Annotated in this window: 48 protein-coding genes, 1 tRNA gene and 1 pseudogene (2 of these 50 cut by a window edge); 25 read left to right on the top strand and 25 right to left on the bottom strand. The window is 65.4% G+C overall.

Going from position 1 to position 56,318, the window contains the following annotated elements:
* From CIK75_RS15535 to CIK75_RS15520, 4 genes and pseudogenes are all read left to right on the top strand, one after another.
* Positions 1 to 451, top strand: partial view of a TetR/AcrR family transcriptional regulator gene (locus CIK75_RS15535; protein WP_086993869.1) — the 3' portion only. It extends 176 nt beyond the left edge of the window; the window shows 451 of its 627 coding nt (coding positions 177-627); its start codon lies beyond the left edge, outside the window; the stop codon is at positions 449 to 451.
* A gap of 291 nt (positions 452 to 742) precedes the next feature.
* Positions 743 to 1,912, top strand: coding sequence for a hypothetical protein (locus CIK75_RS15530; protein ID WP_086993867.1), 1,170 nt, complete (start codon positions 743 to 745; stop codon positions 1,910 to 1,912).
* A gap of 62 nt (positions 1,913 to 1,974) precedes the next feature.
* Entirely contained in the window at positions 1,975 to 3,165 is a 1,191-nt protein-coding gene (locus tag CIK75_RS15525; protein WP_086993864.1) for a thermonuclease family protein, read from the top strand.
* A gap of 33 nt (positions 3,166 to 3,198) precedes the next feature.
* Positions 3,199 to 4,245 (top strand): annotated as a pseudogene (locus CIK75_RS15520) (type I restriction endonuclease).
* A gap of 160 nt (positions 4,246 to 4,405) precedes the next feature.
* On the opposite strand, the gene CIK75_RS15515 reads toward CIK75_RS15520, so the two are convergent.
* Positions 4,406 to 5,047 (bottom strand): LysE family translocator, encoded by a 642-nt coding sequence (locus tag CIK75_RS15515; RefSeq protein WP_086993861.1) that lies wholly within the window; start codon positions 5,045 to 5,047, stop codon positions 4,406 to 4,408.
* 110 nt (positions 5,048 to 5,157) lie between these two features.
* On the opposite strand from CIK75_RS15515, the gene CIK75_RS15510 reads away from it, so the two are divergent.
* From CIK75_RS15510 to CIK75_RS15500, 3 genes are all read left to right on the top strand, one after another.
* Positions 5,158 to 5,607, top strand: a complete 450-nt coding sequence (locus CIK75_RS15510) for an Lrp/AsnC family transcriptional regulator (RefSeq protein ID WP_198962463.1) — start codon at positions 5,158 to 5,160, stop codon at positions 5,605 to 5,607.
* 290 nt (positions 5,608 to 5,897) lie between these two features.
* The gene (locus CIK75_RS15505; protein ID WP_158225982.1) at positions 5,898 to 6,398 is read left to right on the top strand and encodes a PepSY domain-containing protein; all 501 of its coding nucleotides are present in this window, start codon (positions 5,898 to 5,900) and stop codon (positions 6,396 to 6,398) included.
* 213 nt (positions 6,399 to 6,611) lie between these two features.
* Positions 6,612 to 8,000 (top strand): MFS transporter, encoded by a 1,389-nt coding sequence (locus CIK75_RS15500; RefSeq protein WP_086993853.1) that lies wholly within the window; start codon positions 6,612 to 6,614, stop codon positions 7,998 to 8,000.
* Between the two features lie 67 nt (positions 8,001 to 8,067).
* Here CIK75_RS15500 and CIK75_RS15495 read toward each other — a convergent pair whose 3' ends face one another.
* Positions 8,068 to 8,976, bottom strand: a complete 909-nt coding sequence (locus CIK75_RS15495) for a LysR family transcriptional regulator (RefSeq protein ID WP_342744330.1) — start codon at positions 8,974 to 8,976, stop codon at positions 8,068 to 8,070.
* Positions 8,977 to 9,107: 131 nt separating this feature from the next.
* Here CIK75_RS15495 and mmsB point away from each other — a divergent pair, with 131 nt between their 5' ends.
* The 3 genes from mmsB to CIK75_RS15480 are packed head-to-tail and all read left to right on the top strand — an operon-like array spanning position 9,108 to position 12,456.
* Positions 9,108 to 10,046 carry a 3-hydroxyisobutyrate dehydrogenase gene (gene mmsB, locus CIK75_RS15490; protein WP_086993850.1) on the top strand — a complete coding sequence of 313 codons (939 nt, stop codon included), beginning with the start codon at positions 9,108 to 9,110 and terminating at the stop codon, positions 10,044 to 10,046.
* Complete coding sequence (locus tag CIK75_RS15485; protein ID WP_086993847.1) at positions 10,043 to 11,641, top strand: aldehyde dehydrogenase family protein; 1,599 nt, start codon at positions 10,043 to 10,045, stop codon at positions 11,639 to 11,641. Before mmsB ends, CIK75_RS15485 begins: the two co-directional genes overlap by 4 nt.
* A complete protein-coding gene (locus CIK75_RS15480; RefSeq protein ID WP_086993844.1) occupies positions 11,638 to 12,456 on the top strand; it encodes an enoyl-CoA hydratase/isomerase family protein in 819 nt (272 codons plus the stop codon). The genes CIK75_RS15485 and CIK75_RS15480 overlap by 4 nt, the downstream gene beginning before the upstream one ends.
* 112 nt (positions 12,457 to 12,568) lie before the next feature.
* Here CIK75_RS15480 and CIK75_RS15475 read toward each other — a convergent pair whose 3' ends face one another.
* The 3 genes from CIK75_RS15475 to CIK75_RS15465 form a co-directional block, all read right to left on the bottom strand.
* Positions 12,569 to 15,928: a S8 family serine peptidase gene (locus CIK75_RS15475; RefSeq protein WP_086993841.1), complete on the bottom strand. Its 3,360-nt coding sequence runs from the start codon at positions 15,926 to 15,928 to the stop codon at positions 12,569 to 12,571.
* A 441-nt stretch (positions 15,929 to 16,369) separates the two neighbouring features.
* On the bottom strand, positions 16,370 to 17,197 hold the full coding sequence (locus CIK75_RS15470) for a hydroxymethylpyrimidine/phosphomethylpyrimidine kinase (RefSeq protein WP_086993838.1): 828 nt from the start codon (positions 17,195 to 17,197) through the stop codon (positions 16,370 to 16,372).
* Between the two features lie 9 nt (positions 17,198 to 17,206).
* Positions 17,207 to 17,920, bottom strand: coding sequence for a TetR/AcrR family transcriptional regulator (locus tag CIK75_RS15465; RefSeq protein ID WP_086993835.1), 714 nt, complete (start codon positions 17,918 to 17,920; stop codon positions 17,207 to 17,209).
* A gap of 159 nt (positions 17,921 to 18,079) precedes the next feature.
* On the opposite strand from CIK75_RS15465, the gene CIK75_RS15460 reads away from it, so the two are divergent.
* From CIK75_RS15460 to CIK75_RS15450, 3 genes are read left to right on the top strand one after another with little or no spacing between them, the layout of a single operon-like run.
* The gene (locus CIK75_RS15460) at positions 18,080 to 18,808 is read left to right on the top strand and encodes a queuosine precursor transporter (protein WP_086993833.1); all 729 of its coding nucleotides are present in this window, start codon (positions 18,080 to 18,082) and stop codon (positions 18,806 to 18,808) included.
* Positions 18,809 to 18,832: 24 nt separating this feature from the next.
* Positions 18,833 to 19,522, top strand: a complete 690-nt coding sequence (locus CIK75_RS15455; RefSeq protein WP_086993830.1) for an ABC transporter ATP-binding protein — start codon at positions 18,833 to 18,835, stop codon at positions 19,520 to 19,522.
* The gene (locus CIK75_RS15450) at positions 19,519 to 21,189 is read left to right on the top strand and encodes a DUF6297 family protein (RefSeq protein WP_086993827.1); all 1,671 of its coding nucleotides are present in this window, start codon (positions 19,519 to 19,521) and stop codon (positions 21,187 to 21,189) included. The genes CIK75_RS15455 and CIK75_RS15450 overlap by 4 nt, the downstream gene beginning before the upstream one ends.
* Here CIK75_RS15450 and tgt read toward each other — a convergent pair.
* The 3 genes from tgt to CIK75_RS15435 are packed head-to-tail and all read right to left on the bottom strand — an operon-like array spanning position 21,186 to position 24,043.
* Positions 21,186 to 22,529 (bottom strand): tRNA guanosine(34) transglycosylase Tgt, encoded by a 1,344-nt coding sequence (tgt, locus tag CIK75_RS15445; RefSeq protein ID WP_241895505.1) that lies wholly within the window; start codon positions 22,527 to 22,529, stop codon positions 21,186 to 21,188. The two genes, CIK75_RS15450 and tgt, sit on opposite strands and share 4 nt — an antisense overlap.
* 53 nt (positions 22,530 to 22,582) lie before the next feature.
* Positions 22,583 to 23,500 carry a DUF6707 family protein gene (locus tag CIK75_RS15440; RefSeq protein ID WP_086993823.1) on the bottom strand — a complete coding sequence of 306 codons (918 nt, stop codon included), beginning with the start codon at positions 23,498 to 23,500 and terminating at the stop codon, positions 22,583 to 22,585.
* 3 nt (positions 23,501 to 23,503) lie between these two features.
* Positions 23,504 to 24,043, bottom strand: coding sequence for an NUDIX hydrolase family protein (locus tag CIK75_RS15435; protein ID WP_086993820.1), 540 nt, complete (start codon positions 24,041 to 24,043; stop codon positions 23,504 to 23,506).
* Between the two features lie 225 nt (positions 24,044 to 24,268).
* On the opposite strand from CIK75_RS15435, the gene CIK75_RS15430 reads away from it, so the two are divergent.
* Positions 24,269 to 25,762, top strand: coding sequence for an MDR family MFS transporter (locus tag CIK75_RS15430; RefSeq protein ID WP_086993816.1), 1,494 nt, complete (start codon positions 24,269 to 24,271; stop codon positions 25,760 to 25,762).
* A gap of 7 nt (positions 25,763 to 25,769) precedes the next feature.
* Here the strand turns inward: CIK75_RS15430 and CIK75_RS15425 are convergent, their stop codons facing one another.
* Genes CIK75_RS15425 through CIK75_RS15415 form a run of 3 tightly spaced genes read right to left on the bottom strand, consistent with a single transcriptional unit; the run spans position 25,770 to position 27,798 of the window.
* Positions 25,770 to 26,855: an NADH:flavin oxidoreductase/NADH oxidase gene (locus CIK75_RS15425; protein ID WP_241895504.1), complete on the bottom strand. Its 1,086-nt coding sequence runs from the start codon at positions 26,853 to 26,855 to the stop codon at positions 25,770 to 25,772.
* A 50-nt stretch (positions 26,856 to 26,905) separates the two neighbouring features.
* Positions 26,906 to 27,634, bottom strand: a complete 729-nt coding sequence (locus CIK75_RS15420) for a VOC family protein (RefSeq protein ID WP_143269138.1) — start codon at positions 27,632 to 27,634, stop codon at positions 26,906 to 26,908.
* A 5-nt stretch (positions 27,635 to 27,639) separates the two neighbouring features.
* Positions 27,640 to 27,798 (bottom strand): CopG family transcriptional regulator, encoded by a 159-nt coding sequence (locus tag CIK75_RS15415; RefSeq protein ID WP_096224582.1) that lies wholly within the window; start codon positions 27,796 to 27,798, stop codon positions 27,640 to 27,642.
* Between the two features lie 69 nt (positions 27,799 to 27,867).
* On the opposite strand from CIK75_RS15415, the gene CIK75_RS15410 reads away from it, so the two are divergent.
* From CIK75_RS15410 to CIK75_RS15390, 5 genes are all read left to right on the top strand, one after another.
* On the top strand, positions 27,868 to 28,488 hold the full coding sequence (locus tag CIK75_RS15410) for a YdeI/OmpD-associated family protein (protein ID WP_086993805.1): 621 nt from the start codon (positions 27,868 to 27,870) through the stop codon (positions 28,486 to 28,488).
* A gap of 156 nt (positions 28,489 to 28,644) precedes the next feature.
* Positions 28,645 to 31,161, top strand: a complete 2,517-nt coding sequence (locus CIK75_RS15405) for an FAD-dependent oxidoreductase (RefSeq protein ID WP_086993802.1) — start codon at positions 28,645 to 28,647, stop codon at positions 31,159 to 31,161.
* A gap of 2 nt (positions 31,162 to 31,163) precedes the next feature.
* Complete coding sequence (locus CIK75_RS15400) at positions 31,164 to 31,928, top strand: electron transfer flavoprotein subunit alpha (protein ID WP_086993799.1); 765 nt, start codon at positions 31,164 to 31,166, stop codon at positions 31,926 to 31,928.
* An 11-nt stretch (positions 31,929 to 31,939) separates the two neighbouring features.
* The gene (locus CIK75_RS15395) at positions 31,940 to 32,947 is read left to right on the top strand and encodes an electron transfer flavoprotein subunit alpha/FixB family protein (protein ID WP_241895503.1); all 1,008 of its coding nucleotides are present in this window, start codon (positions 31,940 to 31,942) and stop codon (positions 32,945 to 32,947) included.
* A gap of 114 nt (positions 32,948 to 33,061) precedes the next feature.
* Complete coding sequence (locus CIK75_RS15390) at positions 33,062 to 33,946, top strand: cytochrome b/b6 domain-containing protein (protein WP_241895502.1); 885 nt, start codon at positions 33,062 to 33,064, stop codon at positions 33,944 to 33,946.
* 36 nt (positions 33,947 to 33,982) lie between these two features.
* On the opposite strand, the gene CIK75_RS15385 is transcribed toward CIK75_RS15390, so the two are convergent.
* Positions 33,983 to 34,735, bottom strand: coding sequence for a glutamine amidotransferase (locus CIK75_RS15385; protein WP_086993791.1), 753 nt, complete (start codon positions 34,733 to 34,735; stop codon positions 33,983 to 33,985).
* Positions 34,736 to 34,849: 114 nt separating this feature from the next.
* Between CIK75_RS15385 and CIK75_RS15380 the strand changes: the two genes are divergently transcribed.
* Genes CIK75_RS15380 through CIK75_RS15370 form a run of 3 tightly spaced genes read left to right on the top strand, consistent with a single transcriptional unit; the run spans position 34,850 to position 37,186 of the window.
* A complete protein-coding gene (locus CIK75_RS15380; RefSeq protein ID WP_086993788.1) occupies positions 34,850 to 35,629 on the top strand; it encodes a 3-hydroxyacyl-CoA dehydrogenase in 780 nt (259 codons plus the stop codon).
* Positions 35,630 to 35,637: 8 nt separating this feature from the next.
* Positions 35,638 to 36,837, top strand: coding sequence for an acyl-CoA dehydrogenase family protein (locus CIK75_RS15375; RefSeq protein WP_086993785.1), 1,200 nt, complete (start codon positions 35,638 to 35,640; stop codon positions 36,835 to 36,837).
* Between the two features lie 43 nt (positions 36,838 to 36,880).
* The gene (locus tag CIK75_RS15370; RefSeq protein WP_086993782.1) at positions 36,881 to 37,186 is read left to right on the top strand and encodes a hypothetical protein; all 306 of its coding nucleotides are present in this window, start codon (positions 36,881 to 36,883) and stop codon (positions 37,184 to 37,186) included.
* Here the strand turns inward: CIK75_RS15370 and CIK75_RS15365 are convergent.
* The 5 genes from CIK75_RS15365 to rlmH all read right to left on the bottom strand — a co-directional run bounded on the left by CIK75_RS15365 (position 37,183) and on the right by rlmH (position 46,460).
* A complete protein-coding gene (locus CIK75_RS15365; protein ID WP_086993779.1) occupies positions 37,183 to 38,748 on the bottom strand; it encodes a hypothetical protein in 1,566 nt (521 codons plus the stop codon). The genes CIK75_RS15370 and CIK75_RS15365 overlap by 4 nt on opposite strands.
* 195 nt (positions 38,749 to 38,943) lie before the next feature.
* Positions 38,944 to 39,981 (bottom strand): pseudouridine synthase, encoded by a 1,038-nt coding sequence (locus tag CIK75_RS15360; RefSeq protein WP_086993886.1) that lies wholly within the window; start codon positions 39,979 to 39,981, stop codon positions 38,944 to 38,946.
* A 41-nt stretch (positions 39,982 to 40,022) separates the two neighbouring features.
* Entirely contained in the window at positions 40,023 to 40,967 is a 945-nt protein-coding gene (locus tag CIK75_RS15355) for a DNA-formamidopyrimidine glycosylase family protein (protein ID WP_086993776.1), read from the bottom strand.
* Between the two features lie 84 nt (positions 40,968 to 41,051).
* On the bottom strand, positions 41,052 to 45,935 hold the full coding sequence (locus tag CIK75_RS15350) for a DEAD/DEAH box helicase (protein WP_086993773.1): 4,884 nt from the start codon (positions 45,933 to 45,935) through the stop codon (positions 41,052 to 41,054).
* A gap of 66 nt (positions 45,936 to 46,001) precedes the next feature.
* Entirely contained in the window at positions 46,002 to 46,460 is a 459-nt protein-coding gene (gene rlmH, locus CIK75_RS15345) for a 23S rRNA (pseudouridine(1915)-N(3))-methyltransferase RlmH (protein WP_179204188.1), read from the bottom strand.
* Between the two features lie 18 nt (positions 46,461 to 46,478).
* Between rlmH and CIK75_RS15340 the strand changes: the two genes are divergently transcribed.
* Positions 46,479 to 47,249, top strand: a complete 771-nt coding sequence (locus CIK75_RS15340; RefSeq protein WP_086993769.1) for a phosphatase PAP2 family protein — start codon at positions 46,479 to 46,481, stop codon at positions 47,247 to 47,249.
* 17 nt (positions 47,250 to 47,266) lie between these two features.
* Here the strand turns inward: CIK75_RS15340 and CIK75_RS15335 are convergent, their stop codons facing one another.
* From CIK75_RS15335 to CIK75_RS15320, 4 genes are read right to left on the bottom strand one after another with little or no spacing between them, the layout of a single operon-like run.
* Positions 47,267 to 48,019 carry a succinate dehydrogenase/fumarate reductase iron-sulfur subunit gene (locus CIK75_RS15335; protein WP_086993766.1) on the bottom strand — a complete coding sequence of 251 codons (753 nt, stop codon included), beginning with the start codon at positions 48,017 to 48,019 and terminating at the stop codon, positions 47,267 to 47,269.
* Positions 48,016 to 49,959 carry a fumarate reductase/succinate dehydrogenase flavoprotein subunit gene (locus CIK75_RS15330; protein WP_086993763.1) on the bottom strand — a complete coding sequence of 648 codons (1,944 nt, stop codon included), beginning with the start codon at positions 49,957 to 49,959 and terminating at the stop codon, positions 48,016 to 48,018. Before CIK75_RS15330 ends, CIK75_RS15335 begins: the two co-directional genes overlap by 4 nt.
* Complete coding sequence (locus tag CIK75_RS15325; protein ID WP_086993760.1) at positions 49,959 to 50,681, bottom strand: succinate dehydrogenase cytochrome b subunit; 723 nt, start codon at positions 50,679 to 50,681, stop codon at positions 49,959 to 49,961. The genes CIK75_RS15330 and CIK75_RS15325 overlap by 1 nt, the downstream gene beginning before the upstream one ends.
* Positions 50,678 to 53,470 (bottom strand): aconitate hydratase, encoded by a 2,793-nt coding sequence (locus CIK75_RS15320; protein ID WP_086993757.1) that lies wholly within the window; start codon positions 53,468 to 53,470, stop codon positions 50,678 to 50,680. Before CIK75_RS15320 ends, CIK75_RS15325 begins: the two co-directional genes overlap by 4 nt.
* A 273-nt stretch (positions 53,471 to 53,743) precedes the next feature.
* On the opposite strand from CIK75_RS15320, the gene CIK75_RS15315 reads away from it, so the two are divergent.
* Positions 53,744 to 54,205 (top strand): LuxR family transcriptional regulator, encoded by a 462-nt coding sequence (locus CIK75_RS15315; protein ID WP_342744329.1) that lies wholly within the window; start codon positions 53,744 to 53,746, stop codon positions 54,203 to 54,205.
* 10 nt (positions 54,206 to 54,215) lie between these two features.
* Here CIK75_RS15315 and CIK75_RS15310 read toward each other — a convergent pair whose 3' ends face one another.
* Positions 54,216 to 54,959: a Crp/Fnr family transcriptional regulator gene (locus CIK75_RS15310; protein WP_086993754.1), complete on the bottom strand. Its 744-nt coding sequence runs from the start codon at positions 54,957 to 54,959 to the stop codon at positions 54,216 to 54,218.
* A 97-nt stretch (positions 54,960 to 55,056) separates the two neighbouring features.
* Positions 55,057 to 55,144 (bottom strand) — tRNA-Ser (locus tag CIK75_RS15305).
* A 108-nt stretch (positions 55,145 to 55,252) separates the two neighbouring features.
* Between CIK75_RS15305 and CIK75_RS15300 the strand changes: the two genes are divergently transcribed.
* Complete coding sequence (locus tag CIK75_RS15300; protein ID WP_086993751.1) at positions 55,253 to 55,675, top strand: helix-turn-helix transcriptional regulator; 423 nt, start codon at positions 55,253 to 55,255, stop codon at positions 55,673 to 55,675.
* A 13-nt stretch (positions 55,676 to 55,688) separates the two neighbouring features.
* On the opposite strand, the gene CIK75_RS15295 is transcribed toward CIK75_RS15300, so the two are convergent.
* Both CIK75_RS15295 and CIK75_RS15290 read right to left on the bottom strand, forming a co-directional pair.
* A complete protein-coding gene (locus tag CIK75_RS15295) occupies positions 55,689 to 56,303 on the bottom strand; it encodes an ATP-dependent Clp protease proteolytic subunit (protein ID WP_086993748.1) in 615 nt (204 codons plus the stop codon).
* Positions 56,300 to 56,318, bottom strand: the final stretch of a protein-coding gene (locus CIK75_RS15290) for an ATP-dependent Clp protease proteolytic subunit (protein WP_086993745.1). Its footprint extends 596 nt past the window's final position; 19 of the gene's 615 nt are visible here — the last part of the coding sequence; the start codon falls outside the window, past its right edge; its stop codon occupies positions 56,300 to 56,302. The genes CIK75_RS15295 and CIK75_RS15290 overlap by 4 nt, the downstream gene beginning before the upstream one ends.

Below are 56,318 nucleotides of genomic sequence, written 5' to 3'. Positions count from 1 at the left end.
GCAAAGCTACCTGGACCAGGTGGTCCGTCCCCGTCTCGAGGTCCTCGTCTCTGCCGAGGACGGGGCCACCGGTCTCGGCACCTACTTCGACTCACTGGCCGAGGCCCTGGGCGGGGGCGAGGGCCCCCAGCGGGGATGCCTGCTGCTCACCGCCTCCTCGGGACGCAATAGTCGTGACGAAACGGTGCGTGCCGCCATGGAGGCCTACCGGGTCGAAGTGACCGAGGCCTTCGCCACTGCCCTGCGTCGTGACCAGCCAGGAAGTGCCGCGGGCCTCGCCGTGGCAGGTGGGGCCGGACCCGCGGGGGCAGCCCGTATCGGCGGGCGCGCTCGTCTGCTGTTCGCCTTATTGACGGCCGGGATGACTCTGGCGCGGATCAACCCCGAAGAGGCTGCCGCCACGCTGCGCTCCGCGGCGGCTTTCGCCGCGCCAACTCCCGGCTCTTGCTAGCAATCCGAAACGCCGATGCGGGGTTGTTGGCGGATCCACGGTAAAATCCTTGTGGAAAGCCATCCCGGCTGCGCCCTGCTCCGACGCCCGGGATGCGCGGAAACGGGAACCATCCCGCCTCTCCGCAACCAGCAGCGCTCATGGCGCACCTCGGACAATGGATCCGGGCGCCCCCAACCGGGGTCGCCGTCGTACTTGTTGGGTGGCCTTGGCCTAACCCGGTAGGTGGCACTACATTCGGTAGTCCACGCTCCGTGGCCACACCACCCGCAACCCACTGGAGGCCAGCGCATGGTGGAACCATCGCTCTTGAACAACCGCCCCTTGCAGAGGGTAGCGGCCGTCGTCGTTGGAATCTTCGTCGTCACGACGTCCCTGGCCGGCTGCCGCATCAACTTCAAGGACAACCACGTCCCGGAATTCGGCGGTGTGGTCGTGCGTGTGGTCGACGGTGATACCTTCATCGCCGAGGTCGATGGCAAGGAAAAAACCGTCGACCTGCTCAACGTTCTGTCTCCGGTCGGTGGTGACGATGCCGAATGCCTCGGGGATCAGGCGACCGAAAATCTGAAGACCATGCTGCCGGAGGGCAAGAAGGTCCGCCTCGAATACGACGACGATATGCCCCCCAAGCGCAGAAATAATAAGGCTGCCGCGTTCTCCGCCGGAAACTTCGTCAATGCGGACGTCGCGAAGGCCGGTTTCGCCGTTGCCGAGAAGCAAAGCCCCAACAACCCCTACTACGACCGTGTTCTGGAGGCCCAGGATGCGGCCCAAGAGAACGGCAAGGGATTGTTCGACGGTTCCAATAAGTGCACCATTGCCGCGACGGTCGAACCGGCCATGGAGCGGATGAAGTCCGTTTCCAAGGCCCCGCCCAGCAGTGTGGAGTCGGCCGAGGACATGATCGATGACCTGAAATCAGTAGTCAAGGACGGCCAGTCGGCCAAGGACTCGCTGACGGGTATGAAGGTCACAGAAGGTACCGCGCAGGCAGTGGTCTATGCCTCCGAGAAGGCCCGGTGGGAGAAGGAAATCTCCGGGACCGTCAGCGCGGCGAAGAAGCGTTTGGGCGAGGTCGAAGGCGTCCACACCAAGCTGGTGGCCAAGAAGAAGGCCGAAGAGAAGAAGAAGAAGGAAGAAGCCAAGCTCGCCGCAGAGCGCGAAGCCGCCGAGCGTGCCGCCGCCGAACGGGCAGCAGAAGCCCGCGCCGCCCAGGAACGTGCCAAGGCAGCGCAAAAGGCCAGAGCCGACGCCGAGAAGAGCAAGGCTGCTGAGAAGAGCAAGGCCGCCGAAAAGAGCAAGGCAGCCCAGAAGAAGGCTGAGGAAAAGAAGAGCAAGGCGGCCGAGGAAAAAAAGCAGGCCGAGCAGAAAAAGAAGGAAGAAGCCAAGAAGAAGGAGAAGAAGGAAGAGAGGCACGGCCGGGACCATGACGGGGGCGGCAAGAACAAAAAGCCGTAATCCTTCGGGCCAGGTGGTACTTTCAAGTATTCGAAGCGTGCAGGCAAGCCTGGGGGAGCCCAATGATGGTCCGTAATTCGGTGGCTTTATCGTCGGGGTGGAAGCAGTCGCTGGTTGCCGTGGGGCTGGTGGTGGCCGTCGCATTATCGGGATGCACCTCCGACGGCCCGGAGGCCATGAATTCTCCGTCCCATTCCGGGGCTGATGCCACCGTCGTCAGGGTGATCGACGGAGATACCTTCGTGGCCTCGGTCGACGGAAGCCAGGAGACCATCCGCCTGCTGAATGTGGACACCCCCGAGACGAAGAAACCGAACACTCCCGTGCAGTGCTTGGGCCCCGAAGCCAGCGACTACCTCCGCCAGCGACTTCCCGCCGGGACCGGTGTCCACCTGGAGTACGACGTCGAACGTACCGACCGCTACGATCGCACCTTGGCAGGGGTCTACATCGATGATGAACTGATCAATGCGGATATCGCCCGAGAAGGACTCGGAGTTGCCGTGCTGTTCGAACCCAACCACCGCTTCCATGCCGCAGTCCTTGCGGCCCAGGAGGAAGCGCTTGAGGGGGAAACCGGACTGTTCAGTGCAGCGGTGGATTGCACCGTCCCCAGCCAGGTTGAATCGGCTATCGAGCAGCTCGGGGCGGTTCCGGCGGCGACTGCCGAAACTGCTGCCGAAGCGGCGGGGCTTCTCACCGGGGCGACGACGGCCCTTGCTGCCGGAACAGCTGCCGATGTGCTGCTGAATCGGGCCGACGACTCTGGTCATGCAGTCCGATCCGTCGTGGGTTCCCTGGTGGCCGGGAAGCTGGCTCCGCGGCTTTCCCAAGCCAAGACGTCCGCTAAGAAACACCAAACTGTCTTGAAGAAGCGCCAAAAGGCTCTAGCCACTCAGGAACACGAAGCGACCGTGCGGGCCCAGGCAAAAGCGCGGAAGAAGGCAGAGGCCAAGGCCGCGGCGGCAGCTGCACAGAAGGCTGCCGCAGCGAGCCAGGCAGCGGTCGCCGAAGCGGCACGCCGGGAGAAGGCCCGGATCGCCGAACAGCAGCGCCTGGCCCGGCAAGCTGCCCAAGTCAAGGCGGCCCAAGAGAAAGCAGACCGGGAGGCGGCGAACCGGCAAACCCGGAGAGCGCCGGCCCCTCGCCCCACAACCAAGACGGTGCCGAAGAAGACCAGCAACCCCTATCCGGGGTATACCGGACCTCGTTGCTATGCCCCCGGTGGCAGGACCTGGAAGCCCTGTCCCTGATTCAGCCGGCACTCCGGCAGCTATTCGTCTGTGATGCTGGCTAAGCTGAACAGACGGATAAACACTTTCATCATGCCTTTCATCTCGACAGTGTTGGGGTACGACGTCTTCAACCCATTGGAGGTCATCCCGGAATTCACCGCCGATGTGGGGATCAAGAAGGGCGAAAAGATTGATTACGCCATTGTCCATGATGGTGAAGTCCAGATCCTTGTTGAATGCAAGCGGTCGTCCGGTGGGCTGACGGCAGAAAACGCGTCGCAGCTGTTCCGGTATTTCGCTGCTACATCAGCACGGATCGCGATCTTGACGAATGGTGAGGTTTACCATTTCTAGACGGATTTGGACGCACCGAACCGCATGGACTCGAAACCCTTCCTCATCCTTGATTTGAATGACATCGACGAAACGCTCGTTCCGGAACTGAGCAAACTGTCCCGAGACGTTTTCGATGTGGACTCGATCATTAGCTCGGCCGAGGAATTGAAGTACATCGGACAGCTTAAACGCGTCATAGCCCGTCAGTTTCAGGAGCCAGATGAAAGTTGGATCAAACTTCTGACCGGGCAGGTTTACGACGGTGCATTCACTGCGAGAGTTCGGGAACAGTTCACCGGGCTCGTGAACAAGGCTTCCCGACAGTTCCTGAGCGACCAAGTCAACGACCGACTCAAGGCGGCGCTCAGAGACACCTCCAATGGCGGTGGCGCTTCGGAACAAGAACTGGCGGCGTCGGTCACCAGCGAAGAAGTTGTTGCAGAGGACCTGGCCCATGACGGCATCGAGACGACCTTTGAAGAACTCGAGGGATTCCAAATCGTCAGGGCCATCGTTTGCAGCAACGTCAAGCCACATCGTGTCGTGTACCGAGACGCGAAATCCTATTTCGCGGTTCTCCTGGATGACAACAACCGCCGGACCATAGCGAGGCTCCACTTCAACAGGTCGCAGAAGTATCTCGGCGTCTTCGACGACAATAAGGTCGAAACGCGCCATCCGATCACGTCGCTGGACGAGATCTACGACTATGCGGACAAGCTGCGCGAAACAGCTGATCGTCACGACACGGCAGCAGCGTGACCCCAACGAAGATGGGCAAACGAGGACGAGTGCCGGGGGCGTTCTCATCGCTCTAGGGCAGTTCCCTAGAGTCAATGGGCCGGTAGTGAGTTGTCATGGCTGGCGTCTCAGCAGACGTGCCAGGAGCTAGGTTCCTCGGGGCACGGCAACCGGGCCGTGACTACTCTGCCGTGAGGGTGAGTACTTGTTCGCCGAGCAGCAGGGCACCTAGACCTAGCATGATCACACCGCTGGCCAGGGTGACGATGCGGGCGGCTGCGGGCCGGCTGGCCAGAAGCCGCCTCGCCCCGAGCGCGACCCCGGTGTAGACGACGGCGGATACCAACACGTGGGAGATCCCCAGGATGCCGGTCTGGACCGGCGCCGGAAGACCGGCATTCAAGTCGATGAACTGGGGGATCAGGGCCAGGTAGAGCAACAGTGCCTTGGGGTTGGTCCCGCTGGTGCCGAGGCCCCGTAGGAAGCTGCTGCCGTTCCCGGGCGGGGACTGGGCGCCCTCAGCAGCGCTGGCGTATCCGGCATCGCGCCATGACCGGGTCGTGGTGAAGCCGAGCCAGATCAAGTAGGCGGCGCCGATGAGAGTCAGCGTGGCCAGGAGCTGGGGCATGGCAATCACCAATGCCGCCAGCCCCGCGACGATGAGCAGGGTGTGGAGCACGAAGCCGCTGAGCAAACCCCCTACGGCGGGAGCGATCCTTCGGCCGCTGAGCCCCGAAGAAATCGCATACGCCCAGTCGGCGCCCGGCGTCAGGGCCAAGGCGACGGATATGGCTGCGAATCCAAGGATCAGCTGGGGGTCCATGACGGGCTCCTCGGTGGTGGTGGCGATCTTGAAGAAAGCTTAGGAAACTCGAACCCAAAAGTGCTTACTGATTTTCAAGGAATATGCGCGTCGTACGATACGGTTCTTGCGTGATTGACGACATTGATAGAAATATTTTGCGTCTGCTCCAAGACGATGGACGCATGACCGTCACAGCACTGGCCGCAGAGGTGGGTCTGACTGTTGCGCCGTGTCATCGACGGCTTCGCGATCTCGAAGCAGCCGGAGCAATTTCCGGCTATCGGGCGATCCTCGACGCACCCCGGATCGGCCTGGGGTTCCAGGCACTGGTGTTCGTGACACTCAAGGATCGGCAGAACATGTATGCCTTCGAGGACGAGGTCGCCTCGATCCCGGAAATCGTCGAGGGCTCTCGACTGTTCGGCGAACCGGACTTCCTGCTCAAGGTCATGGCCACGGACCTCCCCAGCTACCAACAGTTCTACGATGACGTCCTGGTGGGCCTGGCCGGGGTGGAGAAGCTGACGTCGACGATCGTGATGAAAAGCCTCAAGGGGGCCGGGGAGCTTCCGGTCTAGGGACAAGCTGGTATATCCAGCCAGCAGTGAAATAGCTGGAAGTTTGTCGGGGAGGCAGCGTACGGTGGCTCGTTCAAGCACCGTGAGTAGTGGAGGGCAAAATGTCCAAGAATCGTGAAACCTCGCAAACAACATCACCGCTTGCCGTGGCGCGATGGCGCGGACCCCGGCAGCTCGTCGCGGTCTCGGCGGTGACGATGCTCGCGTTGGCTGGTTGTTCAGGTACTGGCTCCGATTCTGAGAGCCCCAATGCCTCAAGCCAAGAAGCCACTTCCTCCAGTCAGCCGGCCATGACTCAATCCTCGGATTCGGGCGCTGGGGCGGAAGCTTCGAGTAGTGGATCCGACAGCCAGAGCGTTTCGCTGGAGGACGCTGGCGATGCCGCACTCAAGGAGGTGCCGGACAGCACAGTGATCTCCCTTGAAACCGAGAACAACGAGACGCAATGGGAAGTGCAGGTCGTGACCTCCGATGGCACCGAGCACGAAGTCAGCATCTCCGCCGAGGACGGCAGTGTGATCGGCTCGCCCACCGAGGAAAGCGATGACGCCCAGGACAAGAAGAAGCACCAGAAACGCGTCGATGCCGCCACGGTGGACTTCAAGGAAGCGGCAGCAAAATTCCGTGATGCCGTTCCCGAGGCCCGCATCGCCGAACTCGGTCTCGATGACGAGCATGGGACGACCGTCTGGGAAGGCGATCTGATCGACGGTGACGGCGCCAAGCATGAGGTACAGATCGATGCCCGCAGCGGAGACGTCATCACGAACTCCAAGGACTCTGATGACTAGCAGTATCTTTGGGGGTGTCATCCGGCCCCTCGCGACGGCAGGCCGTTTCATGGCCTGCCGCCGACGTGCAGGAATGCAGAGCCGCTGAACGAGAATATTCGTTGCTCCTGCGGCCCTACCCTTTAATACTCAGACACGCTCGAAAGTGGCGCGCATCACGTGCGTGCCCTGTCGTGCATTCTCGAACATTGCGTCGATTTGAGGAGTAATAACATGGCGGCACCACAGCCAGCCGGGCAACAACAGCTGGGATCCGGCCTGAAGAAGGTGGTCGTCGCCTCGATGGCAGGCACCGTCGTGGAATGGTACGAATTCTTCCTCTACGCCGCGGCCTCCACCCTGGTGTTCGGCCACCTGATCTTCCCGAACTCGAACTCAGACCTCGACGGCATCATGAAAGCGTTCCTGACGTACGCCGTTGGCTTCGTCGCCCGGCCCATCGGCGGCATCGTCTTCGGCCACTTCGGAGACAAGTTCGGCCGCAAGAAGCTACTGCAGTTCTCGATCATTCTGGTCGGTGTCGCGACCTTCCTCATGGGTTGCCTGCCCGGCTTCGACGTCATCGGCTACGGCGCCCCGATCCTGCTGGTGGTATTGCGTTTCATCCAGGGCTTCGCGGTGGGCGGCGAATGGGGCGGTGCCGTCCTGCTCGTTGCCGAACACAGCCCGGATGACCGACGCGGATTCTGGGCCAGCTGGCCCCAGGCGGCAGTTCCGCTGGGCAACCTGCTGGCCACCGGCGTCCTGCTGTTCCTCTCCTTCGTGTTGAGTGAGGAGGCCTTCCTCGGCTGGGGTTGGCGCGTGGCCTTCTGGCTCTCGGCGGTCATCGTCCTGATCGGGTACTACATCCGGACCAAGATCTCCGATGCGCCGATCTTCCTCGAGGAACAAAAGAAGATCGAACAGAACAAGAACGTCGGCTACGGCGTGCTCGAGGTCTTCAAGCGCTACCCCCGCGGTGTCTTCACCGCCATGGGCCTGCGTTTCGCCGAGAACATCCTCTACTACCTCGTGGTGACGTTCTCCATCACCTACCTGAAGGTCATCGTCGATATTGAGACCTCACATATCCTCTCAATGCTGTTGCTGGCACACGTCGTGCACTTCTTCGTTGTCCCACAGGTAGGGCGGCTCTCCGATGCGATCGGGCGCAAGCCGACCTACCTGCTCGGTGCCATCACCGGCGCCACCTGGGGTTTCTTCGCCTTCCCGATGATGGACACCGGCAACGACTGGATCATCCTGGCCTCGGTGACCATCGGCCTGTGCTTCCATGCGCTGATGTATGCCGGACAGCCGGCGATCATGGCCGAGATGTTCCCGACCCGCATGCGTTACTCAGGGGTTTCTCTGGGCTATCAGGTCACGTCGATCATCGCCGGATCATTGGCCCCGATCATCGCCGTCGCGTTGGTGGAGAAGTATTCCTCCTCCGTGCCGGTGGCGATCTACCTGCTCATCGCCTGTGCCATCACCGCCGTATCGGTGCTGTTGCTGAAGGAAACCCGCGGCGTATCGCTGCAGGATATCGATCAGGCCGATGCCGACGGTACGGCGGCCCTGCAGGCCACCGCCGCCAAAAAGGAGGCTGGCACCCGCTAACCGTCGGTGCAGGAAAGGCATCCGGTGGAATGGCCCCACCCCCGTGAGGGGTGGGGCGATTCCCGTGTCAGGACCAGAGCGCCTCGCGCCGGTCCCGCGCCTCGGCCATGAACGCCCCGACCACAGCCTGCACGCCCGGCGAGCGTAGTGACTCCGAGCGGGCCACCGCCGAGTAGGTGATGCGGCGTTCGAAAGTATCGGCCAGGACCGGAACGAATCCCGGATCCTGATGAACCACATAGGAGGGCACCATGCCGATGCCAGCACCGGCGCGGACGGCCTGCAGCTGAGCGAAGATGCTGGTGGCCTGGAAAGCGGCCGCAGGCACGGGCAGGCCGGAAGAGCGGTAGTCCAGTTCGGCGACCTGCAGTTCCGAGTCAACGTAGGAGACGAAACGGTGGCCGTCCAAGTCCCCCAAGGTCGAAGGTTTTCCGGCTTCCTGCAGGTATCCGGAGCTGGCGAACAGGCGTAGGAAATATTGAGCGAGGACCATGACCTCGGCGCGTGAATCCTCCACCCGTCCGGCGACCACTTCCAAATCGACGCCCGAACGGTTGCGGCTGGCCCGGCGCGTGGCGCTGAGCAGCTCGACCTTCAATCCCGGGTGCTCGTGCTGGAGTCGCACGATCGCCGGTGCGGCGATGTAGGCGCCGAAGGCGTCCGAGACGTGGACGCGGACGACGCCGGATACTGCCTCCCCGCGTCGGCTGACTGCCGATTTGAGTGCCGTCAGGCTCGACTCGATCGCTTCTGCGGCCCGGAGCGCGTGGTGGCCCAGATCGGTCAGTTCCCAGCCCGTGGAGGTTCGATCGAGGGTCCGGCCACCGAGCTGCCGGTCCAATGCGGCGATGCGGCGGGAGACCGTGGTGTGTGTGGTGTCCAGCGCTTCGGCCACCGCGGTGAAGCGACCCAGCCGCGCCACCGTCAGCAGGATGAGCAGATCGTCGGGACTCGGGGACCTGTTCATGGCGCTCATATCCGTTCTTGATGTGCATTCCTGCACAACACTTATGCCTTTTTCGTGCTTGAGTGCACCTTAGCATCATGTGATGCTGGTCATAGACGGTGGGGACCCCCTCTGACTCAGCGGTGAAAGGCAGATTGGCCATGGCGACTATTGGATGGATCGGGCTCGGACATATGGGCGGGCCCATGACGGCCAACCTCATCAAGGCAGGCCATGAGGTGCGCGGCTTCGATCTCGACGAGGGGGCGATGGCTTCTGCCGCGGAAAACGGCGTGGTCACTACGGCCGGCATTACCGAGGCGATCGACGGTGCAGATGTCGTATTCACGATGCTTCCCAAGGGCGATCATGCCCGGGCAGTGTACCTCGGCGAGGGGGGCATCCTGGAAAGCGTCGCCACCGATGTGCTGCTGGTGGACTCCTCCACGATTGACATCGAATCGGCGCAGGCCCTGCACGAAGCGGCAGCAGCCCACGGGAACCGCTTTGTCGATGCCCCCGTTTCCGGTGGCATTTCCGGAGCCGAAGCCGGCACGCTGACCTTCATGGTGGGCGGGAGCAACGATGCCGTACAGGACGCTGGAATCTACCTGGAGCCGATGGCCGGGAACGTGATCCCCACTGGTGGGCCGACCACCGGACAGGCAGCCAAGATTTGCAATAACCTCATGTTGTTCATCAATCTGGCTTCGACCTCGGAGGGAGCCGTGCTGGCCGATCGGCTCGGGCTGGACCGGAAGGTCTTCTGGGATATTGCCAGTGTCTCCTCCGGGGACAGCTGGGCCCTGCGGACCTGGTACCCGCTGCCCGGCGTCGTTCCCACGGCAGCATCCAATAATGATTTCGCCCCCACTTTCACCACCGAACTGGCCCATAAAGACATCAACCTGGCCCTCTCGGCAGCCCGCCAGACCAACACTCCGCTGGTGTTGGCCGAACAAGTCTCGGCAATGTTCGCGACTCTGATGCAGGATGGGAAGCAGGGCTTGGACTGTTCGGCCATCGTCCAGCTCGTCGACGGCACCCATCAGGGCAGTGCCGGCGACAACCGTACATCGACCATCGGAGGCGCAGCATGAGCCAGAACACCAACACGAACACCCCCACCGGCTCCGCCGACGTCGACCGTCAGCTGGCCGCCCGCGCGGCAACGAACGAGGCGGCAGGGACCTCCGTGGCGACCTCCGGTTCCTCGGGCGCAGACATCCTGGACTGGCCGCAGTGGATTGGCGGTGAACGGGTGGATTCGCTCTCGGGAGAGTGGCGTGATGTCACCAACCCGGCACTGCGCGATTCGGTGATCGCCCGGGTCCCCGCCTCCACCGTGGAAGACGTCGAACGGGTGGTCGGCGTCGCGCGCCAGGCCTTCGGGGGATGGGCCGCCCAACACTTCACCCGGCGGGCCCGCCCCTTGGCCCTGATCGCCGACGACATCGAGGCAGAAGCCGAAGAATTCGCCCGGCTCACCGCCCTGGATACCGGCAATGCCATCCGTACTCAGGCCCGTCCCGAGGTTGCCACACTGGTTGCCTTGTTCCGCTATTTCTCCGGTGTCGCCGGCGAATCCAAGGGCACGACCCTGCCGGCCGGGGATGACCAGCTGCAATACACCCGGCGGGAACCGCTGGGCGTCGTGGCAGCGATCCTGCCGTGGAACTCGCCGCTGATGATTGCCGGTTTCAAGATCCCCGCAGCATTGGCGGCAGGGAACACGGTGATCCTCAAGGCAGCCGATGACGCCCCGCTGACCATCCTGAAACTGGCAGAGGTCTGCAACCGGCACCTCCCCGCAGGCGTCCTCAACGCCCTGACCGGCCGCGGGTCGGTCATCGGCGACGCGTTGGCCAAGCACCCGGGGGTGGATAAGGTCTCCTTCACCGGATCGACCGAAGTCGGCCGCGGGGTCGCAGCCCAGGCAGGGGAGCGGTTGGCTCATATGTCCATGGAACTCGGCGGAAAGAACCCCTCCATCGTCTTTCCCGACGCCGTGGACGACCAGCTGATCGACCAGCTGCTGCTCGCTTCGCGCTTCGCCCGCCAGGGCCAGAGCTGTACCGCAGGTTCACGCCTGTTCATCCACCGCGACGTGTACGACGACGTGCTGTCGCAGCTGGTGCCCCGCCTGGGGGCCATGCAGGTCGGTGACCCGCTCGACGAGGCCAGCGACATGGGCGCGGTCATCAACGCCAAGCAGCATGCCGGCATCACCGAGTACCTCGACGAGGGACGCTCGCTCAACGGGCTCCAGACGCTTCTGGGCGGCAGTGCACCCTCTGAGGGGGGACTGACCCGTGGTTTCTACCATGTCCCCACCGTCTTCGGCGGTGGACGCAACGACTTCCGGCTGGCCCGTGAGGAGATTTTTGGGCCAGTACTCATGGCCATCCCCTTCGACACCCGCGAAGAAGTCATCGAGATGGCCAACGACACCCACTTCGGGTTGGCCGCCTACGTCTTCAGCCACGATTTGGATCGCGCCTTGGACACCGCACATTCACTCCAGGCGGGGTGGGTCCAAGTGAACCAAGGTGGAGGCCAGGTGGTCGGACAGACCTATGGCGGCTATAAGCAGTCGGGCATGGGGCGCGAAGTCTCCTTGGAAGGCATGCTCGAGGGCTTCACCCAGACCAAGCAGATCAACGTGAAACTCCGTCCGGCCAGCACCAGGTCATGAACACCCCCGAGGGCAGCTCAACGCCGTCCGGCGCCGGCATCACCGTCAGCATCGACGCCGGGGTCGGCACGATCATGGTGTCCAACCCCGCCAAGCGCAACGCCCTGACCAGAAGCATGTGCCGGGGCATCGCCGCCGCCGCAGCCGACTTGGACGCCCGTACCGACGTGGATGTGGTCGCCGTGCGCGGGGCTGGAGGAACCTTCAGCGCAGGGGTATTCATCGGGGAACTGCGCGACGTCATCCTGGACGACGACGGGAGCACCGACCATCTCACCGCTGCCGACCAGGCCCTGGCCCGGGTCGCGAAGCCGACCATCGCCGTCGTGCAGGGGCACTGCATGGGTGGGGGATGGCAGTTGGCTTCCGCCTGTGACTTCATCCTCGCTTCCACCGATGCCTCCTTCGGGATCACCCCGGCCAAACTGGGCATCATCTACCCGCGGGCCGGCATTGACCGGCTGGTGCGGCTGCTGGGCCCGGCCACGGCGAAATATGTGCTGATGAGCGCGCGCACCTTTGGGGCCCAGCGGGCCCGGGACATGGGGCTCGTCGCCGAAGTCGTGCCTGCGGAGGGATTCGAGGATTCGGTCCGGGAGCTGTTCTCGGAGCTCACGGCACGCTCACGGTATTCGATGCACACCACCAAGGCCCTGATCGACCAGGCTGCGGACCCGGCAACGGATCCCGCGGAATTGGCCGGTGCCTGGGAAGCGGCCTGGACCCAAATGGCTGCGGGACCCGATATCGACGAAGGCGTGGCAGCGTTCCTGGAACGCCGTGATCCCGCTTTCGGTTGGCGCCCCGGCCGCTGAGAGGCCGGCATCCGGCGGCAACGCCGGGCAGATGGACACAGTGCAATAAGCAGGAACCCATGAAAGAAGGGCCGGCGGATCGAAATCCGCCGGCCCTTCTTCGCGAGAGTCGCTACTTCTTGGTGAAGGTCACGACCTGGGCCTTTTTGCCCGTCTTGTTATGCAGGTGCAGGAACAAGCCCTGCTCTTGGTTGTCCTTCTTCTTCGCCATCATCCTCTTCTGGGGGAAGGCGTTGGAGTAGTCCTGGACGTGTGCCGTGAGCTTCTGGCCCGGCAGGTCGGCAAAAGCCGTCCCGGTTCCGGCACCTTCGAACCACAGATCCGGGTCGACAGTGTTGTACGCGATCCAATCGGTGGTATCGACCGGGACCTGGGCCCCGGACTCATCGGCGTTGTACTGGCTCCATGTGCTGACCCGGTACTGGACCTGACCCGAGGAATCCTCGGTCACTCCCAGCGCATCCAGTGAAACCGGCAGGCTCACCGCACTGGTGTCGAACGTGTTGGAGTCCGTCTCACCGGTCAGGCCGTTGGTCGGCCACAGGTCGACCTGCTCACCGGTCTTCAGGTCCTGCGTTGCTGCCAGATCGAGGTCGAGCCCATCGACATTGGTGTTGAACGTGACGAAGTCGGGTTTGCCATCTCCGTCGGTGTCGATTTCCACGTTGATCTCCGTGCCGCCAGCCAGGTGGGCCCAGTTCCCGTAGGTGCTGATACCGAAGTTCAGCAGACCGTCGGAGATGCCGTTGGACGGGGCATCTGAAGCGGCCCCGACGTACTGCAGATCCATGGCGCGAGCCCCCGGAATCTCGTCGGCGGACTTGGGCAGCTTCTTGCTGGTAGCGCCCAGTTCGAACGCCGAGACCAGTGACAGGACACGCTCGTCACCGTTGCCGGTGAGCAGGCCCTGGCCCTTGAGCTTCACCGGTGCGGTGACCTTGCCCTTCTTGGTCTTGATGTTCTTGCCCTTCACCGACATGTTGCTGGCAGCCTTGGGGGCTGCCTGAACGGGTACCCGCAGTGCCGGCTGGCCCTTGGCCGTGAGCTCGATGCGACCGGTGGCGTCGGCGAGGTACTGGCGGTTCAGGCCCAGCTGCTGCTTCTCCATCGTCGGATCCATGGTCTTGGCGAACTTCTGTGGGTTGATGGTCAGGGTGACCTTGACCTTCTTGGACTTGCCCGGCTGGATGCTGACCTTATCGGTGCTCAGTGAGTACGAAGCACCGGGGATCGTGGTCGAGGGCAGGTAGTCCAAGCGGTAATGCTGCGTCCACTTGGAGGTGTTCTGTACGGTGATCGAGCTGGTCTTCTTGATCTTTTTCTTGCCCATCTCCACGACGCCGAATGAGAGCGTCGTCAGGTCCGGTGCATCCGTGGCGAACGCGTAGGCGGGGGTCTTGATGGCCGCATCGGCGATCACGCGGCCGGAGCCGACGCGGTTCGGGCCGAAGGTCTCGCCGTTATCGGCGGTGACATCGGCAGTTGCCGTGTTCATCACCTTCGACTTGACCTGGTAGGCGCTGTAGTTCCCTGAACCGGCCACCAGGGCGGCGATGCCCGCGGTCAGCGGGGTGGACATCGAGGTTCCGGTCATCACGGCCGGACCGTTGCCGGTACCCACGCCTGCCGAGCCGATGAGCGTGCCCGGTGCTGCGACGTCGGGTTTCACGACGCCGTTGGAACCGTGGACGCCGCGTGACGAGCTGGAGTTCAGGGTGTCCAGTGCACCGGATTCGCCGGAGGCGGTCCCGATGAGGTCCTGATCGAGCTCGAGCTTCAGGGTGCCGGCTTCGGCAGCCGGACGAAGCTTCTCGGAGTAGTCCTTATTTAGCTGGATTCCCGGAATCGTGGCATTGCCGGCAATTCCGGCGTCGAACACGCTCCGCGGTGAATCAAGGACGACGCCTGCGCCGCCGGCGGCCTCAACGTTGTTGAAGCGGGCTGCCGAACCACAGGGGAAGTCACCATTTTCCTCCCACTGGATCCACACCCACTTGCCGTCGAAGTCGGTGTCGGCCGGGAAGGCGTCGCAACCGAACTTATTCGAGGAGTCGGCCATGACGACCTCGCCGGTGAGCTGCTCCTTGGAGGCGTCGGTGTAGTCGAAGCTGGCCGAGTACTGTCCGGCAGCGGTGCCGGCCACATCCTCGGGAGCCAGGACCTTGGCACCGTCGAGCGTGATCTTCGAGCCCACGGTGTTGGCCACGGTCAGCGAGGATCGGGCGTTGCCCGGCGAGCCGCCGACGTCGGTCACGTCACCGGCGTTGCCTGAAGCAACGACCGAAAGGATTCCCAATTCGGCCAGCGCATCAACGATGTCGTTCTCCGGATCATCCACGGGGGAATGATCCGAGCCGAGTGACATGTTCACGATCTGCGCGCGGTCGCTGAAATCGCCGTCGCCGTTGGGGTCCAGGACGTAGTCCAAGGCCTGGCCCACCACGGAGGAGGAACCTCCGCAGCCGAAGACGCGGATGCCCACGAGCTGGGCCTCCGGTGCCGAGCCGGGGCCGATCTTCATGGAGGAGACGGACTTGGCGTCGAGCTTGGAATAGTCGCCGTCGAATGTCTTGCCGTCGGCGCCCACACCGTAACCGGCGGCGCTGCCGGAGACGTGGGTGCCATGGCCTGCGGCCTGGCAGTCCAGCGGGTTGGCGTCCGGTTTCGGGACGGGCTGATAGGTCGGGGAGGAAGGATCTGCGTTGTAGTCGTCGCCGACCAGATCCCAACCGCCGATGAACTTATCCGGATCGATCAGGCCCGAGCCGGCGCTGGGCAGGTCATCGGAGGCCTGCGCCTTCTTATACGCCTCCACCGTGCCGGGTCCACCGAAGTCAGCATGCGTGTAGTCGACACCGGTGTCGAGTACGGCAATCGTGACCCCGTCGCCGGTCTGGTCCAGACCGGACCACGCGTTGAGTGCCTTGGTGTCAACGACCGAGCCCTTATTGGTGGGGGACTTCGGGACGACGGCAGTGATCTTGACGACGTCGGAACGTTTGGACAGGGCGCGCAGGGCGTCCGCGTCGCCGCGCAAGGCGACACCGGGAAGGGCGTTCGTCGTGGTGTAGACGACCTTGGATTTGGAGGCCTTCGCCGCAGAAGCACCCTGTGATTCGATGTTCTTGCGGATCTGCTTGACCTTGGTCTTGTTCTTGACCGGGGTCGACTTGCTGCGGGCGACGTTCGAGGGCTGGGTCGCCGCGAAGGCGCCTTCGCCACTGAACTGGACGTAGGCGGTGACCTCGCCCTTCTTGCTCACCATCGGGCCCGAAACCTTCAGGTCCTGCAGTGTCTTGATGTCCTGTTGATCCAATGAAGAACCCCCGAAGGCCTGTGCTTGGCTTCCGGGGGTTGAATTAATGTCTTTCGGTGCGGCGTTGGCCGGAACCGACATGGTGGCAGCCAGGGCTATACCCGAGACCGCAGCCACGACGGAACGGGCCAGCCGTGGCCGATGCGAGTGATTCATGATGCTCCTTGTAACCGATTGGGCGGCTTAGGGGCATCATCGGGGCTATTAACCCCGTGCGCCCCACGCCATAGCCTAAGTGAGTGTCGTCACAAGTCAAGGAGTTGCTTTAGAGTTTTCTCTGCGCCCGAACCGCGCTGTTGACGCGGTTTTCATGTCAAAAACGTGATGAGTGAGAAACGGTTCCGCGGGCTCTCGTCCAGTACCGTCCGGTAGCTGGAGCGGGTCTATGACACGGCTGGCTCCGGTAGGTCGCCGCAGCGTGCTCCGAGGGGGAGTGTTCGCAAACTTTTAACAAGCTCATGTCACGTGAACACAATTGACGTCGACTAGCGCGGAAACTCTTCGATAAATAGGCGGCAGCGACGGTGCGGCGGCCCAAAAAAAGTGGCGACGACTCCTCGATGAGGTGTCGTCGCCACGAGAGATTCCCTGCGACGGTCAGGCGCTGATACCACCTTGCCAGAGAGCATCGAAGGGGGCATGGGAAGCCATCCGGTGCTCAATGCCTGCCGTGACGAAGGCCTTGGCGCTGCGGGCAGCTTCCAGAGGACTGGCCCCCTTGGCCAGCTCGGCGGTGACGGCGGCGGCCAATGAGCATCCGGCCCCGGAAACGGCGACTTCTCCGATCTTGGGGGTGGAGAGGATCTCGGTGGTCGTTCCGTTGTAGAAGACGTCGACGGCATCGGTGCCCGCCAAACGGATGCCGCCCTTGGCCAGGACCGCGGCGCCGCTGGCCTCATGGATCAGGCGCGCTGCACGTTCGAGGTCTTCAACGTTGCTGATGGTGATCCCCGACAGGGATTCGGCCTCGAAGTGGTTCGGTGTGACGAAGGTGGCCACAGGCAACAGCGTGGACTTCAGGGCCTGATCGGTATCCAGGGCATGTCCTGGCTCCTGGCCCTTGCAGATCAGCACGGGATCGAGCAGGACGTTCTTCCACTGCTGCGAGCGCAGGGCCGTAGCCACGGTGTCGATCGTTGCCGGGCTACCCATCATGCCCAGTTTCACCGTGTCGAGTTGACCGGAATAGCAGGTCTGGATGGCCTCGAGCTGGTCGGCGATCACCTGGGGTTCCACGGGAACGAAGCGGTGATCCCATCCTTGCTTCGGGTCGAAGGAGACGATGCAGGTCAACGCGGCGATCCCGAAGGTTCCCAGCTGTTGGAAGGTCTTCAGATCGGCCTGCGCGCCCGCCCCACCGGTGGCTTCGGAGCCGGCGATGGTCAGGGTGATGGCCGGGGCAGAATGCTGTTGCGTGGAAGTCATCTTCCTATTTTAGGTTGTTTCATCGCGTTGTACGTTGCGCACGACCCCGATGACGTCATCGACGATATGCCGAACCACCGGCAGCCGGGACAATACGGCGAGGCGGGCCATCAAGGCCGCCGCGTTTGCTGCCAGCCGACGGCTGCGGGCGGTGTCGGGCGAGGAGTCGTAGGCCCAGAAGATGATGAGGCCGCGTTGGACCAGCCAGAGCAGTTCCGGCAGATCGCCGCGGATCGCCAGGGGCGGTCGGGGCAGCGACGCGGCGACCGCCTGACGCCAGAGGGAGAACTCCTTGGCCCGGGTTACGTCCGCAGTCGCTGCGGTATCGGGGTTCATGGCCGCACGGATCAGCACCGAACCGAAATCGTGGAACGGGGTCACCACATCCACGGCGGCATCCAAGACGATCCGGATGTTGTCTTGCAGGTTATTGCCCGACAGGAGCAGTGGTCGTGCGGCCCGCAGCTGTTCATCGATCAGGCCGCGGGCCAGCTCCTGGACCAGGTCCTCCTTGGAGGCGAAGTGGTAGTAGGCGTTGCCCGGGGAGACCCCGGCTTCCGCAGCGATGGCGCGCATCGTGGTGCGGTGAAACCCCTCTCGGGAGAACAGGGTGAGGGCGGCATCTTGGATCCGTGCGCGGGTGAGGGCCGATTTAGTGGTCTTCGGCTCCATCATTTCCTCGCCATCGCCGGGGTGCAGCCCAGCATAGCAAGTTTTGAACATGTTCAAAATATGCTGTTGCCGGGGAATCCGGCAGAAACACGCCTTTCTGGGCAGACATGGGAGAATGGGAGGCGTCAAGTGCTAATACAGCGGGCGGCGGACCCGGGGAAACCCGGAGCACCCTGCCTGGCGAACCACTTCCAGAATAGGAACCACCTCATGCGCGCCACCTCAGGCGACCCCGTCAACACCCTGCCCACCCAACCGACGCGGGGACGTACCCGCCAGGCCGTTTTCGCCTCCGCCGGGAGCCCGTACTTCTCAGCTGTGCTGGCCCTGATGGCGGTCGTGGTGATCCTGTCCAATATCGGGGCAACCAAGGGGGTGAGCTTCGGGCCGATCATCACCGACGGGGGCTTCTTCCTCTTCCCCCTGGCCTATATCCTCGGCGACGTCGTGAGCGAGGTCTACGGCTTCAAGGCAGCCCGCCGGGCGATCGTCATCACCTTCCTGCTGGCAGCCTTTGCCACGTTCTGCTTCTGGGTGATCATCATGCTTCCCTCCGCGGATTTCTACCCCGGACAAGAGGCGCTGGAACAAACGCTGGGCCCCGTCTGGCGGATCGTCGGGGCCTCGCTGTGCGGGTTCCTGGTCGGCCAGACACTGAACTCCTATGTCCTGGTGAAGATGAAGGACCGTTTCGGGGAGAAGGGGCTGGTCGGACGCCTCATGGGCTCCACCGGGGTGGGGGAGTTCGCCGACACCTTGATCTTCTGCTCGATCGCCGCCTCGGTGATCGGGATCGACGACGCCGGCCAGTTCATCAACTACGTGTTGGTCGGCTTCGTCTACAAGACGGGCGTGGAGTTCCTCTTCGTACCGATCACCACGCTGGTGATCCGCTGGTTCAAACGTCACGAGCCGACCTACGGGCAGATGCTGAGCTGAGCCGACGCCGGTACGCTGGGCGGTATGAATACGCAGGAGGCTCCGTTGCTGACCGCCCGGGAACTGGTCGCCGGCTATGACGAATTCGAGGTCTGCGGACCCCTGGACCTGGTGTTCTGCCGGGGAGATGCCTTGGGCATCGTCGGCCTGAATGCCGCCGGGAAGTCCACCCTGCTGCGGACCCTCATCGGCCGCCAGCCCCCGCTATCCGGCCAGACCTCGGTGCTGGGTGTCTTCACCGACGACACCTCCCATATCCACCGGCGCCTGATTTCCGCAGTTTTCGACGAAGACGCGTTCTTCGATTCGCTTACCGTCGAGGAACATCTGCAGCTCATCGCTTCGGGCCACGATGTCCCGGACGGCCAGGAAGCGGTGGAACGCGAACTGGAGTTCTTCGAACTCAGTGCCGCGAGGAATGCCCTGCCCGGGGCACTGTCCTCGGGCCAACGCCGTCGTCTGCTGCTGGCTGCCGGAATGATCCGCCCCAGCGAACTGCTGGTACTGGACGAGCCCGAACAACGGCTGGACCCGCCGATGCGTGCGAAACTCGCCGTCCGGCTGCGAGCCCGGATCGATGATGGCGGGGCCGTCCTGCTGGTCACCCACGACGCCATCCTGCTCACTACGGTGGTGGATCAGTGTCTGATCGTCGATGGCGGACTGCGTTTCGCCAGCGCAGCCGAAGGCGCCGCGGCCATCGGCGGAGCATGAGCAGCCACCCAGCGGGGCCGGCGCCGTCCCTGCCGACCTGGGTACCTGACGGTCCACCCTCGGGGTTCGACCCGGTCGGGGCGACCCACCGGCTCCGCCGGGAACATCGGTGGGCCGAAAGATATGACCGCTGGGGCGATATCTACATCACCGTCTTCGGGGTGGTCATCCTGCTGGCCTTCGCCCTGGGACTGGTCCAATTCCTGGCCCAAGGTCTGCGGGAGGCGGCAGCCGAATCACTGGTGCGTGAGGGTCTCGCCGTTGTCCCGGGGGCCGACGCCGGATCTGTGTTGCTGTTGCTGGCTCTTGTGGCGGTGGCCTCCATCCTGAGTCGGATGGGGCCGGTGGCCGTGGACCGTGCGCAGGGCCTCTGGTGGTTCTCACTCCCGGTGGACCGGGTTCCACTGTTGGCCCGACAACTGCGGAACCGTTTGGGCTGGATCTTTATCGCCGGCGCCGTTCTGTGGTTGCCGCTGGGCCTCTCCGCAGGAACCGCCTCACGCAACGGATACTCCGGCCCGCCGCTGGACGAACTGGCCGCCGGCAGCCTCACCCTGGGCGCCGAGTTCGTCGTGGTCGGTCTCCTGGTGGCGGCCGGGCAGGTCCTGCATATGCGCCGGGTCATCGGGCGGGGGCTACGGATGCTGGGGGTTCTGATCGTCCTGGCCTACGCCGTGGATGCGATCACCCGGACCGCAGGAACGGCACGGTTCCTGACGCCCGGGGTCTGGGCGGGCCTGCCGTCGGCCTGGCCGTCCACGGGCAGCTGGGCCATCCCCGCGATCCTGTTGCTGGTCGCCATCCTGGGGTGGATGGTGGTGCGCCCGCTGCTGGGCCGGATCCCCACTTCCGAGCTCCTCGAGGCCGGGGGAATCAGCGGCCAGGCCGGGAACTCGCTGGCCCTGCTCGACGCCCGCTCACTGGTGGGTTCCTTCGCCCGCGGGCCCCGCCGGCGGAGCCACGTCCGTGACCTCTGGCCCCGCGTGATGCCCGTGCGCTTCACCGGCTCCCCGGTCCGGGCACTGCTGCGCGCCGAAGCCCTCGTCCTGCTGCGCAGCGGTTCGGTGGCGGGACGACTGCTGATCAGCCTGGCCCTGCTCGCCGGGGCCGTGACCGCCCACGGTGGAGGCACCGCGGTCGTGCTGGGTGTGGCCATCCTGCTGGCGGCAGCCCTGGCCGGCCAGGCCGCAGGAGCCGCGGCCGCCGAAGCGGCCCGGGTGCCCGGCCTGGACTCCCTGCTCCCTCTGGACGCGGCCACCACACGCCGGGCTCACGGACTGCTGCCCGCGATCGTGTCGAGCGTCTGGGGTGCACTGGCCGGGACCATCCTGGGCTGGGCGCTGGCCGGGCCGGGGGCGCCGGGCCAGTGGATCCTGCTGGCCGGCATCGGTGCCCTGGGCGGAATCGGTGTGGCCGGAGGAGCCTTGCGGTTGGCCTACCGGCCCGAACTGGAGTGGGATGCGGTGCTGCAACGCCAAATGTTCGGCCGGGGTGCCGGACCACTGATGGGCCATGCCGTCCACGGGCTGGAACTGATGCTGATCGCCGTCCTCCCGTTGCTGCTGGCAGTGCTGGGTGCCGCGGCACCTGCCGTGCTCCTGGTGCTTGCTACGGGCCTCGGGGTGGGCGGATGGTTCGCCGGAACGTACCGCCGGCGATCCGCCTAGAGCCCCTGCGGGTCGGGGGCGCCAGCGTAGTAGGCGGCCAATGTCGATGCCTTCAGGTCGGCGAACGTGCCGTTTTCGATGGCTTCACGGGCCCGATCCACCAACGAGACCACGAAGTATTCGTTGTGGATGGAGATCAGCGTGTGGCTGACCAGTTCCTTGGCCTTGAACAGGTGGTGGATGTAGGCGCGGGTGTAGTGGGTGCAGGTGTAGCAGCTGCAGCCGTCCTGCAAGGGGGTGAAATCGGCGCGGTACCGCCGTCCCGAGAGGTTGAAGCGGCCGTTGGCCGTGTAGAACGCCGAGTTGCGGGCCACCCGGGTGGGGGAGACACAGTCGAAGGTGTCGGCACCATTCTCGATGGCCGTGAAGATGTCATCGGGTTCCGAAATGCCCAACAGATGCCGGGGCTTGTCTTCGGGAAGTTCCTCGGAGCACCAGCCGACGATGGTCCCCAGGTTCTCTTTCTCCAGGGCGCCGCCGATCCCGAATCCATCGAAGGGCATGTCCCCGAGGTCGCGGCAGGCCTTGCGCCGCAGGTCCTCGTATTGGGCGCCCTGGATGACCCCGAAGAGCGCTTGGTAGGGCTTGGGCTCGCGTTCGTCGGTGAGCCGGAAGTGTTCGATGATGCAGCGTTCGGCCCAGCGTCGGGTCCGTTCCAGGGATTCGACCTGGTAGCCACGCGAATTATGCAAGGTCGTGAGCTCGTCGAAGGCGAACATGATGTCCGCGCCGATCTGGTGCTGCACGCCCATGGAAATCTCGGGGGAGAAGCGGTGTCGGTCGCCATTGAGGTGGGATTTGAACCAGACCCCGTCCTCGTCGACGTTGGCCAGGCGTTCCTTGCCGGGAGCGACCTGATCGTCACCGCCTGCCGCGGTGGAACCCTGCATGTCAATGACCTTTTTGAACCCCGAGCCCAGGCTCATCACCTGGAAGCCCCCCGAGTCGGTGAACGTGGGGCCGGGCCAGTTCATGAACGCCCCCAGACCGCCGGCGGCGTCGAGGATCTCCGCGCCGGGTTGCAGGTACAGGTGGTAGGCGTTGGCCAGCACCGCCTGGGCGCCGAGGTCGGAGACGGCTTCGGGCAGGACGGCCTTCACGGTGGCCTTGGTCCCCACCGCAATGAAGGCCGGGGTGCGGATGTCCCCATGCGGGGTGCGGATGGTGCCGGTACGTCCCAGCGAGGGGGACCCATCGGCGTTCTTCAGCCGGGTGCCGACATCGAAGCCGAACGCGCTTTGGCGTGGATGCGGCTCCGCAACGGTTGAAGGGGCCGACGGCGGCGCCCCGGTGGCGGAGGCGGTGGTCGTCACGTCGAGGGGGGAATCGGTTTCAGGCACCCCACCATTTTGCCTTATGCTCCGAGGCCATTCTGACGGGCAGCTGAACCGCGTTACTCGTGCGCTCCGGCGTCGTCTGCTGCCTGTTCGGCTTCTTGCTGCCCCGGCCCGTCGAGGGAACGCAGCGTCTCCAACTCATGATCGATCATGCGCTGCAATTCGTCACGGGCCAGCACCCGGGAACCTCCGTGTGCCAGCAGATACAGCAGCGCGTCGAGCCGTTCGATCCGCCAGGAACGGATGGCCACGGCGTCACCGGCAGCGGTGGCCCGGTGGATCTCCCGGTCGAAGAGGTTGGGCTCGTCGAGTTGGCGCTGGCGTAGCTCGGCGGTGAGCTTATCCTTCAGCGGGTCCTCTTCGATGTGGTCGGTGACCCGCAGCGACTCCGAATACCGGCGCGAGGCCTCGGCATCGCCGTCGCTGGCCGAGAGGTAGGCGGCAATCGCCAGCGCCGACTGGATGGACTTCCACCGGCCGAAGTTCCCGTCGAAGGGCAGCTCGGTCAGCACGCCCAGGGCCCGCCAGACGTTCGGCTGGTCATCGAGCTCGACGAAGAGCAGATGGGCTAGATCGCGGACGTCTTCCAGCTGGGCGCCGGACTTCGGGTTGAAACCGCGGCTGAGTTTGGCAATGGGTGCCAGCACCCGCTGGTCCCACGGGTATTCGCGGGCAATGGAGATCAGGATGGCCTCGGGCGAGCCGTCCTCCACCGGGATGACCGTCAGCTCATCCAGGGTCGCCTCCCGTGGGGGTTCGACGGTATGGACGCGGATGGTTGACCCGTGGGCGATGGTGACCTTCTGCCCGTTGTCCAGCGTGGCCTCGATATAGGCGGGGGTTCCGAAGCTGTCCGGAACCGTCCTCATCCCGGTCACCGGCCGACTCGGGGCACCGCTGCGGGTGATGAAACGGTTTCCGGTCGTCACTTTCTCTGCGCGGACGGCCCGGATGTAGTCATGCTGCAAGGTCACTACCTACTCGCACCAGCCCGCATGGGCCAGTGCCTGTCGAAGGATATTGGCGCGGCCACCGGCGAACTCGTCACGGATGGACGGGCTCAGGGCCTCGCTGGGGGTCAGCCAGGTCAGTTCGAGGGCGTCCTGGCGAGGGCTGCATTCGCCCCGGACGGGAATGACGTAGGCCAGCGCCACGGCATGCTGGCGTTCATCGGTCAGCCCGGTCTCCGAGGGGGAGGGGAAGTACTCGGCCACGGTGAAGGGCACCGGGCTCAAGGGCAATTGCGGCATCGCCAGCGGGCCCAGATCCTTCTCCATATGCCGGACCAGGGCGGCGCGGACCGTCTCGCGATACATGACGCGTCCCGAAACGAAGGTGCGGCTGAAATGTCCGGCGGCGTCGGCGGTGTAGAGCAGCCCGACTTCGTTGACATAGCCCAACGGGTCCAAACGGACCGGAATCGCTTCGACATAAAGCATGGGGAGTCGTTGCCGGGCCTCATAGAGGTCTTCTTCTGAGAGCCAGCCGGGATTGGGGTCCGGGGTACGAACGTTCATACCCTCATGTTTATCGCATCCGCACCGACACTTCACGCCCCCATTCCGGTGGGGGCCCGGATTGATGCAAAAGAAGCTCCGGCAGTCGCTGTGGGGAATAAGCTGGGGAGTCGGTGGGTTGACCACCGGTTGAGTGCCCCGATCGCCATCGGGGCCCGAAACTCCCGGCACGTCGACGGACCACGGTCACGGCTTGGTCCGCGGTCGATTAACCAGAGGAGCCTTATGCTTTCCGACAACAGCCCGGTGGCGCCCGGACAACCCGCGGCGGCAGCCTCCTCCCTGCCGTCGGACTACCGGTTGGACCCAGCGGCCAAGAAGACCATCGCCGTGTTGCTGGTTTCCACCTTCGTCGTGATCTTGAACGAGACCATCATGAACGTCGCCCTGCCGCGGCTCATGGTGGCCTTCGACGTCAGCGCCGATGCCGTGCAATGGGTGGCGACGGCCTTCTTGCTCACGATGGCCGTCGTGATTCCCATGACCGGTTATCTGCTCCAGCGCTTTTCCATGCGCACCGTGTTCATGCTCTCGATGGGCTTGTTCTCCGCCGGGACGTTGCTGGCAGGTTTCGCCCCCACCTTCTCGGTTCTGCTGGGGGCGCGAGTCATTCAAGCCAGCGGAACGGCGATCATGCTGCCCTTGTTGATGACCACGGTCCTGGACTTGGTACCGGCGGCACGTCGAGGCACCGTGATGGGCAATGTATCGATCGTGATTTCCGTGGCACCGGCCATCGGGCCGACGATCTCCGGGCTGATCCTGCAATTTTTGACGTGGCGTTTCATGTTCCTGCTCGTGCTGCCCATTGCGCTCGTTGCCTTGGTGATCGGCGCCCCACGGCTCTCGTCCGTGGCCCAGGCCGGCAGGAAGCCGCTCTCCGTTGTCTCGCTGCTGTTGGCGATCCCCGGCTTCGGCGGGCTCGTCTACGGGTTGAGCAAAATCGGTGGTGGCAGTGACAGCGCGGGCCAGGGGCCAGACGGTCTGGCCATCGTGGCGTTGGCGGTCGCCTTCGTGGCGTTGGCCGTGTTCACCCTGATGCAGTTGCGCCTGCAACGCACCGATACGGCACTGCTGGACCTGAGGCCCTTCACGTACCGGAATTTCACGTTGGCGCTGGTGTTGATGATGATGGCCATGGTCTCGCTCTTCGGAGTGATCATCCTGCTGCCGATCTACCTGCAGAATGTGCGGGATCTGGACACCTTGGCTACCGGATTGCTGCTGCTGCCCGGTGGGCTGCTCATGGGTCTGTTGGCGCCCCTGGTGGGACGACTTTATGACAAGGTCGGGCCGCGTCCGCTGCTGCTGCCCGGCACCGCTTTGCTCTCGGTCGTGATGTTCGCCTTCTCCCGGCTGGAATCGGAGACCCCGATCTGGTGGCTGCTGGTGCTGTACCTGGGCATGTCGTTGAGTTTCGCCTTCATCTTCACCCCGGCGTTCACCTCCGCGCTGAACCCCTTGCCACATCACCTGCACTCGCATGGTTCAGCGGTACTGAGCACCCTCCAACAGCTGGGGGGCGCCGCGGGAACCGCCCTGCTGGTCGGCATTCTGGCTTCCCGAACGGCGTCCTCGGCCCTGGCCGGAGCCTCCGACCTCGAGGCGCAGGTCATGGGGTTCCGGAGCGGATTCTTCGTTGCCGCCTGCCTGAGTGTTTCCCTGATCGTGATCAGCATCTTCCTCAACGGCCGGGACTCAGAAACGGTCGAGGAGTAGAAGGCATCTACCAGCCGGCACGGAAATACTGTGGGGGCCGCGGAATGGCTTCGCGATCCATGCCCAGGTCCCGGGCCGCGATGGCCGGCCAGTAGGGTTCGACCAGTGCTGCCCGGCCGATGCTGACCCCGTCGGCCTGTCCGGAGACCAGGAGCTGCTCGGCCTGCTGTGCCGTCGTGATCATCCCGACGGCGCTCACGAATGAGTCCGTGCCGGTCAGTGCCTCCTTGACTGCTGTGGCCAGTCCGACCTGGTACCCCGGGCCGCTGGGGCCGTGGAAGGGGCCGATACCACCGCTGGAGAGGTCGAAGGCGCTGACGCCCAGTTCGCGGGCCACGCGGACGAAGCGGACCGTATCGGCAATTCGCCAGCCGCCGGAGACCCAGTCCTCACCGGAGAGCCGGATCCCCAAGACCTTCTCCGCCGGCCAGACGGCACGGACCGCGGCGATGACCTCGCGAGCGTACCGCGTCCGGTTCTCGAAGCTGCCGCCGTATTCGTCGGTGCGTTGATTGGTCAACGGGGAGAGGAACTGGTGGATGAGGTAGCCGTGGGCGCCGTGAAGCTGGATGATGTCGAAGCCTGCTTCGTCCGCCCGTCGGGCGGCTGCTGTCCAGTCCTCCAGCGATGACCGGATCTGCTCGACCGTCATTTTCGTTGGCGCGTCCAGCCCGTGGACGTCGGTGACGGAGGGGGCCACGGTGGTCCAGCCGCCCTCCGCCACCGGGATCGTGCCGCGGCCGGCCGCCGCCGGAAGCGCGGGGTAGGTTGAAGCCTTGGCACCGGCGTGAGCTAGCTGGATCCCCGCTGCGGCACCGTGGGCATGGATGAAATCAACGATCGGGGCCCAGGCGTCGCGCTGGGCGTCGTTCCAGATCCCGGTGTCCTGATCGGAGATGCGTCCTTCGGGGGAAACGGCGGTGGCTTCGGTGAAGACCAGCCCGAATCCGCCGACGGCCCGAGACCCCAGATGCACCTGATGCCAGGCCTGCGCAATACCGTCCTTCGCGGTGACCGAATACTGGCACATGGGTGCGAGGACGGCACGGTTGCGCAGGATCAGGCCCGGGCCGGTCGGGGCGTTCAGGGTCACGGGCTCAAAAAGTCGGATCACATCGGCAAATAACGATGGCCGCCCCGGGGCTATTCCCCGCCTGCCCCGGCGAGCCGGTGGTAACCGTAGAGATCCTGTTGGGCCTCGTTGATCCAGATCGGCTCTCCGCCGTCCGGGTGCTCCACCAACACGGTGCGTCCATAGGACTCGTCGACCAGACTCGCCCCCAGCCCCGCGGTTTGTAGCCGGGTGAGCAGGACCTCGGCATCGTCGTCGTACTCGAAGCTGAGCGTGGCGAAGGCCCGGGTGCCGGAATGCGTGGCGACCAGGCCTCCGTTCTTGGCCCGGAACTGGACCCAGCCTCCGCTATCGCTGGCGATCTGGGGGCGTGCGCCGATATTGCGCAGGGTTTCGGCAGGACCCTGCGGTTCCGGTGTCATCCACAGCACGAGCACCTGCAGCGCCGGGTCGGCCTGTGCGGGCTCGGGGCGGGGCGACTGGGCGGTGACGGGGAAGGAGAGGCCATCGGGGCCGGTGATGGTCGCGGTGCTGCCATGGCCTTCTTCGGTCATCACCACGGCGGTGCCTGCCTCGCGGGTGCGCCGGGTGAATTCGTCCAGGTCACCGACCTCGAAGGACAGCAGTGTGGTGCCTGAGGGATGATCGGCATCGGTGGCGTGGAGTCGGACCCTGCCGGAGGCGGAGTCGAATTCATGCCAGCCGTCCGAGTTCACGGCATGGACGAGGCCGAGGGCCTCGAGCAGGGAGGTCCATGACCCGAGGTGGTCGGTGAAGTGGATGGGGGTCACGCGCAGCATGAGCACTACTCCTTCAGGTGTTCGGCCAGCGCCGCGGCAACATAGGCCGAGAGGGAGGTTTCGGCGTCGATGGCGGCATGTTTGATTTCCCGTACCAGCCCTGCGGGCAGGTAGACGTTGAATTGGATCTTTCGGTCCGGATCCGGGGTTGCTTTAGCAGACATAATTAGGATGCTAGCAAAGTAGATTGCTTGCGTATAGACCTTGGTGTCCGGACCTGCTGAACTGGGCGCATGGCGATCACCCTGCCCGAACTTCTGGTCCCCGATGCCGCCGTGTGGCGCGAATGGCTGGCCGAGCATCACACCGAGGCCGCGGGGGTGCGGCTAGTCCTGCATAAACAGGGCGGGAAGACGACGACGTTGACCCGGGCGGCTGCGCTCGACGAGGCCCTGTGCTTCGGGTGGATCGACGGACAGGCAGGTCGCCGCGATGAAGGCAGCTACCTGCTGCGCTTCACCCCGCGCCGGTCCGGCAGCGCCTGGTCGGCCATCAACGTCGGACTCGTGGATCGGCTGGTGGGAGCAGGACGGATGGCCCCCGCAGGGATGGCCGAAGTCGAAGCGGCACGCGCTGATGGACGCTGGGACAGCGCCTATGTCGGTCAGGCGACAGCCAAGCCCTCCGAGGAGCTATCCGCCGCGTTGGACGCAAATCCCGCGGCTGGCATGGCCTACGCGAGACTGAACAGCACCAACCGCTACGCGCTGTACTACCGGATCCACACACTCAAACGTGAGGAGTCCAAAACCCGCAAGATCGCCGAATTCGTGGCCATGCTCGAACGCGGGCAAGCCCCGTATGCCCAGCCGGGCTTTGCCGAAGCACCCAAACGGAGGAACACCCGAACCTGAGGCCGTGAGCGGGCCCCGGCAGCACGCTTTTTGTTGAGCCGCCCTTCACCCTTGACGGCGACCGGCAAACGCGCAATGGTTCAGCTACGGCGGTTCCACCGCGGTTGATCGAAGTGCCCGCCGCGTCATGAATCGATGGCAAATTGAGGTGGCGTCATGAGTAGGGTTCCCGCGAGTGCACGGGTAGTTGTCATCGGAGCCGGAATCGTGGGAAATTCCATCGTTCACCACCTGGCCCGGCTGGGTTGGCGGGATATCGTCCAACTCGATAAAGGGCCGATGCCGAATCCGGGGGGTTCCACCGGGCACGCCTCAAACTTTCTGTTCCCGGTGGACCACTCACGGGAAATCACCGATCTGACGGCCGACAGTATCCGCCAGTACAAGGACCTCGGCGTCTTCACGCAATCCGGCGGGTTCGAAGTTGCCCGCACCGAGGAGCGGATGCAAGAGCTCTACCGACGCTTGACCTCGGCCCGGGCCTGGGGCCTTGAATCGGAGATGGTCTCACCCGAAGCGGTGGTCGAACGCGTCCCATATCTCGAGCCCTCGGTCATCCGCGGCGCCTTCTGGTCCCCGGGGGTCGGCGTCGTTGATTCCCAAGGGGCCGGCACGTTGATGCGTGAGGCGGCCATGGGGCTTGACGCGCTGCAGGTCTGCGCCACGGTGGAGGTGACGGGCATGGATGTCGAGGCCGGGCGGATTCGCCGCGTGCATACCGACGCCGGAACCATCGAAACCGACACCGTCGTCATTGCCTGCGGAGTCTGGTCACCGAAACTGGCCCGGATGGCCGGGGCCTCCATCCCCTTGAGCCCCACCGTCCACCAGATGATCAGCGTCGGGCCGGTTCCGCAGTTCGCCGGCACCAGCGGAGAAATTTCCTTCCCCATCATCCGTGACATGGACACCGGCTGCTATGAACGCCAGCACGGCGGTGACCTGGAGATCGGCTCCTACGCACACCGGCCCATCCTGCACGACGCCGAAGACATCCCCTCCATCGCCCAGTCCAAACTCTCGCCCACCGAAATGCCCTTCACGGAAGACGATTTCGATCTGCAACTGGAGCAGGCCTTGGAATTGATGCCCGATATTCTGGGCAACCCCGAGGTGGAAATCCGGTACGCGATCAACGGGCTGCTCTCGCTGACCCCCGATGGTGCCCCGTTGTTGGGTGAAACCCCCGAGGTGGCAGGACTGTGGTCCGCAGCCGCCGTCTGGGTCAAGGAGGGCCCCGGTGTTGGACGGATGATCGCCGAGTGGATGACCACCGGCACGCCGGAATACGATACGCACACCTCGGACATCGCCCGGTTCTACCCGAACCAACGCACGCGGACCCACGTGAAGGCCCGGGTCGAGGAAGGCTTCAACAAGACCTACGGCATCGTGCACCCGGGCGAACAATGGCTCAGCAACCGCAATATCCGTCTCGCGCCGATGCACCCCGCCGAAACGGAACTCGGGGCCACCTTCTTCGAGGCCGCCGGCTGGGAGCGACCGCAATGGTACGCCTCCAACGCTCCGTTGCTGGCCGAATACGGCGAGGCGGTCATGGACCGGAGTGCCGAATGGGACTCCCGCTGGTGGTCACCCATCATCAACGCCGAGCATCTGGCGATGCGCGAGCGCGCCGGAATGGTCGACCTCTCAGCCTTCGCCATCTTCGACGTCGTGGGACCCGGGGCCCTGGACACCGTGCAAAAGGTGGCGGTGGCCCAAATGGATGTGGCGGTGGGGCGGGTCATCTACACCCCGGTGTTGGACGCTCGCGGTGGTTTTCGTGCTGACCTGACCATCATGCGCCTGGGCGAGGGCCACTTCAGGGTGGTCACCGGTGGCGGGAGCGGGAACATCGACCGCAAATGGTTCTCCGACCGGCGACCGGATCCGAGGACCACCCACGTTGTCGATCGCACCTCCGAACTGACCACCATCGGCCTCTGGGGTCCGCGGGCCAGAGACATCCTCGGACGGATCACCGACTCGGATATTTCGTCCGAGGGCTTCAAATTCGCCCACTGCCAAAACCTGGAAGCGGGTCCGCTGGTCGTTCACGCCTCACGGATCTCCTACGTCGGTGAACTGGGGTGGGAACTCTATGTGCCGATGGAGCAAGGGGCCCGTCTCTGGTCGCTGTTGGCCGAGGCCGGACGCGAGGATGGTCTGGTGCCGGTGGGCAACGGCGTCTACGGGACCACCGGCCGGATGGAGAAGGGGTACCGGGCGTTCGGTGCGGAACTGGACGCGGAGCGGACCATCGTGGAGACCGGAATGATGCGTCCGCGGGCGAAGACCGAGGAGTTCATCGGCCGCGAGGCATATCTGCGTCAGCGGTCGGAAACGCCGCTGCGGGTCCTGTGCACGCTGCAGGTGGAGGATCACCGGGACGGCGAGGGCATTTCCCGTTACATGCTCGGCGGCGAAGCGGTCACCGGCCCCGAAGGCGAACCACTGCTCGACGGGCACGGGCGTAGCTCCTATGTCACCTCGGCAGGATCGGCGCCATCACTGGGCGTGCACCTGCTGATGTCCTTCCTTCCTCCCGCGCAGGCCCGCATCGGAACCCGACTGGCCGTGAACTACCTGGGCCGCTCCTATCCGGCCACCGTGGCGGCCACCGATGCGACCCCGCTATTCGACCCCGAGAACCTCAGGATCAGGAGCTGAAGATGGTCAATGTATTGGTCTGCATTAAACGGGTCCCGGAAACCTCGGGCGAAATCCTCTTGAGCCAGGACGCTCGCAGCATCGACGCCCGCCATGTCGGCTATACGCTCAGCGAGCATGACGAATGCGCGATCGAACTCGGCGTCGGACTGGCGGCGGACACGGGCGGAGACGTCAGGGTCCTGAGCATCGGCACCGCCGAGGCGGCAGAACAGCTCCGGCACGCGGTGGCGCTGGGGGCAGGTGCGGCCACCCTGATCACCGTGGACCCCGAAACCTACGGCCCAGCGGATGTGGCGGCGACGATCGCTGCTGAAGTCAGGGCTTCGGAGACCACCTACGACCTGATCCTGGTCGGCAACGATGCCGCCGATACCGGCGACTTCCAGGTCGGCGTCCGGCTCGGATACGCCCTCGAGAGGCCGGTCCTGACGGGGATCAATACCGCGGAAATCCACGGCTCCTCGGTCCAGGCCCGAGGGGCAGGACCACAGGGGACCGACGTGTTCGAGGTCCCTTTGCCTGCGGTGATCGCCGTGCAGGAGGGAGGAGTGGAACCGCGATATCCGTCGATCCGGGGACGGATCAAGGCCAAGAGATTGACCATCGACCGCAAGGACTCCCACATTGAACCGGTCGGCTCCGGCCGGATCCGACTCACGTTGCCACCGGCGAAACCCAGCACCGTCCAGATCCTGGGTGAGGGGCCCGATGCCGTCCCGGCACTCGTCGAGGTGCTCGCCGCCAGCGGGGTGTTGAACCGATGATTCTCGTCCTCGTGGAAACCGACAACAGCGGGGCCACCCTCACCTCGCTGGAAACCCTGACCTTCGCACGAGAATTGGCCGGCAGACTCGGCGACGAAACCGTGGAGGCCCTGGTCGTGGGCCCCCTGGGCGCCGGCGAAGCATCGCCCACCGGTGCCCAGACGGCGCAGCGGGTGAAGGAACGGCTGTCGACGCAATTAGCTGAACACTCAGTGCGTTCCATTCACCATGCCACCGGCGAACGGCTGGAACGCTACGGCGCGGCCGCCTGGGCCACCGCACTGGGAGCCCTTCCCGCCGAGTACCTCCTCGCCGCAGGCACCCCGCGCGGCAGCGAGGTGCTGGCCCATATGGCCGCCCGGACGGGGGCCATGATGGCGGCCAACGCCGTGGGCATCGTCGGCACCGAACCCCTGATCGTCTCGCGCCAGGTGATGGGTGGGGCGGTGTTCGAGCACATGCGGCTTGACGGGTCCCCGCAGATGATCACCGTCGCCGGGCATGCTGTGGACCCGGTGGCCGCCGAGGAGCCCAGCGAGCCGCCCTGGCATGAATTCGAGCCTGAGCTCTCCGACGCCGACCTGGTCACCGCCGTCGTACGGGTCGAAACCGGCGCACCGGATGCCACCTCGACGCTGACCGGGGCCCGGGTAGTGGTCGGGGCAGGCCGCGGAGTGGGCAGCGCCGATGGTTTCGATGACCTGCTCGAACTGAAGGAGCAGCTGGGGGCCGCCATGGGGGCATCCCGGGTGGTCACCAGCCTCGGCTGGCGCCCCCACCACGAACAAATCGGCCAGACAGGCAGCAGGATCTCCCCGGATGTCTACCTTGCCTGCGGGATTAGTGGCGCCGTTCAGCATTGGGCCGGCTGCCAGTCGGCCAAGATGATCGTGGCCATCAACACCGATCCCGATGCGCCCATGGTCACCCAGGCCGACTATGCCATCATCGGTGATCTGCACCAGGTGGTGCCGGCTCTCACCGCCGAACTACGGCGGCGGGAGTCCTCGGGTGGATGAGTTTCGGGCCCGGTAGCCTCATGGGGCCGGAGGCTGAGTGTGGCGGACAGGAGAATGATGAGAACCTCGAGCAACCGAACCGTTGCGGGCTTCAGGCAGTCCACATGGTTCAAGATGGTCTGGATATCCCCCCTCGTGATCGTGGTTCTGGCCGCGGCGGTCCTGGGCGCCAGAGGGTATCTGGGAAGCTCTGCGGGACGAGAATTCCTGGCGGACTACCCGGGCCAGCCGCCGGCCACCGCGGACACCCCCAACGGTTTTCCCTGGTGGCTGCAATGGCAGCACTTCTTCAACTTCTTCCTGATTTTCCTGATCATCCGCGCCGGGTGGATGGTGCGGACCCAACGGACCCCTGAAGCCTATTGGACCCGCACGGTAGGCCCCCGCAATCGGCAGAACCCTCCCGCCAAAATGAGCATCTACCTGTGGCTGCACTACAGCCTGGGCTCGCTCTGGATCCTCAACGGGGTGGTCTTCTACATCCTGCTCTTTTCCACCGGGCACTGGAGGCGGATCATTCCGACCGGGTGGGACGTCTTCCCCCAGGCGTTCTCGGCGGGACTGCAATACCTATCGCTGGAGTGGCCGATGGAATCAGCCTGGCAGAACTACAACGGAATCCAGCTGCTGGCCTATTTCGTCACCGTGTTCATTGCCGCCCCGCTGGCGGTGGTGACCGGCCTGCGGATGTCTTCGGTGTGGTCCAACCAATGGAAAATCAATCGCTATTATCCGGTCCTGCTGGCCCGGGCCATTCACCTGCCGGTGATGTTCTACTTCGTGGTGTTCATCTTCGTGCACGTGCTGTTGGTCTTCACCACCGGCATGCGCCGCAACCTCAACTACATGTACAGCAGTCAGGGGCAGGACACGGTCAATTGGGTGGGATTCTGGGTCTTCGTCGTCGCGGCGATCATCGTGGTGGCCGGCTGGATCGCCGCCCGGCCACTGTTCCTGCAGCCGGTCGCCCAGCTCACCGGCAAGGTCACCCGGCGCTAGCCGGGGGAGGGCGCGGGGCATCGGCGGCCGGGCCTCCTAACGCTGGTAGCGCTGGACGAAGTTGCGCAGGATCAGGCCCGGCCAGGTGACATCGGCCGCATAGGCGAGCTCGGTCAGCGGGCCGGCCTCCTCGGGAGGGAAATAGCCGGCGTCACGGTAGATCGCAATGCGCGTGGCCAGCCCGTCGCCGTCGAGCTCCGGATGGAACTGGGTGGCATAGAGGTTCGTGCCGATCCGGAACATCTGCACCGGGCAAGGCCCCGAGGTCGCCAACAGGACGGCGTGCCGGGGCAGTGTCGAAACGGCTTCCTTATGCCCGACGAAGGCCTCGAAGGCGGGAGGCAACCCTGCCGTGAGCGGATCGCGGGCCCCTGCCTCGGTCAGCTCGATATGGGAGAGCCCGACCGGTTCGGAATGGGTCCGATCCACGGTGCCCCCCTGATGGGTCCCCAGGGTCCCGATGCCGTAGCAGGCGCCCAGAAACGGGAAGTCATGCTCGATGAGCTGGTCCAACAGTGCCGAGATCTCGGATTCGACCCGTAGTTGGGACTTGGATTTACGGGCCGGGTCATCCGAAGAGTTGAACGGACCGCCGCCGAGCATGATGCCCGAATAGGCCTCCAGTTCCAGCGGTTCCGGCAGCGGGGAGGCGCCCAGAGCCATCACGGCCAGCATCGAAGCCGGCAGACCCGAGGCGGCCAGGAATCCACGGACCTCGTCCTGGGCAGCCACGGGGTCCTCGCGGGTGGACAGCAGCAGGAAGGGGCGGGCGCCGGAAACGGGACTCATGAGCGAATCCTACGACGTCCCGAGGGGTGGAGTGTCCGCGACGCAGACGCTAGAGTGGCATTTGAGTTAACAACCATTAACCGGGTGGATCATGTCCACCCCTCGGGAGGAAAAATGGAGATCGCCGGGGCCTCGGCCCTCATCACCGGTGGCGCGTCCGGCCTGGGTGCCGCAACCGCCAAAAAACTCTACGACGCAGGAGCCCATGTGGTCCTGCTCGACCTGCCCGGCTCGGCCGGCGAGGATGCCGCCATCGGCCTGGGGGAGCGCGCTCGCTTCGTCGCCGCGGACGTCACCAACGAAGACGAAGTCCGGCGGGCCGTCGAGGTCGCCAGCGATATGGCACCACTGCGCATCCTGGTCAACTGTGCCGGGGTGGCGACACCGGGCAAGGTGTTGTCCCGGGACGGCGTCCTGCCGCTGGCCTCCTTCGAGAAGGTGGTGGCCGTGAATTTGATCGGCACGTTCAACGTCGTTCGGCTCGCCGCCGAAGCCATGGCGGGAACCGAGCCGCTCCTCGATGACGAGACCGGGACCGAGGAGCGCGGTGTCATCGTGAACACCGCTTCGGTCGCGGCTTTCGACGGCCAGATCGGGCAGCCCGCCTATGCGGCCTCCAAGGGCGGCGTCGCGGCCATGACCCTTCCACTGGCCCGCGAGCTCGCCCGGCAGCAGATCCGCGTCATGGCCATCGCACCGGGGATCTTCGAAACCCCGATGCTCGCCGGTCTGCCGCAGGAAGCCCAGGATTCCCTCGGCGCCCAGGTGCCCCACCCCTCACGGCTGGGCAAGCCGGCCGAATACGCTGCGCTGGTCGAACACATCATGTCCAACCAGATGCTCAACGGCGAGACCATTCGGCTCGACGGGGCCATCCGCATGGCCCCGAAATAAGGACTGACATGACCGTGAAGAACGAGGGCGGCAACCCTGCCCGCCGACCCCGCGAACTCCCGGGGGCCGACTTCCTGGACATCGAGTCACAACTCGATGACCGGGAACGAGCCAAGCTGGCCGAGGTGCGTGCCTTCGTCGCCGAACACGTCACCCCCTATGCCGGGCACTGGTGGACGGCGGAGGAATTCCCCTTCGACCTGCTGCCGAAGCTCGGGGCGTTGGGGGTGAGCACGCCGACCCGGCACGGCTATTCGACGCTGTTCCACGGCCTGCTCATCGCCGAACTCGCCCGGGCCGACGCCTCGCTGGCCACGTTCTTCATGATCCACCATGACCTTTTCGTGGAGTCCCTGCACGACTTCGGCACCGCGGGTCAGCGCGAACGCTATTTGGCCGACGCGGCTGCCCTGCGCACCACCGGGGCCTTTGCCCTGACCGAGCCCGATCACGGTTCCGATGTCGCCAAGGGGATGGCCACCCGGGCCAGACGGGAAGGCGATACCTGGGTGATCAACGGAGCCAAACGGTGGATCGGCAACGGCACGTTCTGCGAGCACCTGCTGCTTTGGGCCCTCGACGAGGACACCGGTGAGGTGCGCGGGTTCGTCCTGGACACCTCCCTGCCCGGGGTGAAAACCTCAAAAATTGAGCAGAAGATCTCGCTGCGAACCGTCCAGAACGCCGACATCCTGCTTCAGGGCGTGCGGGTCCCGGAGGAGGACCGTTTCCCCGGGATTGATTCCTTCGCCGATATCAACCAGTTGTTGCGCTCCAGCCGCATCATGGTCGGGTGGCTCGCCGTCGGACAACAACTGGCAGCCTTCGAAGTTTTGCGGGCCTATGTGCTCGAACGTGAACAGTTCGGTCGGCCGTTGGCTTCCTTCCAGCTCATCCAGCAGAAGCTGGCCACCATGTTGGGAAATGCCACGGCGTCGATGGCGTTGATGACCCAGATCGCCCACGCACAATCGCGGGGAACCGAGAAAATGGAGCAAGCGGCCCTGGCCAAGGCGTTCGCCACCGAGAGGATGCGCGAGACCGTGGCCTTGGGCCGGGCCGCGATGGGTGGGAACGGGATCGTCGCCGACCAGCGGATGGCCAAGATCTTCGCCGATGCCGAAGCCATCTACACCTACGAGGGCACCTATGACATCAACCAGCTGATCGTCGGCCGGGCGGCCACCGGAATTTCGGCCATCGCCTGAGGCCCGGTTCGAAGCGGGCACCGTCGAGCATTACGCTGGGGCGGTGCCCTCGTTTCGTGCCCAGTTGAACATCCTGTCCCTGCGTCCCGGGAACCGCCCCGAAGCGGTGATGGACGCGGCCGTCGCTTCCCTGGCCGAGCGCCACCATGTGGAAGCAAACCAACTCGATATCGTCGCCGGCATCCCACGGATCACCCTGCGCTTCACCGTTGAGGAAGAAGAGTACGACGCCGATCTGCGCGCCGCCCGTGCGGCTGCTGCGCTGATGCGTGCCGCCGTTGAAGAGGTGGCTGCCACCCAGCGACTGGTCGTGCTGCGCCGGGTGCGCGGCCGGTGGACGGCGCTCTAGAACTCGGTGCGCTGCCCGCGGGCTGCGCGGCGTTCGGCGTGGCCGATCTGGTACCTGCGGTTCTCCGTGGCCAGGAGCACGATGAACGCGCACAGCCCACAAACGATCGCCACCGGTGCCGAGGACTGCAGGGTGATGAGCCGGTCCAGCATGACCCAGAACAGTCCCCAGGCGAAGCCCAACGCCACCACGATGCGGCCCCGTTCGGACATGGAGAAACTGGCGGCGGCCCACGTGCAGCCGACGATCGCCAGGACGGCCCACAACGAGGCCGGAAGGAGCAGGGTGAACCCGGCGCGGGTCAACGCGATGGATAGCGTCGCCGGCAACAGGACCAGCATCCAGCCCAGGAAGAGAGCCGCCGGACCGTCAACGAAAACCCGCTCCATATTCGAACGGGCGGTGCGCTGGTTCATCCGACGGACCGCATAGACCAGGACGGTGGTCAGCGCCAACGCCACGACCACCGACAGGAACACCAGTGAGGAACGGGCGCAGAGCAGCCATAAGGCCCCCAGGAGCCCGGCGCCGGCGGTGAGATAGCCGATCTCGCGTTGCCGGTAGGAGGAACGTTGGCTCGGATGCCATTGGAAGATCGCATAGAGAGCGATCCAGATGAACAGGATGCCCCAGATCATGAACGAGTTGCTATTGGGCGCCAAGAGGGCATTTTCGGGGCCATAAGCCGAATGGGCCGCCGAATGCGCGGTGCTGCCCCCGAACCAACCCAACCCCATGAAACCCAAGAAGAGGGAAGCCGCGGCCACCACTGAAACGATGATGCGGCGCATCAGGTCCGAACGATGCTCGGGTGGATCGGGGTCGCTGGAAGGCAAGTTATAGGGCGGGACGTAGATCGGGCCCTCGTCGTCCACCCAGAAGGGGCTCGTATTGCGCAGCTGTTCCGCGGTGCGGGGGACTTCCGCGGCGTCGACGATCGCTTCGCGGGCATTTTCCACCAGGGACTCGAGATCGTTGCTGGAGGCGGTGGCCCGGGCGGCAGCTTCCTCGGCGGCCCGTTGGGCTGCTTCGGCCTCGGCGGCCAGGCGGGCCGCTTCATCGGCAGCCCGTTGACGTTCGGCGGAGGCTTCGGCTTCAGCTGCTTCGGCCGCTTCGCGTTCGGCCCGCTGACGGGACTTTTCCTCGCGGGCCTTCGCCCGGGCCTCGGCGCGACGGCGGGAGGCTTCACGCTGGGAAGCGATGGTCCGCGCGGTACCGGTTTTCGTCTTGCGGGCCAGTTCCTGCCAATCGGGGGAGTCGATTCCGTCGAGCCACGTGTTCAACCGGGTCTTGGCGTTCTCGTCGGGTAGCCGCCCGCGGGCCCCGTCGGTGGCCATATGCCGTGAGGGAGCGTCGGCGGCGTCCAAGAAACCTTCTGGGTGGCGTGTGGGCTTCGGCGGCAGCGTGGTGGAGTACACCGTGGAGGAAGCGTCGTCGTGCGCTGCTGACGGGGGGTCCGCCGGTGCGGAGGTCTCCGGGCGAGGGGGCGCGGGGGGCTGATGGGCACGCAGACGCTCCAGCGCCTCGGAGGCAGCCGAAGTCTCCTGGCGTGTTTCTGTCATGACGTGGAATCCCCTTTACCCGCTATTTTCATGGCAATGATTCCTCCCCATACCACCGCTCATAGCCTACCCAATGTGAGGGTGCTGTTTGGGGACGTTAGCGCGGATTCGGCCCCAGCTGTGGCCGGATTGTGACCCCGACCTGCCTCTTTAGCTCCGACGAATGGACGTAACAGCTCCGACATGGTCCAGCAGCTAGTGGACGGGGCCCGGAAATTCGCCCAGATTCCGTTCCGAGGTGAACGTGACCGGGGTGTGGGCCAGCGGGTCGGTGAAGGAGATGGAATGCGCCAACAGCTGCAACGGGCGGGTGAAATCATCCGGCGCCTTCTCCAGCAGGTCGGGATAGAACGCGTCGTTGATGATTCCCAGACCGAGGGCCGCCATATGCACGCGCAGCTGGTGGGTCTTGCCCGAATGCGGGCGCAGCCGGAAGAGCCCGACGGCGGTGCCCGCGTGGACACCGGTGCTCACGCCGGTGCGCAACACATCGACCCGGGTTTCGGCGTTCGGTTCCCCGGGCTGGGTCAAAGCCAGCAGATGGCCCTTTTCCTTGACCATCCGGTTGCGGTACTCGGCCGGGAAATCGGTGGCGGTGGCCCGGTGGCTACCGGTGATCTGCCGGACTGCCTGGCCGTGCCGGCCCGGGGCGGAGTCCAGGAACGGTTCCGTTGCGGCCGCGGCCTCATCCCATGTGGCGGGCAGAGTGGCGACGCAACGGTACTCCTTCTGGATTCTGCGATGTTCGAAGAGGACCTGGTAGGCGCCGCGGGTGGCCGGATTCGTGGAAAAGAGGATGATGCCGGCGGTGGCCCGGTCGAGCCGGTGCATCGGCACCAGGTCAGGGAGGTCCAGCCGATTGCGCAGACGCACCAGCGCCGACTCCTGGATGAACCGGCCGCCGGGGGTGCTGGGCAAAAAATGTGGTTTATCCACGACCAGCAGGTTCTCGTCCTGGAACAGGATCGTTTCGGTCACCGGCAGGATCGGTTCGTCGGGGAGGTTGCGGTAGTACCAGAGGAAATCATGCACGCCCAGCGGCGTTTTCGTGGTCAAGGGTTCGGCGCCCAAGCCCACGACTTCCCCCTCACGGAAACGGCGGACGATCCCTTCGGGGTCGACATGACCGAAGCGTTCGAGCATGTAGTCCATGACCGTCGCCCAGGGTCCCTCCCTCGGGATGCGCAACCGGGTGGCGTTGACGCCGTTGCGGACGGGAAGGGGGGATTGCATGGCCATGGAATAAGTTTCCCACGTCAGCGGGCAGGCCCGATTCAGGCGAAGGGATCCGTCTGGCAGCCGGGGCAGAAGTAGAGGTCACGTTCGTTCAGGTCGATGCCGCGTTCACACCGTTCAGTGCCGGTAGCCTGTTGCTGGGCATCGACCTTGACCTGGCCGGTGCCGCCCTCGGGCAGAGGTCCGCCGGTCTCCGGGATCCGACGTCCCGCAGATATCCGTTCCTCGGTACGGGGCAGCCCGGCTGACGGACGGGGCTGGCCGAGCTTGCGATATTCGATGGTGTCCCCGCAACGTAGGCAGGGCTTCCCAGCTCGCCCGTAGACCCAGTACTGGTCGCGCATCGGAGGGGTCGTGGTGACCCGACGGGAGCGGTCCTTATTGGCATGCAGGAGTTGGTGGGCCAGATCGACCAGATAGGCGGGGTCGGGCACCAGACTGGTGGGGGTGCGGGGGTGCAGGCCCAGCAGGAAGAGCAGTTCCGAGCGGTAGATGTTCCCCAGCCCGGCGATGACCCGCTGGTCCAGCAAGGTCAGGGCGATGGGCCGGTCGGGCATCATGGCCAGGCGGCGATGTACCTCCTCGGCATCCCAGGAAGCGCCCAGCGGGTCGGGTCCCAGATGGCCGACGGCGTCTGGTTCATCGACGGTGCGGATCACCCGCAGGAAACCCAAATCGAAGCCGACCGCCTGGAAGTCGGGGTTGCGCAGCACGCAGCGCGCCTTGAAGGCCGGGGCGCGCCAGCGCTCTCCCGTGGCGTAGACATCCCAATGACCGTCCATCATCAGGTGCGAATGGATGCTCAGGTCGGCGACCCGGATGAGGAGATGCTTGCCCCGGGAGATGACCGAGGAGACCGTCTGGGAGGCCAAGTTCAAGGTGGCATAGGACGGAACCCGGAAATCGCTGGACTGCAGGACCCTGTTGCTCAGTGCCGCATCGAGCCGACGGGCTGCCCGGTAGACGCTGTCACCCTCTGGCACTGCTGGTCACTTCCTTCGTTGCTAGCTTCATCGCTGGCCCACTGTGTGGAGTGGCTCACACTATACCGGTCGTCGTCAAAGGACTCACGGGCGGAAGCGCAGCCCGTTGGGTGAGGAGTGGAATCCCGCAGCCAATAAAGCCCTAGCCAGCGCCGTATCGGGGACGGGGGCGCCATTGACCTTATCCAGCGCGATCCGCTCCACCCGTGCGGTCCGCAGGGCCGCCACGAGCGCCCGAGCCGCGGCGTCGAGCTCGGTCTGGTCGTCGGTGAAGGCCAGGGCCGTTCGGCCGCCACGCTCCAAATACAGGCCCAACCGGCCATCGAGGAGAACGACGACGGCGCCGGCCTTGCGTCCCGGGCGTTGCCCCGTGGGGGAGGGGGCATCGTCGGCGGAGCCCAGGACCGGCCAAGGCAGTGCCGCGCCGTAGGGGTTGGCCGGGTCGGTGGCCGCCAGGGCGATGGCTGCCGGGACCCGCCCGGAGCCCCCGGCGTGGGAGGCTGCAGCATCGAGATCGGTATCCCGGGTGTGTCCGCGCAGCCGGTCCACGGTCGCGGGGACGGAGAACTGGGCCGCCCCGAGGCGTTCGATGAAATACCCCCTGCGGGTCCTGCCCGATTCCTCCAGCCGGGCCAGGACCCGGTAGAGCCTGCCGAAACCACCGGGCACGTTCTCCGCCATCACCGAACCGCGGGTGAGCACCCCGTACCTGTCGAGCAGGAATTCGGCGCCGGCATGAGCCCGGATCGTCGGGTCGGCCTCCGGTGCAGGGAGCAGGGACCAGCGTCCTGCGGCTTGAGGCTGGGCCGGGGCGACGGGCGCTGAGGAGGCGACAGCGCCGGGTCGCAGGCCGGAGGCATGCATTCCCGGACCCCGGGGCGAGCGCATCCGCCCCAGCCGGGGCGACCTGGCCCGGGGGGAGGCCCCGCGGGGTTTATGGGCGGTCCGTCCACCGCCGAGCAGCCCGCGCACCGGGGCGAAGGTGTCGTTGCCGATCCTGCCGGACCACACCAGTTCCCAGAGCGCGGTCAGCACGGATTCGTCCTGACCGGTGACGGCCAGACCCTCGGTGACCTGGCGGAAGAAGAAGCCGCCCCCGCTGCCCAGTACCTCAAGGATCCGCAGCTGCAGCTCGGAGGGCTCGAAATCGGGGTCGGGGTTCAGCGTCAGTGCTGCCTCCGCCGCGGGGTGCAGGCTGATCCAGCCGTCGTTTCCCGCCAGCGTCCCGGCACCGGACCACAGCACCTCCCCAGTGGCCATCAACTCGTCGAGCATTCCCGGCTGGTAGTCCGAAACCCGGGCAGGGAAGACGAAGGCCTCCCAGGCGCTCGCCGGAACCGGTACCCCGGCCAGCTGGTCGATCACCGTGGCCACGCCGTCGATACCGCGCAGGTTCTCGCCCACGAACTGCCAGTCGGGAAGGAACCTGCCGAACGTGGCATCGTCCACGGGTTCGACCTCGGCCCGCAATGCGGCCAGCGAGCGCCTGCGGATCCGGCGCAGCACCTCGGCGTCGCACCATTCGCTGGCCGCCGGCGCCCCGGCTGCCGAATCGCCGGTGGCGGGCCGGAACTCGCCTTCGACCACCCGTGATTCGGTACCCAGACGCTTGAGGACCGACAGGACGACGGCGGTGCCCAACCCCAGTGCGGTGGCTGCCTCGGACACGGTAAAGGGACCGTGGGTGCGCCCGTAGCGTCCGACGAGGTCGCCCAACGGGTCGGCCACCGGTTCGATGAAGGCCAACGGGATGCCCATCGGCAGGGGGATCCCCAACCCGTCGCGTAACCGGGCGGCATCCTCGATCGCCGCCAGCACCGGTTCCCCGGCCAGGTTGATGCGCAGGGCCCGGTTGCTGCGCAGCAGGGCCTCGGCGTAGCCGGCCGCCTCGTCGACGGTGGCTGGCGCAGGCACCGGTTCGACACCGGGAACGTTCTTCTCCGGCTCGACGCTGGGGTCCACCGTCTCGGGCTCCTCCGGTTCGGCGGCAGGCCGCAGCCGGGCGGCCAGCTCCTCGATCCCCAACGGGCCGAGCAGGCGCAACAGATCGGCGGCCCCCTCCAGACCCTTGAGCCGACGGTGGGGGGCCACCCGTTGGAGTTCGGCCTCGGTGCTGGCGATGACGTCGGGGTCCAGCAGATCGCGTAGCTCGGTGCGGCCCAGCAGGTCGCCCAACAGGGACGGGTCGATCGACAGGGCTGCCGCCCGGCGTTCGGCCAGCGGGGAGTCGCCCTCGTAGAGGAATTGGGCGACATAGCCGAAGAGCAGGGTCTGGGCGAAGGGTGAGGGCTGGCGGGTGGTCGTCTCCACGATCCGCAGCCCCCTGCCCTGCAGCTCGGCGGCGATCGAGCGCAGCGAGGGAAGGTCGTAGACGTCTTGCAGGCATTCCCTGACCGTCTCGAGGATGATCGGGAAGGACGGGTATTTGCGCGCCACATCCAGCAGCTGGGCCGAGCGTTGGCGTTGCTGCCACAGCGGGCTGCGTTTGGCGGGGTTCTGCCGAGGCAGCAGCAAGGCCCGGGCCGCACATTCGCGGAAACGCGAAGCGAACAGGGCCGAGCCACCCACCTCGTTCGTCACGATGGCATCCAGCTCCTCGGGATCGAAGAGGAAGAGCTCGGCCCCGGGCGGCTCGTCGTCCATCATCGGCACCCGCAGGACGATCCCGTCGTCGGCGGCCATCGCCGACCCGTCCATCCCGAAGCGTTCGTGCAGCCGGGCCCCCACGGCCAGCGCCCACGGGGCGTGCACCGGCATGCCAAACGGGGAGTGCAGGACCACCCGCCAGTCGCCGAGCTCGTCCTGGAAGCGTTCAACCACCAAGGTGGTGTCGCTGGGGATGATGCTGGTGGCTTCCTGCTGTTCGGCCAGGTAACCGGTGAGGTTGGCCGCGGCCCAGCCGTCCAGGCCGATCGCTGCCAGCCGGGCCCCGGCATCGTCGTCGCTGGCTCCGCCAATTTCGCGGCGGAACCTGCCCAACGCCCGGCCCAGCTCGGCGGGACGACCCAGCGAGTCGCCCTTCCAGAAGGGGAGTTTGCCGGGCTGGCCGAAGGCGGGGGAGACCAGGACCTTATCGTGGGTGATGTCCTCGATCTTCCAGCTCGTCGCCCCCAAGGCAAAGACGTCGCCGACCCGGGATTCGTAGACCATCTCCTCGTCGAGTTCGCCCACCCGGCGCCCGCCGCCACTCTGGTCCTCGGTGCCGATCAAAAAGACCCCGAACATGCCCCGGTCCGGGATGGTGCCCCCGGAGGTCACGGCCAGACGTTGGGCCCCGGGCCGACCGGACAGGGTGCCGGCATCGCGGTCCCAGATGATGCGTGGACGTAGTTCGGCGAACTCATCGGAGGGGTATTTGCCGGCCAAGAGGTCAAGGGTCGCGTCGAAGGCCGAACGGGGCAGTGCGGCAAAGGGCGCCGACCGGCGGACGACGTCGAACCATTCCTCCGCATCGACCTCACCCAACGCTGCGGCGGCGACGGTCTGCTGGGCCAGGATATCCAGCGGGTTCGCCGGAATGGACAGCGCCTCGATGGCCCCGGAGCGCATGCGTTCGACGGTGATGGCCGTGTTGACCAGATCCGAGCGCTGCTTGGGGAAGAAGGCCCCGGTGGACACCTCCCCGACCTGGTGTCCGGCCCGGCCCACGCGTTGCAGCCCGGAGGCCACCGAATGCGGGGATTCGACCTGGATGACCAGATCCACCAGTCCCATGTCGATGCCCAGCTCCAGCGAGGAGGTGGCCACGACGCAGCGCAAGTGCCCGGACTTCAGATCATCCTCGATGCCGGCGCGTTGATCCTTGGAAACCGAACCGTGGTGGGCCCTGGCCAGCACGGCCTCGGCGCCTGAGCTGGCACCTGCCTGCGCCATGACCTGCGCGGGCGGATGCTGCGGTGCGGGGGCGATGGACGGTTCGGTGGCCGGTTCGGCCCACGGATCGGAGCCGGTCAGTTCCTGCCGGGCCGCGTGGATCTCGTTCAGGTTCGCCGTCAGCCGTTCGGCCAGGCGTCGGGAGTTCGCGAAGACGATCGTGGAGCGGTTGGCCTCGATGAGGTCCACGATCTTCTCCTCCACATGCGGCCAGATGCTCGCCTGCGGTTGGAAGCCGGCCAGCTCATCGAGCTCGCTGGTCTCGGCCGCGGCGGGCAGGTTCGTCATGTCTTCCACCGGGACGGTGACCGTCAGGTCCCAGGTCTTCTCCGAGGGCGGAGCCACGATGTCCACCGGCCGGGAACCGCCCAGGAACCGGGCGACCTCGGCCCGGGGTTCCACGGTGGCGGAGAGCCCGATGCGTTGCGCCGGGCTTTTCAGCAGGGCATCGAGCCGTTCGAGCGATACCGCCAGATGGGCACCGCGTTTGGTGCCGGCGACGGCGTGAACCTCGTCGATGATGACCGTGTCGATGCCGGTGAGTGTCTGGCGGGCCTTGGAGGTCAGCATCAGAAACAGTGACTCGGGGGTGGTGATGAGGATATCCGGCGGGGTCGTCAGCAGTTTGCGGCGGTCATTGGCCGGGGTGTCTCCCGAACGCACGCCAACACTGACCTCGGGGGCCGGCAGGCCGAGTCGTTGGGCCATCTGGGTGATCCCGATCAGCGGTGCGCGCAGGTTGCGTTCGACGTCGACGCCGAGCGCCTTCAACGGGGAGATGTACAGGACCCGGGTCTTGCGTTTCGGGGCCTTCGCCTTCTTCCCTGGTGCAGCGACTGCGTCGTGAGCTTCGACTACTGGGAGGGCGGGTTGTTCGGTGCTGCTGCGGATGAACCCGTCCAGGGCCCAGAGGAAGGCGGAGAGGGTTTTGCCCGAACCGGTGGGGGCGACGACCAGGGCGTTGCTGCCGGCGGAGACCGCATCCCAAGCGCCGAGCTGGGCGGCCGTCGGCGCGGCAAAGGCACCCGTGAACCACTCGCGGGTCGCGGGCGTGAACTTCTGGAGCACTGCGGCTGCTGCGGGCTTTTCTGCCATCGCTGAAAGCCTACGCCGAAGCACCGACGAGTTGGCGCGGGGGCGGTCGAGGCACCTCGGCCACCATTATCGGTGGTGGTACGGCCGGCCGCCGACGATTTCCTGGGCACGGTAGAGCTGTTCGGCCACCACGAGCCGGACCAGCTGGTGGGGGAAGACCAGTTTGGACAGGCTCCAGGTGAAATCGGCCCGCTGGTGCACCGAGGTGTCGACGCCGTAGGCCCCGCCGATGACCAGCACCACCGGGCGGGCGGTATCCAACGGCTGTTGCAGGGTACGGGCCAGGGCCGGTGAATCGATGTTCTTCCCGCGTTCATCGAGCAGGACCATATGGTCCCGGGAGTGGACCTTGGCCAGGATGCGGGCGGATTCCTCGGTGCGGGCGGCGTCGCCTTCCCGGGACGAATGCGGCAGCAGGGCCCAGGACACGTCGAAGGGTTTCTTCATCCGCTTCGAATAGCGCTCGATGCCCTCGGCCACCCACGACTCGTGCTTCTTCCCGATGGCCAGTATGCGCAGCGTCATGGCACTAGTCTGTCAGTCATGCCCACCCCCTCTACACCCCGACGCCCTCAACGGGACCACCCGGTCGCCGATGCCGCGGCGCGACGCCTGCCATCGCGGCTCGGAGCCTATGGTGCCTTGTGGATCACGCTGGCCATCGGCGCCGCCTTCGTCACCCTGATGACCGCGGCCGCCGCGGAGATCTACGAATCGCTGGCGGAGAAGGATGATCTGGCGGCAGTGGACCGGCCGTTGCTGGCTCTCGTGATGACCTGGCGCAGCCCGGTGGCCGACACGGCAGTCACCTGGTTCACCAACACCGGCTCCGTCATCGGGATGTCGATCATCGCCTTGGCGGCGATCGCGGTGCTCACCAGGATCCGTCGGTCCTGGCGGCCGCTGCTGCTCATCGGTGCGGCGGGGGCCGGCTCCGTGGCGATGACCATTGCGGGTAAGGACCTCATCGGGAGGGCCCGGCCACCGATGGCCGATGCCGTTCCGCCCTACGAAACCTCGCCGTCGTTCCCCTCGGGCCATACGCTCAACGCCACGGCGATCATCGCGGTCATCGCCTATTTATGGTTCCTGCAGCTGGAGGCCCGGGCGGCCAGGGCATGGATGATCGCCGGCTGCGCGGCCTACGTGTTCCTGATCGGCTGCAGCCGCATCTATCTGGGGCACCACTGGTTCACCGACGTCGCCGTGGCCTGGGCGCTCGGACTGGGGTGGGCGGCACTGGTCGTGCTCTCCCATCACGTCTTCAACACCGTCCGCCGGGTCAGGCGCGAACAGGACCCGAAGCGGTTATAGCCCTTCCCGGGGACAGCTCATTTCCCTGACTGGTGCTTCACCCCGGACAGCACGTCGTGGTTCAGCTGGGAGATCATATCCAGCGGGATCCCCGCCGGGCAGACCGCGGTGCATTCGCCGATCTGGGTGCACCCGCCGAAACCTTCGGCGTCGTGCTGTTCTACCATGGCCAGGGCCCGCTCGTCGCGTTCGGGCTGGCCCTGGGGCAGCGAACCGAGGTGGGTGATCTTCGCCCCGAGGAACAACGAGGCAGACCCGTTGGGGCAGGCGGCCACGCAGGCCCCGCACCCGATGCAGGCCGCCGCGTCGAAAGCCCGGTCGGCGTCCTTCTTCGGCACGGTGACGGCATTGGCGTCGGCTGCGGCCCCGGTAGGGGCGCTGATATAGCCGCCGGCCTCGATGATCCGGTCCAGCGCGCTGCGGTCCACCACCAGATCCCGGATCACCGGGAACGCCGCCGAACGCCAGGGTTCGACGTCGATGACCTGGCCGTCCTCGAAGTGGCGCATGTAGAGCTGGCAGGTGGTGGTCAACGCCTCGGGGCCGTGGGCCAGCCCGTTGATCACCAGCGAGCACATCCCGCAGATGCCCTCACGGCAGTCGTGGTCGAAGGCCACCGGTTCCCCGCCGTTGAGCGTGAGGTCCTCGTTGAGTAGATCGAGCACCTCCAGGAAGGACATGTCGGGGGAGATGTCGGCGACCTCGTAGGCCTCCATGGCACCTGGCTCGTCCTGATGGTGTTGGCGCCAGATCCGCAAGGTGATGTTCATTTGTAGCTCCTTTGCTGGACCTTGATGTTCTCGAATTCCAGGTTTTCGCGGTGCAGCACCGGGGAGGACCCGTCGCCACCGAATTCCCAGGCGGCCACGTAGCTGAAGTCCTCGTCCTGGCGCAGGGCCTCACCGCCTTCGGTTTGGCTTTCGGAACGGAAATGCGCCCCGCAGGACTCTTCGCGGTGCAAGGCGTCGATGCACATCAGCTCCGCGAGTCCGAAGAAGTCGGCGACCCGGCCGGCCCGCTCGAGGGACTGGTTCAGTTCCTCATTGACCCCGGTGACCTTCACCTCTGTCCAGAAGGCTTCGCGCAGCCGGCGGATCTCTTTGATCGCGTGGGTCAGTCCTTCGGCATTGCGTTCCATGCCGCAGTACTCCCAGACGATGGACCCGAGTTCCTTATGGAAGGAATCCACCGAGCGGCTCCCGTCGATGGCCAGCAGTCGGGCCGTGCGCTCCCGGACCCCCTCGGCTGCCTCGACGACGGCGGGGTGGTCGGCATCGACGTCCTCGGGCAACGGGTTGCGGGCCAGATAGTCGTTGATGGTTCCGGGCAACACGAAGTAGCCGTCGGCCAGTCCCTGCATCAGGGCGCTGGCGCCGAGCCGGTTGGCTCCGTGGTCTGAGAAGTTTGCCTCGCCGATGACGAAGAGCCCGGGGATGGAGCTTTGCAGATCGTAATCCACCCACAGCCCACCCATCGTGTAGTGGATGGCCGGATAGATGCGCATCGGCGCCTGGTAGGGGTCCTCATCGGTGATCTTCGCGTACATGTCGAAGAGGTTGCCGTATTTCTCCTCGATGACATGCCGGCCCAGCCGCTTGATGGCATGGGTGAGGTCCAGATATACCCCCAGGCCTCCCGGGCCCACGCCACGGCCTTCGTCGCATTGCTTCTTCGCCGCCCGCGAGGCCACATCCCGGGGCACCAGGTTGCCGAAGGCCGGATAGACCCGCTCCAGATAGTAGTCGCGTTCGTCCTCGGGAATGTCCGCCGGGGCCCGGTCATCCCCGGCCTGGGACGGAACCCAGATCCTTCCGTCATTACGCAGCGACTCGCTCATCAGGGTGAGTTTGGATTGGTGGTCCCCGCTGACGGGGATGCAGGTGGGGTGGATCTGGGTATAGCAGGGGTTCGCGAAATAGGCTCCCTTACGGTGGGCCCGCCACGTGGCGGACACATTGCAGCCCATCGCATTGGTGGAAAGGTAGTAGACGTTGCCGTAGCCGCCGCTGGCCAACACGACGGCGTCGGCCACATGTGTTTCGAATTCGCCGGTGACCATATCCCGGACCACCACGCCGCGCGCCTTGCCGTCGATGACGATGAGGTCGAGCATCTCGTGGCGGGTATTCAACTCCACGGTCCCGGCCCCGACCTGGCGCTCCAGGGCCTGGTAGGCGCCCAACAGCAGCTGCTGGCCGGTCTGCCCGCGGGCGTAGAACGTCCGGGAAACCTGGACGCCGCCGAAGGAGCGGGTGTCCAGCAGGCCGCCGTATTCCCGGGCGAAGGGGACCCCCTGGGCCACCGCCTGGTCGATGATCGCCGCGCTGACCTGGGAGAGGCGGTAGACGTTGGATTCCCGTGAGCGGTAGTCCCCGCCCTTGACGGTGTCGTAGAACAGCCGTTGGATGCTGTCGCCGTCGTTACGGTAGTCCTTCGCCGCGTTGATCCCGCCCTGGGCGGCGATGCTGTGGGCGCGGCGGGCGCTGTCCTGATAGCAGAAGACCTTCACGTTGTAGCCGGCCTCGCCCAGGGTTGCCGCAGCGGAGCCACCAGCCAGCCCCGTGCCGATGACGATGATGGAGACCTTGCGGCGGTTGGCCGGACTGATCAGCTTGGCCTCGAAGCGGCGCCGATCCCACCGGTCCTTCAGCGGTCCGCCGGGGTCCTGGGTGTCCTGCAGCGGATCACCTTCGGCAAAGTATTCGTTCATCATGGTCCTACCCATCCGATCAAGATGCTCAGTGGCGGTACGAGGAAACCGGCGATGATCACGAAGGTGACCACAGAGGCCAAGCCATTGAGCCGGCGTCGTACTGCCACGCTGGTGTTCGCGCCCAGGGAAGCGAAGGCGGCCCAGATGCCGTGGCGCAGGTGGAAGCCCAAGGCGATGAGTGCGACGACATAGGAGAGCACCACCCACCAGATCGAGAAGCCGTTGATCATGCGGTCGTAGGGGCTGTCCGAGGCCCCGCCCGGGTGGATGACGTTCCCGGTCAGATGCAGCAGGTGGTAGACGACGAACAGGGCGATCGTCACCCCGCCCCACCGCATGGTGAAGGAGGCATAACTTCGTTGTACGCCGCGGCGGTTCTGCGTGGTCTGGTACCGCCACCCGCCCCCGCCCGCGGTGGCCGCCCGGGAACGGTGCCAGAGCACGAACGCCGCCCAAATATGTGCGCCCACGCTGATCAGCAGGATCACGCGCAGGATCCACAAGGCGCCGGCATAGGGCAGCAGCGGTTCGAGGATCGTGCGCAGGTACGCCGAATAGCCGTCGAAGGCCTCCTGTCCGGCGAAGACCTTCAGGTTCCCGTACATATGGGCGATCAGGAACCCCACCATGATCAGCCCGCCCACGGCCATGACCGCATGCAGGATGGTGGAGGAGCGCAGCACCGAGCCGCGCCCGCGCTTCACCCCGGTGGTACTCATGTCGTCAACAACTGACGCAGGACGTAGGGCAGGATGCCCCCGTGGACGAAATATCCTTCCTCGGCAGGAGTGTCGATCCTGACCTTCGCGGTGATGTCCCGGGTGCCCTGACCATCATCGACCCGGACGGTGACTTCCTTCGGGAGCGGGGAAGCGCCTTCGATGCCGATGACGGAATACGTTTCCTCCCCGGTCAGTCCATGGGTATCAGCCGTTTCCCCGTCCAGGAACTGCAACGGCAGCACTCCCATGCCGATCAGGTTCGACCGGTGGATCCGCTCATAGGAGACGGCCAACACCGCCTTGACCCCCAAGAGTGTGGTGCCCTTGGCCGCCCAGTCGCGGGAGGACCCCGAACCATAGTCCGAACCCGCCAACACGACGAGCGGGACCTCATCGGCGATGTAGCGGGTGGAGGCGTCGAAGATGCTCATGCGCTCGCCGTCGGGCAGATGCCGGGTGACGCCGCCCTCGACCCCGGGGACGAGGAGGTTGCGCAGCCTGACATTGGCGAAGGTTCCGCGGATCATCACGTGGTGGTTCCCGCGCCGTGAACCGTAGGAGTTGAAGTCCTTCGGTTCGATCCCCAGATCCTGCAGATATTGACCTGCGGGGGAATCGGCCTTGATGGCGCCGGCCGGGGAAATATGGTCGGTGGTCACCGAATCCCCGAGGTAGGCCAGGACGCGGGCTCCCTGAATATCGGATAACGGCGCCGGTTCCACCGGCATGTCATCGAAGTAGGGCGGGCGCTGGATGTAGCTGGAATCGGATTGCCAGGCGAACTGGTCCCCCTCGGGGATGGTCATCCCGCGCCAGTTCTCGTCCCCGTGGTAGACGTCGGCATAGCCTTCGGTGAACATCTTCGCCTCGAGGTTCGCGTCGACCACCTCCTTGATTTCGGCGGTGGTGGGCCAGATATCGCGGAGGTAGACCGGCTGGCCGTCGGTGTCTTGGCCGAGGGGATCCTTGAGCATGTCGGTGCGCATGGTCCCGGCCAGTGCGTAGGCGATGACCAGTGGCGGGGAGGCCAGGAAGTTCATCTGGACCTCCGAGTGGATCCGCCCCTCGAAGTTGCGGTTGCCCGACAGGACCGAGGCGACCGTGAGGTTCTTCTCCGTCGCGGCGGCACTGACTTCGGGGATCAACGGCCCCGAGTTGCCGATGCACGTGGTGCAGCCATAGCCGACCAGGTTGAAACCGAGCTTCTCCAGATACGGTGTCAGCCCCGAACGGTCGTAGTAGTCGGTGACGACCCGTGAACCGGGCGCCAACGTCGTCTTCACCCACGGCTGGCTGGTCAAACCGCGCTCCACTGCCTTCTTGGCCAGCAGCGCCGCCCCGATCATCACCGAGGGGTTGGACGTGTTCGTGCAGGAGGTGATGGCGGCGATGACGACGGCGCCGTTGTCGATGCTGGTCTTCTGCCCGCCGAGTATCAGCTCGGCGGGGTCCGAGGGCCACGCGTCGAGGACATTTCCGTCGTCGTCGTAGGTCCGTGGCGGGTCATCGCGTTGAATGCGGGTGCTGATGGCCACCGGATCGCTGGCCGGGAAGGAATCCTCCCCGGCGGAATCGAGTCCCCCGGCGATGGCATCCGCATGGGTTTGCCCGGCCAGCAGCCGGTGGATGACCCGGGGAGCGAACGCCAGCGGGATGCGGTCTTGGGGGCGTTTCGGGCCGGCAATCGACGGGGAAACCGTGGAGAGGTCCAGTTCCACGATCTGACTGTATTCGGGCACATGGTCGGGATCGTGCCACAGCCCTTGTTCTCGGGCGTAGGCCTCGACCAGTCGGATCTGATGCTCTTCACGTCCGGTCAGGCGCAGATAGTTCAACGTTTCATCATCGATGGGGAAGATGGAAGCCGTCGAACCGTATTCGGGGCTCATATTGCCCAAGGTTGCCCGCGTGGCCAACGGGACGTTGCCGACTCCTGGGCCGAAGAAGTCGACGAATTTGCCCACCACCCTGACCTTGCGCAGCAGTTCGGCGACGGTGAGGACCAGGTCGGTGGCGGTGGTGCCCTCGGGCAGTTCGCCGGACAGTTTGAGCCCGAGGACTTGCGGGATCAACATGCTCATCGGCTGGCCCAGCATGGAAGCTTCGGCTTCGATCCCGCCCACGCCCCATCCCAGTACGCCGAGGCCGTTGACCATGGGGGTATGTGAATCCGTGCCGACCAGGGTGTCCGGATACGCCTGGGGTCCGCGGGGTCCTTCCCGGGTGAAGACGACCCGGGCCAGGTATTCAAGGTTGACCTGGTGGCAGATGCCGGTGTCCGGGGGAACCACCAGGAAGTCGTCGAAGGACTGTTGGCCCCACCGCAGCAGCTGGTAGCGCTCCTGGTTGCGGCCGAATTCCAGTTCGGCGTTGACCCCGAAGGCGTCCGACCGGGCAAAGACATCGGCGATCACGGAGTGGTCGATGACCAGTTCGGCGGGGATCAGCGGGTTGATCTTCTTCGGGTCCCCACCCAGATCGGTCATGGCATCACGCATGGCGACCAGGTCCACGACGCAGGGGACACCGGTGAAGTCCTGCATGAGGACCCGGGCCGGGGTGTATTGGATCTCCGAGTTCGTGGTGGAGTTGGCGTCCCAGTTGGCCATCGCCGTGATCTGTTCGGCCGTGACCAGGTGTCCGTCTTCGTTGCGCAGCAGGTTCTCCAGCAGGACCTTGAGGCTGTAGGGCAGACGATCGGAGCCCTTGATTCGATCCAGCCGGTAGATCTCGTACGACGCATCGTCGACCTGCAGTTCAGAGCGGGTGTCGAAACTGTTCTGCATTTTGGGGGCACCTGGCTTTTCGTATCGAAGTGAACTCCACCAGGCCGGTGGTCCCCAACGTACGCCGAGAAGTCGAAAGAGACCATGACATTAGTCGTCCAACTCGGGGGAGCCCGGCAGGCGAATCCAGCAAAAACGTGATCGAGGCCACATCTTCTGGTTTTGGCCGTAGGATGGGGTGACAGTGCGCCGCAGGTATGAAAGGGCAGCCCGCGGCTTCGAGCCGCAGGATTGCGGCACGCAGTGCCCTGTGGTGTTGCCGGGAGGCTGACGATGAAAAAGTTTTCCCTGACGGCGCTGGGGCGCCGTCACTTGGAAACGGCCAGCAGTGTCGGAAGCGGACGCAGCGCCAGTACTGTCTACGGCGGGCATGAGCACGTCCTGCGCCAAACCGTCATCGCGTTGAAGGCCGGACAGGAACTGAACGAACACGTGAATCCTGGCGAAGCGACCGTCCTCGTGATGAGCGGGCGGGTGTGCCTGTCGACGCGCGGCGAAAGCTGGGAAGGCAGCGGGGTGGACCTGTTGGTCGTCCCCCAGGGCTTCTACGCCGTGAAGGCCCTGGAGGATTCGGTTCTGGTGCTCACGGTGGCGAAAACCGATCGAGGACCCATGGCCACAGAGCATGCCTGGCAGGACCGAGGCCGTGGCGCCGCGGTCAGGGGTCCCGCCGCGCAGCCACGCACCGATCGACATGCCGACCCTGTCGGCGCCGAGGTACTGGCCCACGAGTAGAGCGGGTTCTTCAGTGACCGGCGGCGGCAGCTAGGAGGCCCCGGTCGAGAATGGCCGTCCAACAGCGTCCGGAATCCACGATGTTTTCGGCCCGTAAACGGCTCATGACCCGGCTGGCCGTCTCCGGGGTCACCCCGGTCAACGCCGCGAGATCGGCGCGGGTGAGCGGGATGCTCAAGATGATGCTCCCATCCCGCGGTTCTCCGAAGGTATCGGCAAGTTCGAGGAGCCGGGCGGCGATCCTCACCCCGGCCTCTTCGCTGGAGAGCCGACGGATGCGTTGTTGTGCCCTTTCGTGTCGGCTGACCAGTTCGTCCAGCACCCCGAGCGCCAAATCCGCACGGCTTTCGAGCATGCCACGGAAGGCCGGTGCCGGGATTTCCAGAAGTCGGCTGTGGGTCAGTGCCGTCGCGGTATCGGGGTAACCGGCGTCCGCGGAGCCAGGGAGGGCTCCGAAGACCGCGGGTGGGCCGAGGATATCGAAGACGACCTCCTGACCGCGTCGTGAGGTCCTGCTGATCTTCACGGCGCCGGCGGCCAGGATGAAGAGGTGTTTCGCGTGCTCTCCATGACCGTGGACCAGCTCTCCGGGCCACCGTTCGAGCACTTGAGTAGGGGCTTCAAGAGCCAGCAGGTCGTCGTCGGTGAAGCTGTCCACCAGGGGAGTGCGGCGGAGCGTCCGCAGACTGGCTTGTCGCCGGTGTTCCGTGGCCGCCGCCAGCAGGAACGACGGCGGTGCCTGCTCCCTGAACATAGGGCCCAGCCTAGATCGACTTCAGGAATCGGGCCATGGGGTGGACACGAAAAAGGCGCTTGCCGCGTGGTGTTCAACGAAGCAAGCGCCTTCTCACTGGCGGTGACGGTGGGATTTGAACCCACGTTGGCTCTCACCAAACAACATTTCGAGTGTTGCACCTTCGGCCGCTCGGACACGTCACCAGACTGGACTACTGTACCGGACGACGCCGGGTCGACCCAAAACGGTTGCCGCTCTGCCTGTAGCGGAAAGGGGTGACGGCCCGGGGGAAGGTGGGCCTACGGTGAAGCATGGACCTGCAACGAGACGCAACCTTCGGGCCCGGACGCCCGGCCCACGAGGATCGGCGGGCACCGGAACCACTCTGGCGCGTGGTTCTGGGGCGTCGACTGCGCCTGTTGCGCACCGTCCGCGGCGACCGGCTTTTCGACGTCGCCCGGTTGGCCGGGATCTCCCCGCAATACCTCTCCGAAATCGAACGCGGGATCAAGGAACCGTCCAGCGAGATGATCGCCGCTGTGGCCGGTGCCCTCGGCACGACCCTGCTCGACCTCACCTGGCAGGTGGCCGCCGAACTCCACGATGCGGCACCGGTCCGGATCCGGACCTCCATCGGTCGGCGCGGATACTCCGCCGGGGCGTCCACGATCGGTTCCTCGGCTGGCTCGACGGCGGATCTGGGGTCCCCGCCGATCCTGGCGCTGGCCGCCTGAGCACGCCAGCTCGTCAGCGGTCCGCGGGAAGGGACACTGCCGCCTCCCGGTCCAGCACCTCGTCGATGATCCCGTAGGCCAGCGCATCCCCGGCGGTGAAGACCCGCTCCCGGTCCGTGTCGGCGCGCAGCACCGTGACGTCTTTGCCGGTATGGCGGGAGAGCACCTGCTCGGCGGCACCACGCGTCCGCAACAACTCATCGGCCTGCAGGATCAGATCCGGAATGGTGCCCCGGCCCTGACCGGCGGGCTGGTGCAGCACCACCCGGGAGTGGGGGAGCATCATGCGCCGTCCGGCGGCACCGCCGGTGAGTAGCACCGCGCTGGCACCGATCGCCTGGCCCACGCAGATGGTGGAGACCGGTGACTTCAGGTACTGCATGGTGTCGTAGACGGCCAACATCGAGGGCAGGTCCCCGCCTTCGGAATTGATGTACAGGTCGATCGGGGTACCGGGGGAGTCCGAATCCAGGTGCAACAGCTGGGCGATCAGTGCGTTCGCCACCCCGGGGTCGATCGCGGTGCCCAAGTAGACGATCCGCTCGGAGAGCAGGTGGGAGTACACATCCATGATGCGCTCGCCGTTCGCGTTGCGGGCAATGACGTTGGGGATCGTATAGCCGCTCATCGTTCCAACCCCAGC

Origin of the sequence: Glutamicibacter sp. BW78, assembly GCF_002332245.1 — a bacterium.
Lineage (GTDB): Bacteria > Actinomycetota > Actinomycetes > Actinomycetales > Micrococcaceae > Arthrobacter_H > Arthrobacter_H rhombi_A.
The sequence above is the reverse complement of the archived record's forward strand: the minus strand, read 5'-3'. Positions and strand labels throughout refer to the sequence as shown.

What these genes read in the sequence shown, in the direction of transcription:
- CIK75_RS15530 (WP_086993867.1), top strand. Translation starts at nt 743, where the DNA reads ATGGTGGAACCATCGCTCTTGAACAACCGCCCCTTGCAGAGGGTAGCG.
- CIK75_RS15525 (WP_086993864.1), top strand. Translation starts at nt 1,975, where the DNA reads ATGATGGTCCGTAATTCGGTGGCTTTATCGTCGGGGTGGAAGCAGTCG.
- CIK75_RS15515 (WP_086993861.1), bottom strand. Translation starts at nt 5,047, where the DNA reads ATGGACCCCCAGCTGATCCTTGGATTCGCAGCCATATCCGTCGCCTTG.
- CIK75_RS15505 (WP_158225982.1), top strand. Translation starts at nt 5,898, where the DNA reads ATGACTCAATCCTCGGATTCGGGCGCTGGGGCGGAAGCTTCGAGTAGT.
- CIK75_RS15500 (WP_086993853.1), top strand. Translation starts at nt 6,612, where the DNA reads ATGGCGGCACCACAGCCAGCCGGGCAACAACAGCTGGGATCCGGCCTG.
- CIK75_RS15495 (WP_342744330.1), bottom strand. Translation starts at nt 8,976, where the DNA reads ATGAGCGCCATGAACAGGTCCCCGAGTCCCGACGATCTGCTCATCCTG.
- mmsB (WP_086993850.1), top strand. Translation starts at nt 9,108, where the DNA reads ATGGCGACTATTGGATGGATCGGGCTCGGACATATGGGCGGGCCCATG.
- CIK75_RS15485 (WP_086993847.1), top strand. Translation starts at nt 10,043, where the DNA reads ATGAGCCAGAACACCAACACGAACACCCCCACCGGCTCCGCCGACGTC.
- CIK75_RS15480 (WP_086993844.1), top strand. Translation starts at nt 11,638, where the DNA reads ATGAACACCCCCGAGGGCAGCTCAACGCCGTCCGGCGCCGGCATCACC.
- CIK75_RS15475 (WP_086993841.1), bottom strand. Translation starts at nt 15,928, where the DNA reads ATGAATCACTCGCATCGGCCACGGCTGGCCCGTTCCGTCGTGGCTGCG.
- CIK75_RS15470 (WP_086993838.1), bottom strand. Translation starts at nt 17,197, where the DNA reads ATGACTTCCACGCAACAGCATTCTGCCCCGGCCATCACCCTGACCATC.
- CIK75_RS15465 (WP_086993835.1), bottom strand. Translation starts at nt 17,920, where the DNA reads ATGTTCAAAACTTGCTATGCTGGGCTGCACCCCGGCGATGGCGAGGAA.
- CIK75_RS15460 (WP_086993833.1), top strand. Translation starts at nt 18,080, where the DNA reads ATGCGCGCCACCTCAGGCGACCCCGTCAACACCCTGCCCACCCAACCG.
- CIK75_RS15455 (WP_086993830.1), top strand. Translation starts at nt 18,833, where the DNA reads ATGAATACGCAGGAGGCTCCGTTGCTGACCGCCCGGGAACTGGTCGCC.
- CIK75_RS15450 (WP_086993827.1), top strand. Translation starts at nt 19,519, where the DNA reads ATGAGCAGCCACCCAGCGGGGCCGGCGCCGTCCCTGCCGACCTGGGTA.
- CIK75_RS15435 (WP_086993820.1), bottom strand. Translation starts at nt 24,043, where the DNA reads ATGAACGTTCGTACCCCGGACCCCAATCCCGGCTGGCTCTCAGAAGAA.
- CIK75_RS15430 (WP_086993816.1), top strand. Translation starts at nt 24,269, where the DNA reads ATGCTTTCCGACAACAGCCCGGTGGCGCCCGGACAACCCGCGGCGGCA.
- CIK75_RS15420 (WP_143269138.1), bottom strand. Translation starts at nt 27,634, where the DNA reads ATGCTGCGCGTGACCCCCATCCACTTCACCGACCACCTCGGGTCATGG.
- CIK75_RS15415 (WP_096224582.1), bottom strand. Translation starts at nt 27,798, where the DNA reads ATGTCTGCTAAAGCAACCCCGGATCCGGACCGAAAGATCCAATTCAAC.
- CIK75_RS15410 (WP_086993805.1), top strand. Translation starts at nt 27,868, where the DNA reads ATGGCGATCACCCTGCCCGAACTTCTGGTCCCCGATGCCGCCGTGTGG.
- CIK75_RS15405 (WP_086993802.1), top strand. Translation starts at nt 28,645, where the DNA reads ATGAGTAGGGTTCCCGCGAGTGCACGGGTAGTTGTCATCGGAGCCGGA.
- CIK75_RS15400 (WP_086993799.1), top strand. Translation starts at nt 31,164, where the DNA reads ATGGTCAATGTATTGGTCTGCATTAAACGGGTCCCGGAAACCTCGGGC.
- CIK75_RS15390 (WP_241895502.1), top strand. Translation starts at nt 33,062, where the DNA reads ATGGTCTGGATATCCCCCCTCGTGATCGTGGTTCTGGCCGCGGCGGTC.
- CIK75_RS15385 (WP_086993791.1), bottom strand. Translation starts at nt 34,735, where the DNA reads ATGAGTCCCGTTTCCGGCGCCCGCCCCTTCCTGCTGCTGTCCACCCGC.
- CIK75_RS15380 (WP_086993788.1), top strand. Translation starts at nt 34,850, where the DNA reads ATGGAGATCGCCGGGGCCTCGGCCCTCATCACCGGTGGCGCGTCCGGC.
- CIK75_RS15375 (WP_086993785.1), top strand. Translation starts at nt 35,638, where the DNA reads ATGACCGTGAAGAACGAGGGCGGCAACCCTGCCCGCCGACCCCGCGAA.
- CIK75_RS15365 (WP_086993779.1), bottom strand. Translation starts at nt 38,748, where the DNA reads ATGACAGAAACACGCCAGGAGACTTCGGCTGCCTCCGAGGCGCTGGAG.
- CIK75_RS15360 (WP_086993886.1), bottom strand. Translation starts at nt 39,981, where the DNA reads ATGCAATCCCCCCTTCCCGTCCGCAACGGCGTCAACGCCACCCGGTTG.
- CIK75_RS15350 (WP_086993773.1), bottom strand. Translation starts at nt 45,935, where the DNA reads ATGGCAGAAAAGCCCGCAGCAGCCGCAGTGCTCCAGAAGTTCACGCCC.
- rlmH (WP_179204188.1), bottom strand. Translation starts at nt 46,460, where the DNA reads ATGACGCTGCGCATACTGGCCATCGGGAAGAAGCACGAGTCGTGGGTG.
- CIK75_RS15340 (WP_086993769.1), top strand. Translation starts at nt 46,479, where the DNA reads ATGCCCACCCCCTCTACACCCCGACGCCCTCAACGGGACCACCCGGTC.
- CIK75_RS15335 (WP_086993766.1), bottom strand. Translation starts at nt 48,019, where the DNA reads ATGAACATCACCTTGCGGATCTGGCGCCAACACCATCAGGACGAGCCA.
- CIK75_RS15330 (WP_086993763.1), bottom strand. Translation starts at nt 49,959, where the DNA reads ATGAACGAATACTTTGCCGAAGGTGATCCGCTGCAGGACACCCAGGAC.
- CIK75_RS15325 (WP_086993760.1), bottom strand. Translation starts at nt 50,681, where the DNA reads ATGAGTACCACCGGGGTGAAGCGCGGGCGCGGCTCGGTGCTGCGCTCC.
- CIK75_RS15320 (WP_086993757.1), bottom strand. Translation starts at nt 53,470, where the DNA reads ATGCAGAACAGTTTCGACACCCGCTCTGAACTGCAGGTCGACGATGCG.
- CIK75_RS15315 (WP_342744329.1), top strand. Translation starts at nt 53,744, where the DNA reads ATGAAAAAGTTTTCCCTGACGGCGCTGGGGCGCCGTCACTTGGAAACG.
- CIK75_RS15310 (WP_086993754.1), bottom strand. Translation starts at nt 54,959, where the DNA reads ATGTTCAGGGAGCAGGCACCGCCGTCGTTCCTGCTGGCGGCGGCCACG.
- CIK75_RS15300 (WP_086993751.1), top strand. Translation starts at nt 55,253, where the DNA reads ATGGACCTGCAACGAGACGCAACCTTCGGGCCCGGACGCCCGGCCCAC.
- CIK75_RS15295 (WP_086993748.1), bottom strand. Translation starts at nt 56,303, where the DNA reads ATGAGCGGCTATACGATCCCCAACGTCATTGCCCGCAACGCGAACGGC.